Annotated in this window: 43 protein-coding genes, 1 tRNA gene and 1 pseudogene; 19 read left to right on the forward strand and 26 right to left on the reverse strand. The window is 63.4% G+C overall.

What is annotated here, in order from left to right; all coding sequences use genetic code 11:
• The 9 genes and pseudogenes from Q2941_RS31755 to Q2941_RS31795 form a co-directional block, all read right to left on the reverse strand.
• Positions 1-430 (reverse strand): annotated as a pseudogene (locus tag Q2941_RS31755) (IS5/IS1182 family transposase); the annotation flags it as partial.
• A gap of 10 nt (positions 431-440) precedes the next feature.
• A complete protein-coding gene (locus tag Q2941_RS31760; protein WP_458194869.1) occupies positions 441-677 on the reverse strand; it encodes a hypothetical protein in 237 nt (78 codons plus the stop codon).
• On the reverse strand, positions 674-1,486 hold the full coding sequence (locus tag Q2941_RS31765; RefSeq protein WP_458194870.1) for a dsDNA nuclease domain-containing protein: 813 nt from the start codon (positions 1,484-1,486) through the stop codon (positions 674-676). Before Q2941_RS31765 ends, Q2941_RS31760 begins: the two co-directional genes overlap by 4 nt.
• Complete coding sequence (locus Q2941_RS31770; protein WP_458194871.1) at positions 1,446-1,790, reverse strand: dsDNA nuclease domain-containing protein; 345 nt, start codon at positions 1,788-1,790, stop codon at positions 1,446-1,448. The genes Q2941_RS31765 and Q2941_RS31770 overlap by 41 nt, the downstream gene beginning before the upstream one ends.
• Before the next feature lie 821 nt (positions 1,791-2,611).
• Positions 2,612-2,794: a helix-turn-helix domain-containing protein gene (locus tag Q2941_RS31775; protein ID WP_458194889.1), complete on the reverse strand. Its 183-nt coding sequence runs from the start codon at positions 2,792-2,794 to the stop codon at positions 2,612-2,614.
• Positions 2,795-3,438: 644 nt separating this feature from the next.
• Positions 3,439-3,514: transfer RNA gene (locus Q2941_RS31780), tRNA-Lys, on the reverse strand.
• A 163-nt stretch (positions 3,515-3,677) separates the two neighbouring features.
• Positions 3,678-4,259, reverse strand: coding sequence for a Spy/CpxP family protein refolding chaperone (locus Q2941_RS31785; protein ID WP_027524536.1), 582 nt, complete (start codon positions 4,257-4,259; stop codon positions 3,678-3,680).
• A 231-nt stretch (positions 4,260-4,490) separates the two neighbouring features.
• Positions 4,491-5,492, reverse strand: coding sequence for a TRAP transporter substrate-binding protein (locus Q2941_RS31790; protein WP_458194872.1), 1,002 nt, complete (start codon positions 5,490-5,492; stop codon positions 4,491-4,493).
• Positions 5,493-5,695: 203 nt separating this feature from the next.
• Positions 5,696-7,258 carry a 2-isopropylmalate synthase gene (locus Q2941_RS31795; protein ID WP_027524534.1) on the reverse strand — a complete coding sequence of 521 codons (1,563 nt, stop codon included), beginning with the start codon at positions 7,256-7,258 and terminating at the stop codon, positions 5,696-5,698.
• Positions 7,259-7,809: 551 nt separating this feature from the next.
• Here Q2941_RS31795 and Q2941_RS31800 point away from each other — a divergent pair.
• Positions 7,810-8,433, forward strand: a complete 624-nt coding sequence (locus tag Q2941_RS31800) for a histidine phosphatase family protein (RefSeq protein WP_027524533.1) — start codon at positions 7,810-7,812, stop codon at positions 8,431-8,433.
• Between the two features lie 6 nt (positions 8,434-8,439).
• On the opposite strand, the gene Q2941_RS31805 is transcribed toward Q2941_RS31800, so the two are convergent.
• Positions 8,440-9,534: a hypothetical protein gene (locus tag Q2941_RS31805; RefSeq protein WP_458194873.1), complete on the reverse strand. Its 1,095-nt coding sequence runs from the start codon at positions 9,532-9,534 to the stop codon at positions 8,440-8,442.
• On the opposite strand from Q2941_RS31805, the gene Q2941_RS31810 reads away from it, so the two are divergent.
• Positions 9,533-9,712, forward strand: coding sequence for a hypothetical protein (locus Q2941_RS31810; protein ID WP_254111319.1), 180 nt, complete (start codon positions 9,533-9,535; stop codon positions 9,710-9,712). The genes Q2941_RS31805 and Q2941_RS31810 overlap by 2 nt on opposite strands.
• A gap of 21 nt (positions 9,713-9,733) precedes the next feature.
• Positions 9,734-9,973 (forward strand): hypothetical protein, encoded by a 240-nt coding sequence (locus Q2941_RS31815; protein ID WP_156944454.1) that lies wholly within the window; start codon positions 9,734-9,736, stop codon positions 9,971-9,973.
• Positions 9,974-10,002: 29 nt separating this feature from the next.
• Here the strand turns inward: Q2941_RS31815 and Q2941_RS31820 are convergent, their stop codons facing one another.
• From Q2941_RS31820 to Q2941_RS31850, 7 genes are all read right to left on the reverse strand, one after another.
• Positions 10,003-11,316 (reverse strand): solute carrier family 23 protein, encoded by a 1,314-nt coding sequence (locus tag Q2941_RS31820; RefSeq protein ID WP_458194874.1) that lies wholly within the window; start codon positions 11,314-11,316, stop codon positions 10,003-10,005.
• 79 nt (positions 11,317-11,395) lie between these two features.
• Entirely contained in the window at positions 11,396-12,244 is an 849-nt protein-coding gene (locus Q2941_RS31825) for an SDR family oxidoreductase (RefSeq protein ID WP_458194875.1), read from the reverse strand.
• Between the two features lie 163 nt (positions 12,245-12,407).
• Complete coding sequence (locus tag Q2941_RS31830) at positions 12,408-13,355, reverse strand: ABC transporter substrate-binding protein (RefSeq protein ID WP_027524528.1); 948 nt, start codon at positions 13,353-13,355, stop codon at positions 12,408-12,410.
• Positions 13,356-13,453: 98 nt separating this feature from the next.
• On the reverse strand, positions 13,454-14,494 hold the full coding sequence (locus Q2941_RS31835) for an ABC transporter permease subunit (RefSeq protein ID WP_458194876.1): 1,041 nt from the start codon (positions 14,492-14,494) through the stop codon (positions 13,454-13,456).
• The gene (locus tag Q2941_RS31840; RefSeq protein WP_458194877.1) at positions 14,487-16,010 is read right to left on the reverse strand and encodes a sugar ABC transporter ATP-binding protein; all 1,524 of its coding nucleotides are present in this window, start codon (positions 16,008-16,010) and stop codon (positions 14,487-14,489) included. Before Q2941_RS31840 ends, Q2941_RS31835 begins: the two co-directional genes overlap by 8 nt.
• A 140-nt stretch (positions 16,011-16,150) precedes the next feature.
• Complete coding sequence (gene xylB / locus Q2941_RS31845; protein ID WP_254111318.1) at positions 16,151-17,596, reverse strand: xylulokinase; 1,446 nt, start codon at positions 17,594-17,596, stop codon at positions 16,151-16,153.
• A 39-nt stretch (positions 17,597-17,635) separates the two neighbouring features.
• Positions 17,636-18,349 (reverse strand): GntR family transcriptional regulator, encoded by a 714-nt coding sequence (locus Q2941_RS31850; RefSeq protein WP_051389844.1) that lies wholly within the window; start codon positions 18,347-18,349, stop codon positions 17,636-17,638.
• A 172-nt stretch (positions 18,350-18,521) separates the two neighbouring features.
• Between Q2941_RS31850 and Q2941_RS31855 the strand changes: the two genes are divergently transcribed.
• The 7 genes from Q2941_RS31855 (at position 18,522) to Q2941_RS31885 (ending at position 27,187) form a co-directional block, all read left to right on the forward strand.
• A complete protein-coding gene (locus Q2941_RS31855) occupies positions 18,522-20,153 on the forward strand; it encodes a sugar ABC transporter ATP-binding protein (protein ID WP_458194878.1) in 1,632 nt (543 codons plus the stop codon).
• Complete coding sequence (locus tag Q2941_RS31860) at positions 20,153-21,490, forward strand: ABC transporter permease (RefSeq protein ID WP_027524523.1); 1,338 nt, start codon at positions 20,153-20,155, stop codon at positions 21,488-21,490. The genes Q2941_RS31855 and Q2941_RS31860 overlap by 1 nt, the downstream gene beginning before the upstream one ends.
• Complete coding sequence (locus Q2941_RS31865) at positions 21,477-22,451, forward strand: substrate-binding domain-containing protein (protein WP_027524522.1); 975 nt, start codon at positions 21,477-21,479, stop codon at positions 22,449-22,451. Before Q2941_RS31860 ends, Q2941_RS31865 begins: the two co-directional genes overlap by 14 nt.
• A 145-nt stretch (positions 22,452-22,596) precedes the next feature.
• Positions 22,597-23,052 (forward strand): RbsD/FucU family protein, encoded by a 456-nt coding sequence (locus Q2941_RS31870; protein ID WP_458194879.1) that lies wholly within the window; start codon positions 22,597-22,599, stop codon positions 23,050-23,052.
• A 311-nt stretch (positions 23,053-23,363) separates the two neighbouring features.
• Positions 23,364-25,022: a type 2 periplasmic-binding domain-containing protein gene (locus Q2941_RS31875; protein WP_027524520.1), complete on the forward strand. Its 1,659-nt coding sequence runs from the start codon at positions 23,364-23,366 to the stop codon at positions 25,020-25,022.
• A gap of 82 nt (positions 25,023-25,104) precedes the next feature.
• Positions 25,105-26,238 (forward strand): carbohydrate ABC transporter permease, encoded by a 1,134-nt coding sequence (locus tag Q2941_RS31880; protein ID WP_458194881.1) that lies wholly within the window; start codon positions 25,105-25,107, stop codon positions 26,236-26,238.
• A gap of 88 nt (positions 26,239-26,326) precedes the next feature.
• A complete protein-coding gene (locus Q2941_RS31885; protein ID WP_156944456.1) occupies positions 26,327-27,187 on the forward strand; it encodes a carbohydrate ABC transporter permease in 861 nt (286 codons plus the stop codon).
• 15 nt (positions 27,188-27,202) lie between these two features.
• On the opposite strand, the gene Q2941_RS31890 is transcribed toward Q2941_RS31885, so the two are convergent.
• The 3 genes from Q2941_RS31890 to Q2941_RS31900 all read right to left on the reverse strand — a co-directional run bounded on the left by Q2941_RS31890 (position 27,203) and on the right by Q2941_RS31900 (position 31,066).
• Positions 27,203-28,066, reverse strand: a complete 864-nt coding sequence (locus tag Q2941_RS31890) for an aldo/keto reductase (protein WP_458194882.1) — start codon at positions 28,064-28,066, stop codon at positions 27,203-27,205.
• Positions 28,067-28,248: 182 nt separating this feature from the next.
• Positions 28,249-30,054 (reverse strand): adenylate/guanylate cyclase domain-containing protein, encoded by a 1,806-nt coding sequence (locus tag Q2941_RS31895; RefSeq protein WP_027524516.1) that lies wholly within the window; start codon positions 30,052-30,054, stop codon positions 28,249-28,251.
• A gap of 7 nt (positions 30,055-30,061) precedes the next feature.
• Positions 30,062-31,066: an ABC transporter substrate-binding protein gene (locus tag Q2941_RS31900; protein ID WP_458194883.1), complete on the reverse strand. Its 1,005-nt coding sequence runs from the start codon at positions 31,064-31,066 to the stop codon at positions 30,062-30,064.
• Positions 31,067-31,449: 383 nt separating this feature from the next.
• Here Q2941_RS31900 and Q2941_RS31905 point away from each other — a divergent pair, with 383 nt between their 5' ends.
• Both Q2941_RS31905 and Q2941_RS31910 read left to right on the forward strand, forming a co-directional pair.
• Positions 31,450-32,685: an SMP-30/gluconolactonase/LRE family protein gene (locus tag Q2941_RS31905; RefSeq protein ID WP_027524514.1), complete on the forward strand. Its 1,236-nt coding sequence runs from the start codon at positions 31,450-31,452 to the stop codon at positions 32,683-32,685.
• A 107-nt stretch (positions 32,686-32,792) separates the two neighbouring features.
• A complete protein-coding gene (locus tag Q2941_RS31910; protein ID WP_458194884.1) occupies positions 32,793-33,893 on the forward strand; it encodes an NAD(P)/FAD-dependent oxidoreductase in 1,101 nt (366 codons plus the stop codon).
• Positions 33,894-33,917: 24 nt separating this feature from the next.
• On the opposite strand, the gene Q2941_RS31915 is transcribed toward Q2941_RS31910, so the two are convergent.
• On the reverse strand, positions 33,918-34,922 hold the full coding sequence (locus tag Q2941_RS31915) for a ribonuclease Z (protein ID WP_027524512.1): 1,005 nt from the start codon (positions 34,920-34,922) through the stop codon (positions 33,918-33,920).
• A 299-nt stretch (positions 34,923-35,221) separates the two neighbouring features.
• Between Q2941_RS31915 and Q2941_RS31920 the strand changes: the two genes are divergently transcribed.
• From Q2941_RS31920 to Q2941_RS31945, 6 genes are all read left to right on the forward strand, one after another.
• Positions 35,222-36,469: an ABC transporter substrate-binding protein gene (locus tag Q2941_RS31920; RefSeq protein WP_458194885.1), complete on the forward strand. Its 1,248-nt coding sequence runs from the start codon at positions 35,222-35,224 to the stop codon at positions 36,467-36,469.
• A gap of 112 nt (positions 36,470-36,581) precedes the next feature.
• A complete protein-coding gene (locus Q2941_RS31925; RefSeq protein ID WP_027524510.1) occupies positions 36,582-37,457 on the forward strand; it encodes a branched-chain amino acid ABC transporter permease in 876 nt (291 codons plus the stop codon).
• Position 37,458: 1 nt separating this feature from the next.
• The gene (locus Q2941_RS31930; protein ID WP_027524509.1) at positions 37,459-38,385 is read left to right on the forward strand and encodes a branched-chain amino acid ABC transporter permease; all 927 of its coding nucleotides are present in this window, start codon (positions 37,459-37,461) and stop codon (positions 38,383-38,385) included.
• Complete coding sequence (locus tag Q2941_RS31935) at positions 38,385-39,866, forward strand: ATP-binding cassette domain-containing protein (protein ID WP_027524508.1); 1,482 nt, start codon at positions 38,385-38,387, stop codon at positions 39,864-39,866. Before Q2941_RS31930 ends, Q2941_RS31935 begins: the two co-directional genes overlap by 1 nt.
• A 37-nt stretch (positions 39,867-39,903) precedes the next feature.
• On the forward strand, positions 39,904-41,145 hold the full coding sequence (locus Q2941_RS31940) for an ABC transporter substrate-binding protein (RefSeq protein WP_027524507.1): 1,242 nt from the start codon (positions 39,904-39,906) through the stop codon (positions 41,143-41,145).
• Positions 41,146-41,318: 173 nt separating this feature from the next.
• Positions 41,319-42,218: an SMP-30/gluconolactonase/LRE family protein gene (locus tag Q2941_RS31945; protein WP_458194886.1), complete on the forward strand. Its 900-nt coding sequence runs from the start codon at positions 41,319-41,321 to the stop codon at positions 42,216-42,218.
• Positions 42,219-42,256: 38 nt separating this feature from the next.
• Here Q2941_RS31945 and Q2941_RS31950 read toward each other — a convergent pair whose 3' ends face one another.
• From Q2941_RS31950 to Q2941_RS31970, 5 genes are all read right to left on the reverse strand, one after another.
• Positions 42,257-43,216: an ABC transporter permease gene (locus tag Q2941_RS31950; protein WP_027524505.1), complete on the reverse strand. Its 960-nt coding sequence runs from the start codon at positions 43,214-43,216 to the stop codon at positions 42,257-42,259.
• Positions 43,213-44,325, reverse strand: a complete 1,113-nt coding sequence (locus Q2941_RS31955) for an ABC transporter permease (protein WP_458194887.1) — start codon at positions 44,323-44,325, stop codon at positions 43,213-43,215. The genes Q2941_RS31950 and Q2941_RS31955 overlap by 4 nt, the downstream gene beginning before the upstream one ends.
• Positions 44,318-45,865 (reverse strand): sugar ABC transporter ATP-binding protein, encoded by a 1,548-nt coding sequence (locus Q2941_RS31960; RefSeq protein ID WP_458194888.1) that lies wholly within the window; start codon positions 45,863-45,865, stop codon positions 44,318-44,320. Before Q2941_RS31960 ends, Q2941_RS31955 begins: the two co-directional genes overlap by 8 nt.
• A gap of 65 nt (positions 45,866-45,930) precedes the next feature.
• Entirely contained in the window at positions 45,931-47,061 is a 1,131-nt protein-coding gene (locus tag Q2941_RS31965) for a sugar ABC transporter substrate-binding protein (RefSeq protein WP_027524502.1), read from the reverse strand.
• Between the two features lie 340 nt (positions 47,062-47,401).
• On the reverse strand, positions 47,402-47,986 hold the full coding sequence (locus Q2941_RS31970; protein ID WP_027524501.1) for a LysE family translocator: 585 nt from the start codon (positions 47,984-47,986) through the stop codon (positions 47,402-47,404).
• A 169-nt stretch (positions 47,987-48,155) separates the two neighbouring features.
• On the opposite strand from Q2941_RS31970, the gene Q2941_RS31975 reads away from it, so the two are divergent.
• Positions 48,156-49,466 (forward strand): ABC transporter substrate-binding protein, encoded by a 1,311-nt coding sequence (locus Q2941_RS31975; RefSeq protein WP_254111306.1) that lies wholly within the window; start codon positions 48,156-48,158, stop codon positions 49,464-49,466.
• Positions 49,467-49,540: the final 74 nt, after the last annotated feature.

Here is a 49,540-nt window from a genome sequence, read left to right on the forward strand (position 1 = left end):
CGGGACCGAGCGTGTGGCCGTCATAGGGATTGCCGTGCAGGGCCTTGGCATGGAGCACAAACTGCCCGCCTTTGGGCACGGTGGCAGGCGTGGCAATCGAGACTTTGCAACCAAACTCGTAAGGTGCCCGGGCCTTGCCTTTGCCGATGCACTCCACCTCGGGGGCGTGCAACGAGTAGACCTTGGGACCACGCTGACGCTGCTCTTGATGGCGAACCCGGTGGGCGAGATCGAGCAGCGGACCAAAGCGATCCTCAAGCGCAGGGTCGCCCTCGATCTTGCGTCTGATGTCACGGATGATGCGGCCAAGCCGGGTGCGCAGGAATTTGAGCTCTCGTCGGGCACGCTTGAACTGGTGGGCATGCGTGTACCGCCCCACCATGATGGCGGCGCGCTTGGCCACGCGCAGATAGCTCTGGCGCAGTTCGACACTCTCGTGGTTAAGGGACGTCATTCACCGTGAATTCAACGAGGAGGTTTGTTTTTAGCGCGTCCCAATTATCGTTGGTCTTGTAGGCATCGGCACCGAAGGCGGCATAGATCGATTTGATCAGGCAAGACTTCCCTGTGTCATTCTCGCCGAAGATTACGGTCCTTCGTTCGTTGAACTGAACGATCCTCGCCGCCTTCTCTAAATCGGAGGAGATGAGCAACCTTTGTAATTTCAAGCTTTTCATGATTGCGCTTCCGAAGGCTGCGGATCAATCGTTTGAACTTCTCCTGTCGTTTCATGGCTGAAAACCTCGTAAAGTATCATGACCTTCAATCGAGCATTGCTGAACGGTGATATGTTAGCCTGCGCGAGGTCTTTGACCTCAAGATAGATTTCGTCCACTAACTCGTCCAAAGCGTGAGAACCATCAGCACGTTTTTCCAGCTCGGATCGGATCTTGTCTCTGAGGACATTGATCGCCTCGTTGCCAGCATCCAAGGCGACAGCGCGGTACCGCTGCCACTCGCGAGTTAAATTGGCCAGCTCAATCGCGCCAAGGCTCAACTGCTGACTGATAATGGACCATTCAGGCAGCGCCTGTCGCGTGCGAACAAGATCGAGCCACCCCTCCACCTGCGACCGCGTGATCGATTTTTTTTGGATCAGGTCGGAAAAGCTGGAGATTGTCCCCGTGTACTTGGAGCGTGTCCTACATTCTTCGACGATTGTCTTATAAAGAGTGTCGGGATTGAATTCGACCGAGCCGATCTGTTGCAGGATGAACTCGTTGAGCTTTCCTTTTATGTGCGCCGAACTGTCGTGCAGGCTCAAATCTGCTTGAACGTAATGCATGAGGCTCACCGCCGCCTTGCTGACTCCGGGGTGTTCCTGCGCCAGCTTGCCCATGAATTTTTTGAGAGTATTGGCGTCGCAGGTGACGAGCTGGCACGCACCCGATGCAGACGGCAGAAATGCGCACGGCACATTGGAGACGAAATTCAGTTGCACGGTCTCACCAGGAAACATGACATAGTTGGAAAAAAGCTTCCCCATGAAGGAAGCTTTCCGCCAGCGGCGTCGTCCTTCTTTGCTTTGCGCCGGTAGAGATCGGTAAGCGTCCAGTGCCCTTGTCTTTGGTCTTGACCTGATAAAAGCGAGCGCGCGACGGCGACTGCTCGCTGTCTAGCAGTACAATGTCATCATGGAACTCAAAGGCGATGGCATAGTCGTCGGACGATCCATGATGCGCAAAGATCAGCGCTAGGCCCCAGAGGGCCTGATAGTCGAAACGCTCGTAGCCGGTTTCGCCGGACTTTTCTCTTTGTGGCTCAGAAATCAGCCGTTCGGCAAATGACACTAAGTACCCCCCGCGCCCGCCTCATACTCTAGCGAGCTTGGGCGACCTTACAACCAGCAGCGTTTATCGCGGAATTAGACCTTGCGGGGACGCAGACTGCTTAGTGCCTGCGCTGGCCACGTAACGGGCCGAATCGATCCAAGGGCTCAAATAGCTCCAGACCGATTCGCTGGGTACTAAAATTTGGGAGAAAATTCGGTTCTCCGGGCCTGTCGGGCTCCTAATTGATCAGCGGCGCAGTCTCTCTGGCGGGCAAAACGTGGGGAAACGGCCGAGTTTTCGGGCTGTCTCCGCGGTGAAGTACGAAATAACTTCGGCTGGCTGGCGGAGAGAGAAGGATTCGAACCTAGGGTACGGCTTGCAAAGCCACTGCCAAAAGGAGCCTTGGAGAATCTAGGCTCTGTTCGGCCTGGCACCGCCCCTCTCCTGGCTGCTGAAGAATCTTCGAAAGCAAACCATCCGCGAAATATGCGGCATTTTTGGCGAGAATTGCGTCGCTGGAGCCACTGACGACAGGCATCCGGACTACGTGGCGGAGAGGGAGGGATTCGAACCCCCGAAAGGAACGTCTGTGTTGGTACCGCTGTTGCTATCCAGGCAGACACGATCCAACATAATCAAATGATTTCAGATTCTTAGCCTCTTAATTTGACGCCGGCCAGGAAAGTCACGGCTTCAAGAGAATTCCAGCAGCCGGTTGCGTCAAATGATGCAGGGTGGGCGGACGAGTTCGACCGGCTGAGGGAGCCTGTCGTGTCACCAAAATGAGCGCGTGAGAAAAAGCGCGTTCAAGGTGGGTTGCTCCATAAGTCGCACGTCCATTAGTTCGACATGTTGGTGTCGAGGAGGGCCAGAAGTGAGCGCACCACTACTAGTCGCCGACGTCCGATCGTTGTCGTGGCGATACTCCGAGCTGCTATCAACTCGTAAAGCTTTGTGCGTCCCAAGCCGGTCACTTCGCATGCATCGTCAATTGTGCAGGTGAGCCGTTGGGCGAATGGCATCGTGCTCGGCTCTGCGGCTTTCGGATCGGATAGACTGACTTGTGAAGGTTGTCCGCCAGTTTTCTCTCGTCGATCGTATCTCACGTGCTGCCCTCCTATTCGCACAAAGCTCGACAGGACAAGAGTTGATTGTGCGACGAGCAACGTCAATGCGAACGTCGGAGGGCGCTCGCGTACGGCAGCGCACGACAGCGGCGGTTTGAATATTTCCGGACACCACGGGCGACGAGGTAATTTTTTTGCGAATGCGCCAGCCACAGTGAGGCGTCGCGCCGAGGCTGGTCTGCCAATATCGGGAGCAAATTCCGCAAGCGTTCGCCGCTGTTCATCAGCGTCTTATTCAACCATTATTCAACGAACGCGGCTGGTGGCTACCTAAGGGCCTGAGTTTGCTGGCGCTCCCTAGGGAATCGAACCCCTGTTTCAGCCTTGAGAGGGCCGAAATCTGATCTGTTGGACGATCGTCGAAAAGCGAGTTGGACGAGGGAAGAAGCCTCACCTCGACCTCGCGGCCGCCCGTGTGCTTCTAGCCCGATCACATTGTAGAGAGCAGAGCCTTAGGTCGGGTCACAAAAACGCCGTTTGAAAAACCGTTTTAGTTCGGCTCTCTCAAACGGTTTCTCTCGCTAAGATCTTGATTTATATGGTGGGCGCACCAGGGCTCGAACCTGGGACCCGCTGATTAAGAGTCAGCTGCTCTACCAACTGAGCTATGCGCCCGAAAGGCGGCTAACGCCTTGCGAGGCCGGTCGTTTAGCAAAGCGATCCGGGGAAGGCAAGCGATGTGGACGAGGTTTTCCAAGTCTTCATGGCCGGGTCCCAAAAAGAGAAAAGCCGCCGGATTCCAGCGGCTTCGCTCGCTATGCCCGGAGAATTGCGGGCCTTACAGGCGCCCGCCGTCCCGGTCCGGCCCGCCATCCCGGTCGCCGCCGTGGAAGTGGTCCATGCCGCGGTCCATCATGCGGTCCATGCGGTGCTCCATGAAGCGGTGGCGCCAGCCCTCCTCACCGCCGAACGGGCCCTGGTGACGGGTCAGGACGGCCAGGCGCCGCTTCTGGCCCTCATCCAGGGTCTTGTAGAGGGGATCGGCGGCATCGGCGATCTTCTTCAGCGCCGCGGACGTGGCGCCCATGTCGTCAGCGCGCTGGCGCAGGCGGGCGACCGGATCATCCGGCTTGTCGGCATCGCCGGGGCCAGCATTCATCCGCGCATTGGCGCGATCGATCCGCAGCTTGGCAAAATCGCGCACAGCGGCCTCGACCGGCGGCCACAGCTTCTCCTGGTCGGCATTCAGCTTCAACCCGGCATGCACGGCCGCGATCCGCGCGTCGACCAAGGCGGCGCGGTCTTCCGGATTCATGCGCATGTGGCGCATGTGATCGGAGAAGCGGTGATATTGCGCGTAGACGGCGCCGGAGCCGGCGATGCTGAGCGCGGCGATAGCGGCGATGGCGAACTTTCTCATACGAACCTCCTCTTCCAAGGTTCCCCGAAGATGGGCGCCATTTGCACCGTGTTCAACTTACAACTTCGATAGAGACGCCAGTCTTACCAAGATGTAATCCGGAGACACATCCAAACACCTCTTCCGTCGTCTCCGTTGTCGCAGTTTGAAATCATTCGCAACAATGACCGCTAAAACGAATGAAGGGCTTCCGCAGTCCACACGGAAGCCCTTCTGCGATCGCCAGCAATCTCAGTTCGTCGCGCTCTTCGCTTCCTTCTGGAATTCGTCGATCAACGGCTGGCCGACGCGGCTCGCGGCATCCTTGTAGACCGGCTCCATCGCCTTGCGCATTGCCTCGTCCTGCTCGGACGTCAGCGAGATGATCTCGCTCTTGCCACTCTTCTTGATCTCGGCGAGCGCGTCGTCGTTCTCCTTCTGCGACTGCGCGTTGTTGAAGTCGGTCGCTTCCTTCATGGCCTTCGCAAGCTGGTCTCGGATGTCGGCCGGCAGATCGTCCCAGAACTTCTTGTTCACGATCACGACGTAGCCGATGTAGCCGTGATTGGTCTGGGTGATGTACTTCTGCACCTCGTGCATTTTCTGGGTGTAGATGTTGGACCAGGTGTTCTCCTGCCCGTCGACGACGCCGGTCTGGAGCGCCTGATAGACCTCGGAGAACGCCATCACCTGCGGCAGCGACCCCAGCGCCTTGAACTGCGCCTGGAGCACGCGCGAGGACTGGATACGGAATTTCACACCCTGATAGTCGGCCGGAGTGATGAGCTTCTTGTTGGCGCTCATCTGCTTGAAGCCATTGTCCCAATAGGCAAGGCCGGTGATGCCCTTGGAGTCCAGCAGCTTGAGCAGCTTTGCCCCTAGCGGTCCCTCCGTCACCTTCCGCAGCGTCTTCAGGTCGGGAAGGATGTAAGGCAGATCGAACACCTCGAACTCGCGGATGCCGAGCGGACCGAACTTGGAGTTGGACGGCGCCAGCATCTGCACGCTGCCGAGCTGGAGCGCCTCGAGCTCTTCCTTGTCCTTGTAGAGCGTCGAGTTCGGATAGACCTCGACCTTGACTTTGCCGCCGGTGTACTTCTCGGCAAGCTCCTTGAACTTCTCGGCCGCCTTGCCCTTCGGCGTATCGGTCGCAACCACGTGGCTGAACTTGATGACGATTGGGTCGGCTGCTGCCGGACCGCCAAGCCCCAGAACCAAAGCCGCGACGGATGCCGCGATCGCGAAGGTGCGCATGATCTCTCCCTTGTTATTGTTTGGGCCGCCCGGCGCGCGGGCGGCCTTCCTCGAGCCGGCTGCATCAATACAGGCCGGCGCGCCGCGCTGCCATTGGTCGTTAGCAGGGCTGCTATCTCTTATCACGGCCATTCCAGGGCGATGCGACGGGACCGCGCGAGCGCGGCCCGGAGCATCGAACCCGGAATGACAAGCTTCGCTTGTCAGCTCGCCGCCGCCGTCGTCACCGTATCGCGCTGGCGCTTCATGACGATCTTGTTGAGCGCGCCGAGATAGGCCTTGGCGGAGGCCACCAGCGTGTCCGGATCAGCCGCGCGCGCCGTCATCGAACGGCCGTCATGGGACAGACGGACCGACACCTCGGCCTGCGCGTCGGTGCCTTCGGTGACCGCGTGGACCTGGTACAGCTCGAGCTTGGCCTCGTGCGGCACCAGCGCCTTGATGCAGTTGAAGACGGCATCGACCGGACCGTTGCCCTCGGCTTCCTCAATCCTGGTCTGGCCGTCGACATCGAGCTTCATGGTCGCACGCTGCGGACCATGCGTGCCGGCGATCACGGTCAACGAGGTCAGCTTGATGCGGTCGTGCGAGGCCGCCATTTCCTCGTCGACCAGCGCCTCGATGTCCTCGTCGTAGATGTCCTTCTTGCGGTCGGCCAGCGCCTTCATCCGCGCGAATGCATCCTCCAGCTGGTTCGGGCCGAGCTTGTAGCCCATCTCCTCCAGCTTGTGCACGAAGGCGTGGCGGCCGGAATGCTTGCCCAGCACCAGCGAGGACTGCTTCAGGCCGACCATCTCCGGCCGCATGATCTCGTAGGTCGAGGCGTCCTTCAGCACGCCGTCCTGGTGGATGCCGCTCTCATGCGCGAAGGCGTTCCGGCCGACGATCGCCTTGTTGTACTGCACCGGGAACGAGGTCGCCGCAGACACCACCTTTGAAGCGCGGGTGAGCTGCGTGGTGTCGATCTTGTTCCAGTACGGGAATTTGTCGTTGCGCACGTTGATCGCCATCACGATCTCTTCGAGCGCGGCATTGCCCGCCCGCTCTCCGATGCCATTGATCGTGCACTCGACCTGGCGCGCGCCGCCGACGATGCCGGCCAGCGAATTCGCAACGGCCATGCCGAGGTCGTTATGGCAATGCACAGAGAACACCGCCTTGTCCGAGTTCGGCACGCGCTCGATGAGCGTCTTCATGAAGTGAGTGTACTCGTCGGGCGTAGTGTAGCCGACGGTGTCGGGGATGTTCACCGTGGTTGCGCCAGCCTTGATGACGGCCTCGACGATGCGGCAGAGAAAGTCCATCTCGCTGCGGGTGCCGTCCTCAGCCGACCATTCGACGTCGTCGATCAGATTGCGGGCACGCGCGACCATGGCAACCGAGGTCTCGATCACCTGCTCCGGGGTCTTGTTCAACTTCACCCGCATGTGCAGCGGCGAGGTCGCGATCACGGTGTGGACGCGGCCGCGCTTGGCGAACTTGACCGCCTCGGCGCAACGGTCGATGTCAGCCGGATGCGCGCGCGACAGGCCGGCGATCACCGAATTCTTGGAGCGGCGGGCGATCTCGCTGACCGCCTGGAAGTCGCCTTCGGAGGTGATGGGGAAGCCGGCTTCGATCACGTCGACGCCCATATCGTCGAGCAGTTCGGCAACCTCGAGCTTCTCCTCGAACGTCATGGTCGCGCCTGGGCACTGCTCGCCGTCGCGCAGGGTGGTGTCGAAAATGATGACGCGGTCCTTCTCGGACTTGTTCACGGGGGCCATTTTGAAATTTCCTTTAAGCTGGTGCGCCCTTCGGTTGGCTCGAGCGCTTGAGGTGTCCGGTGATCTCGTACAACCCCTGAGTGCCCAGGCGCAGTCGCCCAGCCGGCCCTCAGGGGCAGATAAGAAGGAGCTCGCCAAGAAGGAGGGTGGGCAGGATCGCGGGCCGGGACGCGGCGGTGCAGACGGCCAGAGCCGCCTCCCCCGAAATCCCGTCGTTTTGGCCGCGAATCAGCATTGCCAGACCCTTTGAGCCACAAAATCCTCGGCCAAAACCGTTGACGGTTCGTTGCCGGGAGGCTCGGTGAGGCGTTTCTAGACGAGAAATGGCTGAAACTGCAACGCCAAAAGATGGTCAGGGTAACTGACCTGATTTAAGGCTCGCATCAGCGGGTACAGCCCGGCCTTCCCCGGCGCCTCCTCCATGAGACGCAAAGCGCCCGTCACGAAAACCTCATGAAGACGGCAAAGCCTGCGTCGCGCATTTGCGCTATGTCGGGTGCGGCATGGCCGAGCCGCGCCAGGCGTGCGACCGGCCGATGGGAGGCGACATCATGCTTGGCATCCGTATTGCCCTTGCGTGGCTCATCTTGTGGCTTGGTCTCGCCGCCAATCCGGTGACGGCAGCGCAGCCCGAATGGCTGGAGGGGGTCCGTCAGGGCGGCTACGTCATCGTATTCCGCCACGGTCCGACCTATGCGAACCAGGCCGACACCGATCCGCTCAACATGAAAAACGTCGCGGCCCAGCGGCAGCTCACCGAGGAAGGGCGTGGGCAGGCCACGGCGGTCGGAGCTGCGATGCACAGGCTCGGCATTCCCGTCAGCACGGTCATCACCAGCACGTTCCAGCGCGCGGTCGACACCGGCACGCTGCTTGGCTTCGGCACTGTCACGGCATCCGCAGACGTCACCGAGGGCGGTCTCGTGGTGTCGCCCGATGAGAACAACCGCCGCGCCCAGGCGCTGCGCAAGCTCGCGGCCACGCCGCCGCCCGCGGGCGGCAATCTCGTCATCATCTCGCATAAGCCGAACCTCATGGACGCCTTCGGCAAGGACTGGTTCGACGTGCGCGAGGGCGAGGCTTCGGTGTTCAAGCCCGATGGCGCCGGCGGATCGAAGCTGATCGTTCGCATCGGTGCAGGCGAATGGAGCAAGCTGGCGGATGCGATGAGGTGAATGCCCTCACCGCGTCCGCACGCGTTCAAACTCAGCCTGCGCCCGCGTGAATTTCTGATTGAACAGCCACATTGCGTCGAGGATTTCGCGGAAACTCGCCGACGTTCTTGCCCGGTCGGTGCGTCCGTAAGCAAAGATGCTGTTGTTGCGCAGATATTTCATCACGGTCGGGTCGGAGACCCTGCTCTGAAGTAAATTACCCGACTTCAGCGCGGCTCGCGTCGCGGTCGGGATGATCTGGATCAGTTCGAAGAATTTCATCTGGTCGATCGGGTCCGGCAGCGTCCTGGCGATATCGGGGATCTGCGCGAACAGATCGGCGTGCGCGTTCATGAGGCCGTCACGCACTGCGGTCCAGTGGTTGAGCCGATGGTCGAGGCTGCCGATACGGGCCTCCTCCCTGTCGTCACGCGCGATCAGCTTCGGATCGAGGGCGGCGATGGACGGCTTGATCGCTTGCCATCGCTTGCGGCCATTGCGGTCTTCGGACGGGCCGGTCTGAAAGCTGCCGATATAGGTGTTGGAACGCCCGTTTCCGACATTCTGCTTGCCGTTGGTTTCCGCAAAGAACAGCCCCAGGCTGATGCGGCCAGCCGCATCCGCGCCCTTCGCATCCAACCCCTTTGCGCGTGCGATCGCGGTGCCGAGATCGACGACGTCCTTGAACGGAGTCACTGAGGCCTGCGCGTTCGGAGGCGGCGCCTCCATGACGTCGAAGAGCGCGCGGTACTCGTCGATCAGCGGTTCGATGTCGGCGTCGAAATAGGCCGGCGGAACCTCGTACTTGTTGGGTCGTCCGAGCCGCGACGGAAGCGCATCCGTGAGATCCTTGTAGGTGCTCATGACATCGACGCGCGCAAGGTAGAGGGCTTGCCCCGGCAGGTTCGGAAGCGGCTCGTGCGCGTCGATCTGGCGGCGTCGTTGGCTGAGGATCGCCTTGAAGTCACTCAAGGCCCGATTGTAGGCCTCGAGCGCCGTGGATTGCTTCGCGGTAAGCGCCGCCGGCTGGGCGCGCGCCGATGAGCCGACATTCACTGCCCCACTCAAGGCGGTTGCAACGGCAAGCGTCACGCTTGCGATGATATGGAGTCTCGCTCCCATGTCCGTCTTCGAGCTCATGCGTTCGGCCGGCTGCCTCAATCGTAGTCATTGGGAACAAGGCCTGGCGGCGCCACCTCACGACAAGTGTCAGATGTTTGCAACACTGCAAACCTATTTGATCGGCGCCACAATCGCGCCGCAGGAATTTCCAAATCGAAAACGCAAGGTGCGCCGGTGAATGCAACATCAGGGGACACTGATGCAAAAACTGCGGGCGATCGACGGCGATGCGGAGCGGGTCGGCTTCACCTTCTCATTTCAGATAGCGGATGGCGGCAAACGGCGGGCCTGCTGTGTCAGGGTCGACGCCCCGAACTTCCACGACGCATCGGCGCTGTTCCGCGAGCGGTGGCCCGCCATCGAATCGGTGGCGCGCGATAGCGTCAGGGCCGCAGACGGCGGCGACGGCGTGATCGCGCTCGAGCTGCCGACGGCCTGATGGAATCGGCGCATCTCGGCTTCCGCTGATCAGTTACCCGCTTCCTTCGTGGCCAAAATCTGATAGAGGATGATCGCGCCGAACGTCGCGGTGCCGATGCCGCCGATCGTGAAAGCGCCGAACTTCAGTGTGAGATCGCCGGCGCCGGCTGTGAGCGCAACCGCGACCGTGATCAGGTTGCGCGGGCTGGAGAAGTCGACCTTGTTCTCGACCCAAATTCGCCCGGCCATCGCCGCGATCAGGCCGAACAGCACGATCGACAGGCCGCCGATCACGGGACCCGGGATCGACAGGATCAGCGCACCGAATTTGGGCGAGAAGCCGAGCAGGATCGACACCACGGATGTCACCGCGAACAGCAGCGTCGAATAGACCTTCGTCGCCGCCATGACGCCGATGTTCTCCGCATAGGTGGTGACGCCGGTGCCGCCGCCGCAGGCCGAGACGATCGTTGCAAGGCTGTCGCCGAGGAACGCGCGGCCGAGATAGCCGTCCAGACTTCGCCCAGTCATCACGCCGATGGCTTTGATGTGGCCGAGATTCTCGGCAACAAGAATGATCGCGACCGGCGCGATCAGGAAGATCGCGTCGGCATGGAAGGTCGGCGTGGTGAATTTTGGCAGCCCGATCCATGGCGCGGCCGAAAGCTGGGTGAAATCGATCGGCTTGCCCAGACCGAAGCCATTGGCGAGCAGGAGATAAAGGAGATAGCCGCCGATGGCGCCGACGATGATCGGCAGCCGGCGCCACAATCCCGGAGCCGCCACCGCGGTCAGGCCGATGATCAGAACGGTCAACAGTCCGACCCAGGTGTCGAATGCGCTCGCGCTCACGGCCTTCACGGCCACCGGCGCGAGATTGAGGCCGATCGCGGCAACGACGGCACCGGTGACGACCGGCGGCATCAACCGCTCGACCCAGCCGACGCCGGCCCACATCACGATCAGCGCGATGATGCCGTAGAGCACGCCGGCGCCGACGATGCCGCCGAGCGCGACCTCGATATTGGGATTCGGCCCCTGCCCGGAATAGCCGGTCGCCGCAATGACGACGGCGATGAAGGCGAAGCTGGAGCCGAGATAGCTCGGCACGCGTCCGGCAACGACCGTAAAGAAGATCAGCGTGCCGACGCCGGAAAAGAACAGCGCGAGATTGGGATCGAACCCCATCAGCAGCGGCGCGATGATGGTTGCCCCCGACATCGCGACGCCATGCTGGAGGCTGGCAATGATGGTCTGGCCCCACGGCAGCCGCTCCTCGGGCAGGATGACGCCCGAGGTCTTCAGCTTCCAGCGTGGAAAATAGCCCCTTCCTTGCTCATCGGAGCCCATGGTCGCTGACATGTTCCCCCTCCCGTTTGCCGCTTGTCACGTGCGCGCGCGCGTTTCGCATTGAGGCGGAGTGTAGCAGACGTCGGAAGCTCTAGCTCGCCCAGTTGTCGCGGAATTCGCCGAACAGCGTGATGCCGCCGCAGGCGTAGATGGTCTGGCCGGTGATATAGCTCGACTCGTCGGAGGCGAGAAAGGCGAACACCGCGGCGATCTCTTCGACCGTTCCGACACGCCCGAGCGGAATGTGATCCTCTACCGCGGCGCGCTTTTTTGCGTCGCCGGTCCAGGCCGCGTTGATCGGCGTGTCGATCGCGCCCGGCCCTACCGCGTTGACGCGAATGCCGCGGCCGGCGAATTCGAGCGCCAGCGTGCGCGTCAGGTTCGCCATGCCGCCCTTGCTGATCGAATAAGCGAGATAGCCCGGCTTCGGTACAATCTGGTGCACGCTCGAGCAATTGACGATGGTGCCACCGCCGCCGCGCGCGAGGAAATGCGCCAGCGCCTTCTGCGCGCAGAGCACCGCGCCGTTGAGATTGACGTCGATGATGCGCCGATAGGCCTCGATATCGAGTGCTTCGCTCGGCGATTCCTTCTGGAAGCCGGCATTGTTGACGAGGCAATCGAGCCGCGGCCAGCGCGACAGCAGCGTGTCGAACATCCGCGCGATGTCCGCCTCGACGGCGACATTGGCCTGAACGACGACATGATCCCGCTCGCCATGGCCGCGCTCGCGCGAGGCCGCCTGCGCCTGCGCAAGCGTGTTCTCCGCATCCGCACGGTGCTCCAGATAGTTGATGGCGACGGTTGCCCCTTCCTGCGCGAAACGGACGGCGATCGCGCGCCCGATGCCTTGCGACGCTCCGGTCACGAGCGCGTATCTCCCGACGAGGCGGGATGCGAAGTGAGGCGAACGATCAGTTTGAGTCTCAGTTTGAGTCATGGGCGGCGCATCCAGAAAAGTTCACCGAGCGGCGCAAGGCCGTCGATCACAAACGCCGACCGTCATGCAGCGTTCCAGCGCCGCCTGCAAGAGGCGGCGCTGGAGACATTGGTTGTTGTTGAGCATGATCTTCCGGATCATGCTCAGGTGGCGGCCGCCACCGCTACTGTGTGCGATCCGACGTCCAGCCCTTGTAGTCGGCGACGTTGTCGCGCGTCACGAGCTTCGACGGCAGCAGCTCGACGGTCGAGGCGGGCTTCTGCCCGCCCAGGATGCCGACGCCGACCTGCACGGCGCGGCGCGCCATGAAGAACGGATCCTGCGAGGCCGAGGCCTGAATCTGCGGCGACTGCGGGTCTTTCAGCGCGGCCTCGATGTCGGGGGCGCCGTCGACGGCGGTGATGACGATGCCGGAGCGGCTCTGCTGGCGCGCGGCCAGATCAGTGCCGATCGCCTGCGGATCGTTGATGGCGAAGATGGCATCGATCTTCGGGAAGCGGGTCAGGTAGCCCTGCGCCACCGTGAGGCCACCTTCGCGCGAGCCCTTGCCGTCCTGGTCGCTGGACAGGACCTTGATACCGGGGTTCTTGCCGAACACGCTCTTGCAGCCGTTCACGCGATCGATCACCGCGGAGACCTGCGGGCCGTTCTCGATGATCACCTCGCCTTTGCCGCCGAGCTTGTCGACGATGTACTGGCAGGAGATCTCGCCGGCCTGGACGTTGTTCGTGGTCACCGTGGCATCGGCGCCCTCGGCGGCGGTGTCGACCGCGACGACGATGATGCCCGCGGCCTGCGCCTTCTTGATCGCAGGGCCGATAGCCTTGGGATCGCCGGGATTCAGGAGGATCAGGTCGACGCCGGCGGCGATGAAGTTGTCGATCTGGGTCACCTGCTTGCCGAGATCGTATTCGAAGCCGACGGTCGTGACCTTCACGTTGGGATTGGTTTTCTTGGCCTCGAACTCGGCGCCCTTCGACAGTGCGACGAAGAACGGGTTGCCGAGTGAACCGAGCGAGACGCCGATGGATTTGAGCTCCTTCGCCTGCAGCGGCGCGGAGCTCAGGGCAAGCGCCACGGCGGCGCTGGTAAGCGAGATCGTCTTCAACATTGGCTTCCTCCCTGGTCTGACTTGATGTCCCGCGCGGCTGACCAGTTGCCGCAACGGAGTGCCACAGCGCGAGTGGCTGTACCTTCGCGCACCGATCGTCAGGTGCGCGCCGAGCCTTGCAGGCGGTAACGATCGAGCGCGACCGCGCCGATGATCACCAGCCCCTTGATGACGTATTGCCAGATGTCGGATACGCCGACCAGGATCAGGCCGTTCGACAGCACAGCGATGATCAGCGCGCCGACCAGTGTTCCCCAGATCGAGCCAATACCGCCGACGAAGGACGTGCCGCCGAGGATCACAGCGGTGATCGCATCGAGCTCGTAGCTTTGTCCGAGCTGCAATCCGTTTGCCGCGTAGAGTCGCGCCGCCTGCATCGCGCCGCCGAGGCCTGCAAACAGTCCTGACACGCCATAGACGAAGATCAGCACCGCCCAGACCTTGATGCCGGCGAGCCGCGCTGCGCTTTCATTGCCGCCGACTGCGTAGATGTGCACGCCGAGCACGGTCCGGCGCAGCACCAGCCAGGAAACGAGGATCACGAGCAGCGCGATCACCGACAGCCAGGGAATCGAGATCACGCCGGGAATGAGGGTGAGCGAGCCGTTGCCGATGAAGGCATAGGGAATGGAAGGGTTGAACACGGTGGTGTCGGCGCCGAGCAGGCGCGCCAGGCCGCGCACGGCGGTGAGCGAGCCGAGCGTGACGATGAAGGGCGGCAGCCGCAGCAGCGCGATCAGCGCGCCATTGACGACACCGAAACCGAGGCCGGTGAGGACGGCAGCCGGCAGCCACAGCGCCCCGAGCTCGGGCAGCTTTGACAGCGTCAATCCGGCCATCGCGGACGCCGCCAGGATCGAGCCGACCGACAGGTCGATGCCGCCGGTGAGGATGACGAAGGTCATGCCCGCCGCGAGCACGGTGTTGACAGCAGCCTGCTGCAGAACGATGCCGAGATTCTGGCCGGTGAAGAAACGGCCGTCCGACAGGTAATGAAAGCCGGCGCACAGGAGCAGCAGCACCGGCAGCATGCCGGCCGCCTGGATCAGGAGCCTGACCCGCTGGCGTTTCATCTCCTGGGCAGCGGCAAGCCCGTTTGCCGTGGCCGCCTTTGCTGGTGAAGATCCCTGATCAGGCATCGAGGTGCTCCATCCCCGTGGCAAGTGCCATGATATCCTCCTCGGTCAGCTGCTGTGTCGCGGTTCGCCTGATCTCGCCCTCGACGTGCCCCAGGCGCATCACGATGACGCGGTCGCAGATGCCGATAATCTCGGGCAGATCGGACGAGATGATGAGGATCGCCGTGCCAGCCTTGGCGAGATTGTCGATGATCGAATAGATTTCGGACTTGGCCCCGACGTCGACGCCGCGCGTCGGCTCGTCAAGGATCAGGACTTTCGGTCCGATTGCAAGCAGCCGCGAGAGCAGCACCTTCTGCTGGTTACCGCCGGACAGTCCGCCTGCGGGGACGCCGGCGTTGGCGGCACGGATGCTTAACCCTGCGAAAGCCCTGTCGGCGCGCTCACGCGCCTTGTCGCGATCGAGGAACCAGCCGAGCTTCGCATCGCGCCCAAGCACGGCAAGGTTGATGTTATCCTGGCACGACATGTCCAGGAACAGGCCGAGCGCCTTGCGGTCCTCGGTGAGATAGGCGATGCCGACCTCGAGCGCCTCGCCGGGCGTGCGGATGTCGATTGGGCGGCCTTCGAGCTCGACACGGCCGGAAATCTTCGGCGCGGCGCCGATGATCAGATGTGCAAGTTCGGTGCGGCCTGCGCCGATCAGGCCGGCCAGTCCCACGACCTCGCCCGCATGCACGGTCAGCGAGCAGCCCTTTACGCGCTGCCCGTCGGACATATCGGTTGCGGTGAGCACCGGATGCCCCTTTCCAGCCTCGGGATCGTGGTCCTTCTTGTAGAACGACGAGACGTCGCGCCCGACCATCATGCGGACGATGCTGTCGGCGCGGATGTCGGACTTGTCGAGCGAGCCGACCAGGCGTCCATCACGCAGCACCGTGACGCGATCGCCGAGCGCGTAAACCTCGTCCATACGATGCGAGATATAGATGATGGCAAGCCCTTCGGCGCGCAGTTGCCGGACCAGTGCGAACAGCCGCTCGCTCTCGCCAGCCGACAGCGCGGTGGTCGGCTCATCCATGATCAGGATTTTGGAACGCGCGTGCAGCGCACGGGCGATCTCGACCAGCTGGCGCTGGCCCATGGAAAGATGTGCCACCAGCGTCGACGGAGTGAAGTCGGCGCCCAGCCGCTCCAGGATCGGGCCGACACCGACGCGCATGTCGCCGCGCGCGAGGAATCCCGAACGCGAGACCTCGCGGCCGAGATAAATATTCTCCGCGACGCTCAAGTTGGGGGCTAAAGACAGTTCCTGATAGATGATCGAGATGCCGGCGGCGCGGCCGCCGAGCGGACCTTCGATCCGTACCGGCTTGCCCTCGATGCGGATTTCGCCGCCGGGATCGGGCCGGTAGGCACCCGATAAAATTTTCATCAGGGTCGACTTGCCGGCGCCGTTCTCGCCCATCAGCGCGTGGACCTCGCCGGCATAGACGGTGAGGTCAACGGCGCGCAGCGCCTTGATGCCGAAGAAGGATTTGGAGACCCCGCGCATCTCGAGGATCGGATCGTTCATCGTGCCTCCCGGCGCACAATGCGTTTCCCACCCGCGTCTCTTTCGTTGTCAGCGCGGTTCGACCATTAAACAAAAGGCGGCGGCGCAGGGCAATACCGAACCGACAATATCGAAGAGCTGCACATGCGGAACGCACGACGCTAATGGCGCGGCCGGTACAGTTCGCGCCATGCGGGCAGGCGTTCGGCGTAGGCATGGGCGAGCGCCCGCTCGGGTTCAAAAGTCTCGACGCGCTGCGGCGGCGTACAGACGGCCGCGACCGCCTCGCCGGTGACAGCAAGGCGCCCCAATCTCGCCGCACCGAACGCGGCGCCGGTCTCGCCTGCTGCAAAGCGGTGGATCGGCATGTTCAGCACGTTCGCCAGCACCGCGAGCCAGAAGGTGGACCGCGACCCGCCGCCGATCGCATCGGCCTCCGCGACGGCAAGGCCGGCGGCCGCGAGTGCGTCGCGGCAATCGGCCAGCGCAAACGCGACGCCTTCGAGCACGGCCTGCACGATCGCCTTGCGATCGGTGCCGTGGCTCAGACCATCGAGCATGCCGCGCACATTCGGGTCGTCATGCGGCGTCCGCTCACCGGCAAGATAAGGCAGGAAGCTGACAGGCGAAGGCGCTTGCGGGCGCGCACCGAGCGGCGCCAGCAATTCGGCTTCCGGGGCGCCAAGCAGCCGCGCGAACCAGGCGAGGCAGGACGCGGCCGACAGGATCGCGCCGGCTTGAATCCACATTGCCGGGATCGCATGTGCGAAGGTGTGCACGACGCGATCCGGGTTCGCGGCAATCCTGTCCGTGGGCGTCAACAGCGCGCCTGATGTCCCCAGCGAGATGAACGCGGTTCCCGGGCGGATCGCTCCGATGCCGACGGCACCGGCCGGGTTGTCGCCGGCGCCACCTGCAATCATCGGCCGTTTCACCATGCCCCAGCGCTCGCCGAGTTCGCGCGTCAGCCGCGCCGACGGCGCACAGCCTTCGACCAGCCGCGGCATGTGCGCGCGCGTCAGACCGGTCGCGGCAAGGCCCTCATCCGACCAGTCGCGCCGCGCGACGTCGAGCCATAGCGATCCCGAGGCGTCTGAGACATCCTCGATCGCCTCGCCCGTCAGGATCAGCCGCAAATAGGCCTTCGGTAGCAGCACGAGTTTGGTCGCGGCAAAGATCTCGGGCTCGTGCGCCGCGATCCACAAAAGCTTCGGCGCAGTGAAGCCGGGCATCGCCTTGTTGCCGGTCGTGGTGCGCAAGGCCGGCCAGCGCTCTTCGAGCAGGCGGCACTCGGCCGCAGAGCGGCCATCATTCCAGAGAATGCAGGGGTGGAGCGGCTTGAGCTCAGCGTCCAGCAGCGTCGCGCCGTGCATCTGGCCGGACAGTCCGATGCCCTCGACCCCGGCCAGCTCGCGCGGATGATCCGCTTTCAGCTCGTCCAGGGTTGTAAATGCCGCCTCGATCCATTGCCGCGGATCCTGCTCGGAAAAACCGGGACGTGGCGAGGCAGTCGCAAGCGACCTGCTCGCGCTCGCGATCACGTGCTGGGTGTCGTCGACGAGGACGGTCTTGACCGCGGAGGTGCCGAGATCGATGCCGAGATACATGATGCTTTCGCCTGAAGCGATGACGGCCGATGAAGGCCTCTACTCGTCGAAGAAGCCGGGGTGCTTGGCGACAAAGGACTGCAACTCGCGCGAGACGCGGTCAAGATGATCTGCCATTACGCGCCTGGCCTGGTCCGGCTTACGGGTGGCAATCGCGTGATAGATGGCTTCGTGCTCGCGGAACGTGCCCTCGGGCCGCCCAGGTTCGGGCAACAGGGTCCGCCGCACCCGCTCGAGATGAGTGCGGATCGGATCAAGCACCTCGCCGACGCGCGCAAGGTTGAGGGTTTCCGTCATCTGGCGGTGAAACCTGGTATCGAGCTCATGGAAGCCTTCAAGATCTCCACTGGCGATGGCGGCTTTTTGATAGGCGAGATTCTGACCAAGCACCGCGATCGCCTCGCCCGACATGTCGGCGGCACAGACCCCGACGACTTCCACCTCCAACGCGCGTCGCATCAGCATCCATTGCCGCACATCCTCGAGGTGAATCCGCGCGACATAGGAGCCGCGCTGCGGCTCGACCACGACGAGACCTTCAAAGGCGAGCCGGTTGATTGCGGTGGTGATCGAGAGCCGCGACACCTCGAAGGTGGCGCACCACTCGGTCTTGTCGATCGGCGTTTCCGGCGCGAGCTGTCCCGACACGATGGCTCGTTTCAGTGCGAGATAGGCCTGGTCGACTTTCGACCCGCCTGCCCTGCGCCCTCGCGCTGCAACGGTTCCGCCCCTGAACCCGCCGATTGAATGCATCCTGTGAATCCCCCGGCTGATTTTCACTTTTTCGGTTGGCGAAGTCCAATTGCGCGGACGAAGGCTTGACGAAGCGCATCTGATATAACTAGCATATCAGCAAAATAACAAGCATCACCCTGCGGCTCGATGTCCGTCAGAGACTGAAGAGCCGGGGCTGGGAGGAGCAGCAATGGAAGCACGCGTCGGTGCTCTCGGAGCGCAGGATGAATCACGCGCGTCCTCCCGCGTGATCGAGCTTGGCGCCCGTGCAAGTGCGCCGAGCGGTCACGTCGCTCTCTCCGCCGAACAGGTCTCAAAATCCTTCGCCGGCGTAAAGGCTCTCCACAACGTCGACTTCGATCTATGCCCCGGCGAAGTGCACGCACTGATGGGCGAGAACGGCGCCGGCAAGAGCACCTTGATGAAGATCCTCGCCGGCGTGCACACGAGCTATGACGGTGTCATTCAGGTCGAAGGCCAGGCGGTGTTGTTCGCCGGCGTGCGCGCCGCCGAGGAAGCCGGCGTCGCGATCATCCACCAGGAGCTCAATCTCGTTCCCGAGCTGAGCGTGGCCGACAACATCTTTCTTGGTCGCGAGCCGCTGATCGCGGGCCTGCTGATCGATCGTCGCCGCATGGTCAAGGCGGCCGGGCGCCTGCTGGCGCGGCTGGGCGTGAGGCTCGACGCGGAGAGTCGCGTTGCCGACTTGCGCGTCGGCGAGCAGCAGCTGGTGGAAATTGCCAAGGCGCTGTCGCTCGATGCCCGTATCCTCATCATGGACGAGCCCACCTCGGCGCTGTCGTCGTCGGAATGCGAAACGCTGTTCAAGATCGTGCGACAGCTCGCAGCCGAAGGCGTCGCGATCGTCTACACCTCGCACCGCATCGAGGAGGTGCTCGAACTCGCCGACCGCGTCACCGTGCTGCGCGACGGCAGACGGGTGGTTACGGCGCCGATCGGCGAATTGTCACGCGGCGCGATCATCGCGGCGATGGTCGGCCGCGACATGGCCGCAAGCGACCGCGGTGCGGCAGCGGCGGATGGCACGGTCATCCTGTCCGTTAAAGACCTGACGCTCGACACGCTCAGTCCGCACGGATGGCGCCGGATGCTGCACGGCGTCAGCTTCGAGCTCAGGCGCGGAGAGATTTTGGGTATCGGCGGCCTGCTCGGCTCCGGGCGGACCGAGATCCTGGAATCGATCTTCGGCGTCGCCCGTGGCTGGCGCGGCGGCACCATTGCGATCGACGGTGAGATAGCCGACATCAACGCGCCGGCCGATGCCTATCGCCTTGGCCTCGCGCTCGTCAGCGAAGACCGCAAGGAGCGCGGCCTGCATCTCGCCGCCTCGATCTGCGACAACATCGCGCTGCCGTCCATCGGGGCGCTCTCGCAATTCGGCCTGCGCGCTTTCGCGCGCGAGCGTGCATTGGCCCGCGAGATGGTCGGTCGGCTCTCGGTCCGCTGCACCGGCATCGGACAAGCGGCCGCAGCGCTGTCGGGCGGCAACCAGCAGAAGGTCGTGATCGGCAAGTGGCTTGCCACCAAGCCGCGCATTCTCCTGCTCGACGAGCCGACCCGCGGCATCGACATCGGCGCCAAGCAGGAGATCTATCGCCTGATCTTCGATCTCGCCGCAAAGGGTCTCGGCATCATCGTGGTGACGTCGGAAATGCCGGAGCTCCTGCTGCTGTCCGATCGGATTCTCGTGATGTGCGAGGGACGGCAGACCGGCCTCTTGACGCGCGAGAGCGCAACGCAGGAGGCGGTGATGCGTCTTGCCGCACCCGGCATGGCGACGTGGTCGCAGGAAGAAGCATGATGAAGGCACTTAGACTCCTCTCGCAAACCAAACTCTATTGGGGATTGCTGCTGATCTGCCTGATCGGCGCCCTCACCTCACCGCACACTTCGTCCGGCAACAACATCTTCCTGTCCTACGGCAACCTGACCGACGTGCTTCGTCAGGTCTCGATCACGGGGCTGGTCGCGACCGGCATGACCATGGTCATCCTGCTTGGCGGCATCGACCTGTCGGTCGGCTCCGTCATGGGCTTCTCGACCGTGATCTGCGCGATGCTGCTCACCAAGCCCGGCTGGACGGCTGCCTCGGCGCTGGGCGTGCCGGCGGCGGTGCTGGTCTGTGGTGTGGCCGCGGCGCTGGCCGCACGCTTCATCTTCGCAGGGCTTGCGCGCGGCCGCGATGTCGGCGCCGGGCGGCGCCGTGACATCGCGCTGTCGCGCTGGCGCAGCGTCGGCATTCCCGCGCTGCTCGGCTTCATAGTCGCCATTGCAATTGGGTGGTGGACGGCGAGCCAGGTGCCGGTCAAGTTCGGCGTGCTCGGCGTGCTTCTGGTAGCGCCCTGCCTCGCGCTTCTGCTCGGGGCCATCAACGGGCTCCTGATCGTCACCGGCCGGATGCAGCCCTTCATCGTGACGCTCGCGATGATGGTCAGCGCACTGGGCATCGCGCGGTTGACGGCCGGGTCGGACAACGCCGTTGTGCCGGTCTATACCGGCACCAATGCCACCGAGGCCTTCGAGCTGCTGCGCTCCATGCTCTGGGGCGTGCTGCCGGTGCCGAGCGTCTTCTTCCTGGCGGCGATCGTCCTGTTCGGCGCGATCCTGCGTTTCACGACGTTCGGCCGCTATGCTTATGCGATCGGCGGCAACGTCGAGGCTGCCAAGCTCTCGGGCATCAAGGTCGCCCAGGTCCAGCTCACGGCTTATCTTCTGTCCGGACTTTTGGCGGGGATCGCCGGCGTGCTGTTCGTCGCACAATATCGGCAAGGCAAGCCCGATGCCGGCGCCGGCCTCGAGCTCGATGCGATCGCGGCGGTGGTGATCGGTGGCACCAGCCTGATGGGCGGGCGCGGCGGCCTCGCCGGCACCTTCGTCGGCGTCCTGATCTTCGGGCTGCTGTCGGACATTCTTCAGCTTCAGAACATCGACTCCAACGTCCAGCTCCTGATGAAGGGCCTGATCATCGTCTGCACCGTGCTGGTGCAGGAGCAGAATCTCGGTCAGCTCATCTCGCGATGGCGGTTCAACCGGTCGCGGGAAGCCAACGCCGATCCGAAAACAGCCGAAGCCTACCGGCTGCCAAACGCCGCCAAGGCGCAATCAAAACAAAGGGAGGACCTCGATGAAGCGTCGTGATTTCTTGAAACTGTCGACCACCGTGGCCGGCGCGGCCATGACCGTGTATCTGCCGGCCGGCTGGAGCCCGGCCAAGGCCGCAGGCAAGTGGAAGGTCGGCTTCAGCCAGTGCACCACGCTCGAGCCGTGGCGCGTGCAGTTCAACAAGGACATCCAGGCCGAAGCGAAGAACCAGCCGGACGTCGACCTCGTCATCACCGACGGCCAGGACAAGACCGAGAAGCAGGTCGCCGACTGCGAAAACCTCATCGTGCAGCAGGTCAACGTGCTCCTGATCTCGCCCAAGGAGTCGGCGGGACTGACCGGCGTCGTCGAGAAGGCGATCGACGCCAAGATTCCGGTGATCGTGCTCGACCGCAACGTCGACACCAAGCGCATCACCCAGTTCATCGGCGGCGATAATGTCGCGATCGGCAAGGCGGCCGGCGAGCATGCGGTCAAGCTGCTCGGCGGTCCCGGCAAGGCGGCTGGCAACGTCGTCGAAATCTGGGGCGGCATGGGCACCCAGCCGGCGCATGACCGGCACGACGGCTTCCATGCCCACACCGACAAGGAGCCGGGCATCAAGTACCTGCTCAACAACCAGTCGGGCGACTGGAAGCAGGACAAGGCCTACAACATCATGACGACCGCCCTGCGCAATAACGAAAAGATCGACCTGGTCTATGGCCACAACGATCCGATGGCCTATGGCGCCTATCTCGCCGCGAAGGACGCCGGCCGCGACAAGGACATCAAGTTCATCATAGGCATCGACGGGCTGCCTGACGAAGGCGTCACCTGGGTCTCCAAGGGTCAGCTCACGGCGACGTTCCTCTATGCGACGCCCGGTGCCGAGGGTCTGCGGCAGGCGGTCAAGCTGCTCAAGGGCGAGAAGCTGCAACCGGTCATCACGTTGCCGACCATGCTGATCACCAAGGAGAATGCTCCGGAGATCCTGAAGAAAAACGGGCTGCTCTGACCGGCGGGCCTTAAGCGAACCAACCGAGGCCGGTTCAAGCCGAATTGAACCGGACTGCGGACTTTGACGTCGATATGGACGGCGGCGCCGTGACGTTGGATAGTCGTCAGCCTAAGAAACTGATCCGCGTCCCGGGAGGCGTTGCATGCTGAAATCGATCGACCCGCTTCTGAATGCCGATGTTCTTTACGCGCTGAGGTCCATGGGGCACGGCGACGACCTCGTGCTCTGCGATACCAATTTTCCGGCCGATGCCGTGGCGCGCCAGACCGTGCTGGGCAAGCTCATTCGCATCGACAATGTCACCGCTGCCCGCGCCGCGCGCGCGATCCTGTCGGTGCTGCCACTCGACAGCTTTGTCGACAGACCGGCCTCGCGCATGGAAATCGTCGGCCAGCCCAACGAGATCCCGCCTGTGCAACGCGAGGTGCAGGCGGAAATCGACGCGGCGGAGGGGCGATCCTGCCCAATGGGCTCGGTCGAGCGCTTCGCCTTCTATGAGCTTGCGAAGAAATCCTATTGCGTGATCCAGACCGGGGAGCTGCGCTTCTATGGCTGCTTCATCTTCAAGAAAGGCGTCATCCCGCCCGATGCCGCGTGAGGTGAACAGCTCAAGCCGTCCGACCGCGGCGACGGCTGCGCGGCACGTTCGGCATGAATATGACATAGAGATGATGTCGCGCGCGAACATCCATCTTGCAGCGCGGCATCGCGAAAATTCTCTTCGCCTTATCTGATCGGCGGCAGGCGGCTTCAACTCCGCGTGCTTTCGTTGACATTGATGGGCGCCGTTGCATACTCGAAAGCGGCCTTTGTCACCCATCACGACGACACCGAAGTGCACGAGCGTCTCGTTGTGCTCCGGCTACTCAGACTTCACATCAAGAAAGTCAACAACGGGAGGGTATCGCGATGAAACAGCAAGATTATGATTGGCTTTCCGCACTCCGTCCGAACCGGCGTACGGTGCTGAAGGGTGCGGCAAGCGCCGCGGCGTTGGGCACGAGCGGAGCACTTGGCACGTTCTCGGAGATTGCGCTCGCACAAAACAATCTTCGCGCGCAGATTGGGCAAATTCCAGGCGTGGGCAAGGGCTCGCCGACCGACGCCGACTGGCAGAAGGTCGGCGAGCTCTGCCTCGGCCCGACCAAGGCGAGCATCAAGGAAGGCGAGTTCAAGGGTGTCGAGCTCTCCTTCATGGGACTGAATAATCAGAACCTGCACAACCTCCTGTTCCGCGGCTTCCTCAAGCCGTGGGAGGCCTATACCGGCGCAAAAATCTCCTGGATCGATCTCGCCCAGGCCGACTACAACCCGCGGCTCCAGCAGGCGATCGCGACCGGCACGGTCGATTTCGACATCCTGGAGATGGGCGCGCCGTTCGAAGGCGACGTCTGCGGCAAGGGCCTGGCGTCGGAGATGCCGGACTGGGTCAAGAAGCAGATCGATATCGACGACTATGTCGACTATTTGAAGCCGCCGGTCGGCACCTGGAACGGCAAGACCTATCGCGTCACGATCGACGGCGATTGCCACAACTTCAACTACCGCACCGACGTGTTCTCGGATCCGGCGCTCGCCAAGGCTTGGAAGGATGCCGGCAACACCGGCGAATGGGGCGTGCCAAAGACCTGGCAGCAGGTCCAGGCGGTGACGAAATTCCTCAAGGGAAAGAAGTTCAAGAACCAGAACGTCTACGGCTATCTCGATGCGCCTAAGCCCTGGGGCGGGTTCGGCTTCTATTTCCTTGGCAGCCGCGCCTCGGCCTACGCAAAACATCCCGACGATAAGGCCTGGCTGTTCGACATCGACACGATGAAGCCGCGCATCAACAACCCGGCCTGGGTGCGCGCCATCCAGGACGTGATCGATGCGCTACCGTCCGAGCCGGCCGATCAGCTCAACGCCGATCCCAACACCACGGGCTTCCAGCAGTTCCTGGCTGGCATCGGCTCGATGATCCCGTGGTGGGGCGACATCGGCCAGGTGGCAAAGGCGAGCGACACCTCAGTCATCGGCGACGTCGTCGGCTTCGACATCCTGCCGGGCTCGGACGACGTCTATAATTCCAAAACCGGGCAATGGGACAAGTTGCCGAGCGGTCCGAGCCATGCGCCGAACTGCGCCTATCTCGGCTGGGGCATCTATGTGATGGCCCGCGTCAATGGCGACGAGAAGAAGCACAAGGCCGCCTGGAGCGCGGCCGCGCATCTCGGCGGCAAGGACCTCTCATTCTGGATGGTGCTGTACCCGTCGGGCTTCCAGGCTCACCGCACCAGCCACTTCCAGTATGATGAGTGGGTCGCAGCGGGTTATGACAAGAAGTACATCACCTCCTACCTGAACTCGCAGCTCGCCTCCTATAACCACCCCAACCGGGCTGTCGAGCCGCGCATCCCCGGCATCTTCCAGTACTACAGCATCGCGGAGGACGAGCTGACGAAGATTTTCGCCGGCAAGGTCGACGCGCAAACCGGGGCGAACAACATCGCCGCCGCCTGGGAGAAGCTGACCGACCAGATCGGCCGCGAACGGCAGATCGGGCTCTATAAGGCCTCGCTCGGCGTGTAGCGCGCTTACGCGAGATCATCTACCCTCGGCTGGCGCCCCCGGCGCCAGCCGAAAACTTGCCCGGCGACAGAACCGGCACTGAATGCGACTCATCTCGATGCAGAATTCCGCACCCGTTAGCGACGATGCGCACCACCAGCCGGCGACGAAGCGCGCCCCTGGCAGCAGGAAGGCCGCCGGCCGCGCGGTTGTTCTGCTGGCCTCGCTCGGCTTCCTGCTTGTCGTCCTCATTCAGGTCTTGCACACGACCGGCACAATGACCGCCGGATTTTCCGATTGGCGGCCGATCCTCATCGCCTATCTCGTCTGGGCCGTGGCATTTGGCGCCGGACAGATTTTGACCCGCGGCGAGCGTGGCCATCGTGCGCTGTTTTTGCTGCCGGCGGTGTTCTTCACCGTCGCAGTCGTGATCTTCCCAACGATCTTCGGCCTCTACATCGCCTCGCTCGACTGGAATCTCAGCTCGATCGAGGGCCCGCGCTTTTCCGGCTTCGATAATCTGAAGGGAATGCTGAACGACACCTATTACTGGAACGCGCTCGGCAACATGGTTTTCTACACCGTCGCGGTGCTCGGCGAATACGCGATCGCGTTCGGACTGGCGCTGCTGCTTAGCGCCGAGATCCGGGCGCGAAAATTCTTCCGGGTGGTCTTCCTGCTGCCGATGATGCTCAGCCCCGTCGCCGTGAGCTGGATGATCGGCAAGTCGCTGCTGGAATATCGCTTCGGCCCGGCGGCGACGCTGGCGCGCTATCTCGGCTGGGACAATCCGGCATTCTTCGCCTCGCCGTGGATGGCGCGCTTCAGCATCCAGGCGATGGACGCCTGGGTTTCGATCCCCTTCATCATGATCATCCTGCTCGCAGGCCTGCAAGCGATGCCGAAGGAGGTGCAGGAAGCGGCCAAGGTCGACGGCGCGAATGGCTGGCAATCATTCTGGCACGTGACCTTTCCGATCATGCTGCCGGTCAGCATCACGGTCCTGATCATCCGTATCATCTTCAAGCTGAAGCTCGCCGACATCGTGATCAACGTGACGGCCGGCGGCCCGGGCGGCGCCACCGACACGGTGTCGAGCTTCATCTACCGCGTCTACCGCGACCGCTCGAACGTCGGATACGGCACGGCGCTCGCCATGGTCTACCTGCTGCTGATCATCGTGCTGCTGACGCTGATGTTGCGCGCCTCGAAGCGCTGGACGCAGAAGGTCGTATAGGTCGGAAAAGGAGTTTGAGCGCTTGGCTATTTCGACCGTGGCACCGAATCCCATCCGAAAGCGTCCCGCCGCGCCGCGCGCCAGGCGAATGCTGGGCCGCGCGCTGATTTACGCCGCATTGCTGCTCTGGACCTTCATCTGCCTGTTTCCGATCTACTGGACCGTCACGACGTCGTTCAAATCGGCGGTCGATGTGACTCAGGCGCACCTGATCCCCTGGGTCGATTTCCAGCCGGACTGGAAAGGCTGGCGCTCGCTCGGCCTCTCGCCAGATACGCTGTTCGGGACCTCGACCGCGCGTTCCGAATTCATGAACCGCTTCGTCAACAGCATCATCACCTCGGTCGGCGCGTCGATCCTGGCACTGATCCTCGGCTCGCTCGCGGCCTATGGTCTCAGCCGCTTCCGCTACAAATTCGCCTGGATGCGTAATGACGACATCCTGTTCTTCTTCATGTCGCAACTCATCCTGCCGCCGGTCGTGCTCGCCCTGCCCTTCCTCGTGCTCTACAAGGCCCTGGCGCTGCTCGACACCACGTTTGGCCTGATCCTGCTCTACACGCTGACGGTGCTGCCGATCGTCATCTGGATCATGCGCGACCAGTTCAACGCGATTCCGATCGAGCTCGATGAGGCAGCCTTCGTGGACGGCCTGTCGACCTGGGGCGCGTTCCTGCGCATCATCCTTCCACTCGCGGTGCCCGGCATGGTCGCCGCGTTCATCCTCTCGCTGGTGTTATGCTGGAACGAATATTTCTTTGCCGCCCTCCTCACCAGCACCGACGCGAAGACGCTGCCGGTGATGGTGGCGAGCCAGACCGGCTCACAGGGCATCAACTGGTGGTCGATGGCGGCGCTGTCGACAGCGGCGATCGCGCCGCTCGTCGTGGTCGGCATCTTCCTCGAGCGCTACATCGTCAGCGGCCTGACGACGGGCGCCGGAAAATAGCGCCGATCGACGCGCTTACGCGGGCACGGGCGCATCCGCATCGAGCAGGCGCGCGGCCTTCAGATCGGCCCAGAGCGCGCTCGGCACCTTGGTGGTGAGCGCTGCCACGTTGCGCTCGACCTCCTCTGGACTATGCGCCCCCAGCACCACGCTCGCCACGGCAGGATGGCCGAGCGCGAAGTGCACGGCGGCCGTCGGCAGCGCGACGCGATGGGCCTCGCAGACGCGCTGGATCTCGGCGACCTTCGCCATGATCTCCGGTGGCGCGTCCTGATAGTTGTACTTGGCGCCCTTGACGGCACCGGTAGCGAGAATGCCCGAATTAAAGACACCGCCGAGCAGCACGGCGATGCCCTGCTCAAGCGCCAGCGGCAAGAATTCCTTCAGCGCCGGTTGCTCGAGCAGCGAATAGCGGCCAGCCAGCAGCATCACGTCGAACGTGCCGGCCTTGGCAAAGCGCACGCACATGTCGGCTTCGTTCACGCCGACCCCGATGCCTGCGACCACGCCCTCCGAGCGAAGCTTGTCGAGCGCCACATAGGCGCCGGACATCGCCTCACGAAACCGGTCCTCGATCGCTGCTGCGCCATGCGTCCAGACGTCGACGTCGTGGATCAGCAATAGGTCGATCCGGTCGGTGCCGAGCCGCAGCAGCGACTGCTCCACCGAGCGCATCGTGCCGTCATAGGAATAGTCGACCACGGCGCTGTGGGGCTGGCCGCCGACGAAGCCCGACCGGTTCTCTGGTCGATGAAACGCGTCCATCCAGCGTCCGACCTTGGTGCAGAGGACGACGTCCTCGCGGGCCACGCGCCGCAGTGCGGTGCCGCAGCGGTGCTCCGACAGGCCGTAGCCATAGCTGTCTCTTATACACATCATGTGTATAAGAGACAGGGCCTAGTTTGCGGCGCGGCAGTTGTGATTGTGAAACCATGATGAATGTTGCTCTCTTTTTTCCGCGCGGCTCTCGCACGCGGTCTCATTTTCATCCGCGCGCAGCGTATGTCTTTGTCGCCGCGTGTCAACGCGCACGAGCGCGCGCCATGCCGCAGACTCCCAGCTCACAAAGTTTCGATTTCCAGCCGGCGCAGCCCGGAATCCGGGCGTGTCAGGGGCAAGTTGCCCTGTGCGACAGCAAACATCTCCAAGGGCTGATCGTAACCCTTGATGACGTGCTTCCCGATCGAGACAAGGGGGACAGCGTCCTTCACTTTTTCTGCGACCACCCTGTCGGTCAGGATTTGCGCATCCTTTGCCAGGCCACACAGCCGGGACGCCAGGTTGACGACATTGCCGAGGGCGGTGTAGTCGAGCCGCCCCTCATAGCCAACGGTTCCGACCGTCGCCGTTCCCATTGCGATACCGACGCCGAAGCCGATCGCGTGACCTGCGGCGCACCATTTCCCGGCAATCGACTGCACTGCGACCTGTAGATCGATCGCGAGCTGAACGGCGTGGTTCGCGGGCTTGTCGCAGGCAACCGGCGCGTTGACGAGCAGCATCACGCCGTCTCCGGCAAAGCGGATCAACGTGGCCTCATAGCGGGTCGTAACGGCTCCCACCGCCGCATAGTATTCGCGCAGGACCGCCATGATGGCGTCCGGTTCGGCGCGCGCGGAGAATGCCGTGAAGCCGCGCAAATCACCGAAAACCACGACGACTTCACGCCGCTGCGCTTCGAGCAGTTCGGCGGAATGTTCGACGAGTTCGGCGACCTGGGGTGCAAGGAATTGCTTTAGCCGGTCGATGCGGACGGTTTTCTGCTGCGAGATCGCCAGCTCCGACGCCATCTCGTTGAAGCGGATCGCCAATTGCTCCAACTCGTCGCGGCTGGAAATCCCAATGCGGTGATCGAAATGTCCGGTACCGATCCGCTCGACCCCCTCCTCCAATTGCTTGATCGGACCGGACATCCGGTGCGCTCGCCAGTAAGCCAGCGCGATCGCGATCAGCACGCCGAGCGCAATCAGAAGTGACGAGCGCCACAATGCCGCGCGGATCGGTGCGAACGCCTCCACGATCGGCTGCATCGCGATCACCGTCCAGCCGATATCGGCTGCATGCACCGAGAGCGCGACGACAGGATTGCCTTTGTCCCCCGTGATGACGGCACCGCGACTCGTGGTGCCGACAAGATATTTGATCCGGCCAAAATCGATGGAACCGGTACGGCCGCGCAGGACCAGGCTGATGTCTGGATGGGCGATCAGCTGCCCGGAATCGTCGACGATCATGGCATAGCCGGTCTGACCGATCCTTATTGCTGCTATGACATCCCAAATCAGCTTCAGGTTGACCTCGGCAATGGCAATCCCGGCGGCCGGAAGGTTTCCGGTGACCGCGATCCTCATATATGGCTCGGACTCGTGCTGATATTGAACGGGACCATACCAGACCTTGTTGGCACGCGCGCCGATCACTGCGGGATCCGCGGACAGGTCGATGCCGCGGCCGGTCCTGTTTAGACGTAGCCTGGACACGAAAACGCGTTCGGTCCCCGTCTCGTCGAGCAGCGAAACGGAGACGATTGCGGGCACCTGCTGCAGGAGACGCAACGCATCGACCCTGTGCCGGTCGTCGTCTCCCTGTGCCCACGGAAACTGCACGACCCAGCCCAGCTGATCGCTTATTTCATCGGTGAAGGCCTCTATCCTGCCCGCCGCACCGCGAGCCTCGGACTGGAGAACCTCGCTGATATGGCGGCGCTGGTCGCGATAGCCGAACGATGCTTCGATCACCGCACCAAGAATGAGAGGCACGACGGCTGCCACGAACAGGGTCGCAAAGTACTTGAAAAACAGGGAGCGACGCGGCCGCTTCGCGTCACCACGGGCAGTCAATGACGATTGCGCAACGAATTCTGGCATATCGATCTCAGGAAATCACCTTGTTGGCGCGAAACAGGATTGAAGATGTATCCAGCTCTACGCCCAGGAGCCGAGCCGTCTTCAGATTGATCACCAGTTCGAATTTTTCAGGCCGGATGACGGGAAGAACGGCAGGATCTTCGCCGCGCAGGATCCGGTCGGCGTAGTTCGCAAGCCACCGATAGGTCGCGCGCTGGTTGGCGCCGTAACTCAAAAGTCCGCCGGCCTCGCAGTACTCGGACCAGCCGAACATCGAAGGGAGCCGATGCGCCAGCGCGAACTCCGCGAGTTTCGTCCGATCGACCATCGTCACGACATCGGGAAACACGAGCATCGCGTCGGCGTCCGAGTCACCAGCCACCTCGAGCGCATTGTCTAGTTCACCCGCCCCGGAGAAGGGAACATAGGTCGGCACGATGTCCAGCCCGGCGCATGTCTGCTGGGTCGCGCGCCACTCCGATGGTTCCCCCGGATGGTCCGTGTTCGAGAGAACGGCGAGCCTGCGAATTCTGGGACAAATGTCCTTGAGCAGCTCAACGCGCTTTCCCGCCAACTCAAGCGAGAGGAACGTGCTGCCGGTGAAATTGGTGCCAGGTTGCGCCAGGCTCTTGACCACCCCCAAAGCCACCGGGTCGCCGCTGAGTGCAAACAGGACGGGGATGTCCTTTACCGTAGCCATGGCGCGCGTTGCCGGGCCACTGGAAACGGCAAGGTCTACGTCGCCGCGTCTCAGTTGCGAAATGACCTGGCGCAGCGCCGATGGATTGCCATAGTGCTTCTCGAGAACCACGTTCTTGCCCTCGACATATCCCAGCGAGCGCAGCCCCTCGCGAAAGCCGTCCAGGAACGGATCCGGCTCGGAGCCCGTGGAGATCCAGAAGATGCGATAGATCTTCCGTGCCTCTTGCGCGCGCGCAATCACAGGAAACGCCATTGCGCCGGCGACGAGCCGAATGAAATCCCGTCGTTTCATGACACCACCGTCACGACCAAACTGCACGGAACAGGCCATCCAGTGGTCTTGAAATTTGCTCTTGGACTTTCGGGGCTCGCCGGGCTGTGGCTGGCGGACCAACAGGGATCTTGATCCCAGTTCTTGAGCTGCCGAAGGAGCGATCTCTGTCATTAGTCGACAGAACCATCTCAACAGACTGTACCTTCATGTGTTTTTGGCTTTAGAAGTGCTTGATTTTTTCTTGAGATGGGTATTTCCCGGAACCGACACGTCAATATGGCTTACCCGGTCTCCTATGAACCTGCCGATGTCATTCTGAATCTCACGCTCTTCAACCGTGCGAAGAAGAATGGCCGCACTCGCAACTCGACGCTGGTCGGACTAACCTGACCCTGCTCGGCCGGGATCAACCGGCCGGCGAACCCCACCGGGAGGAAGCGATGACACGCCAACGATGCGATTCCGAGCAGCGCGATCCAGACACCACGCTTTCACGACGATCACTTGTCCAGGGCCTCGCGATCGCGGCAGGCGCCACCATGACGGGCGCGGGCGCCGCGCTGGCGCAGAACGCGCCGGCAGCGCCGCCGACGACGATCACGACGCCGCCGCGCGATTTCGGCCCAAACGGCGCGCCGACCACCTATTTCTGGGACCCCGACATCATCGCTGTCGATCCGTCCTTCAACGACCTCGCGCAACCGAACACCGCGATCAAGCGGCTTCATACCGGACTGTTGTGGGCCGAGGGCCCGGCGTGGAGCGCGCAGGGCCGCTATCTGCTATGGAGTGATATTCCCAACAACAGGCAGATGCGCTGGACCGAGGACGACGGCCGCGTCAGCGTGTTCCGTATGCCGTCCAACAACTCCAACGGCAACTCCTTCGACTTCCAGGGCCGCCAGCTCTCCTGCGAGCATCTCACACGCCGCGTCACGCGCTACGAGCATGACGGCACCGCCACGGTGCTCGCAGACTCCTATCAGGGCAAGAAGCTGAACTCACCGAACGACGTCGTCGCGCATTCCGACGGCAGCTACTGGTTCACCGACCCGCCCTATGGCGGCCAGCTCTATGAGGGCGAGCCGGATGGTCCCGGCGGTCCGAGCAATGCCGGCGGCAAGCTCAATCCGCGGATTGGCCAGCCGGCCGGATTCACGCCGGGCAAGCGCGAGCTCCCGACCAATTGCTATCGCATCGACCCCAGTGGCCGCATCGACCTCGTGGTCAGCGAGGACCAGGTGCCCGATCCCAACGGTCTCTGCTTCTCGCCCGACTTCAAGAAGCTCTACGTCGTCTCGACCGGCAAGGGTCCGGGCGACACCGGCGCCGGCGGCAAGGGCGAGATCTTCGTGTTCGACGTCGGCAGCGACAACAAGCTGTCCAACCAGAAGCGCTTCACCGACTGCGTGATCGACGGAGTGCAGTGCGGGCCGGATGGCGTGCGCTGCGACGTTAACGGCAATGTCTGGTCATCCAGCAATGCCGGCCGCGCCGTCGGCTACAGCGGCGTGACGGTGTGGTCGCCGGAAGGCAAGCTGCTCGGCCGCATCCGCCTGCCGGAGGTGTGCGGCAACGTCTGCTTCGGCGGCCCGAAGCGCAACCGTCTGTTCATGGCCGCGAGCCAGTCGCTCTACGCCGTGTACACCGCGACGCAGGGCGCAGGGCCAGGCTGAGGCGGCGCGAGCGAGCCGGATCTTGATGAGGTGCCGGCGGGCCCCGCCGGCGCCGAATTGTTTTGATAGTCGCCTTGATGCGTCAAGGGATTGCCAGGGAAGACACGATGCGCGTTGTCATCTGCGGCGGCGGCGTGATCGGCGCCTGCACCGCTTATTTTCTCAGCCGGTGTGGCGTCGATGTCGTCGTCGTCGAACGGACCGAAGTTGCCGCCGCGGCATCCGGCAAAGCTGGGGGATTCCTGGCGCTCGACTGGTGCGCCGGGACGCCGCTTGATGCGCTGGCGCGGCGCAGCTTTGTGCTTCACACGCAACTGCCGCACGAGGTCGCAGGCAATTGGGCCCACCGCCGCATGACCGCCTATGGCGGTTTCGTCGCCGGGGACGACGCGCTGCGTGGCACGCCGTCGGCACTCGACTGGCTGTCCAGTGGCGTCGTCATCGCGCACCGGCTCGGCACGACGGATACGACGGCCATCGTCCATCCGCGCAAGTTCACCTCGGCGATGATGAACGCGGCGCTCGCTCAGGGCGCCGAGCTGCGGCGCGGACGCGTTACCGGCATCGCGCGCGATGCGGATGGAACGACCGCGAAGGGCGTCGAGACCGATGGCGGCGTCATCGAGGCGGATGGCGTTGTCATCGCCATGGGACCATGGTCGCTGCTGGCGACCCAATGGATGCGACTGCCTGCCGTGTACGGGCAGCGAAGTCCGAGCATCGTGTACGATACCGGCAGGGACGTTCCGGCCGATGCGCTATTCCTGGAGTATGAGCAAAGCAGCGGCGCAATATCGATCGAGGTTTTTCCGCGCGCGGACGGCAGCACGCTGATCACAGCGTTCTCGGACGTCGCGCCGCTACCGGTGGACCCCGCGACCGTAACGCCGGATCAGGACGCGATCGAGCGTCTGCAAGCGATCGCTGAACGGCTGTCGCCGCTGTTTCGCGCCGACAGGATCATCGCGCGGCAAGCCTGCTTCCGCCCGCTCACGCAAGACGGCTTGCCGCTGATCGGCCGGGTGCCGAACTGCGAGGGCCTTTACGTTGCGACCGGGCATAATGTGTGGGGCATCCTCAATGCGCCAGCGACCGGTGAAGCGTTTGCCGAATTGATCACTGAAGGCGCAGCACGCAGCGTCGATCTGACGCCGTTCGATCCTGCCCGGCTTCCGCCGCTCGATCCCTCGCTGCTACGAGCGCGTTGATCACGCTGGCGGCGCGGGCGCCGCTCATGCCAGCGACGCTGTCCGCCCTGCGAACGCGGCCTCCGCCTCATCTCGCAGCCGGTCCGGCGTCTCCAGATAGCGCGGAGAATAATGAAACGTTGTCATCCGCTTCACGCCCGCTTCGCGCGCCAGATATCCGGCCTGCGCCGCGGTCAGGTGACGGCGCTCGGATGCAAGTTGCGCGTCGTCTGCGGCGAAGGCTGCTTCAATGAACAGGTGATCGGCGCCGCGTGCGAGAGCAACGATCTTTTCGGCGTTGGCAGGGGTGAAGGCGGCGTCGGTCACGTAGGCGACGCGCTGCCCGGGCGCGACCTTGAGCGCGTGCCGGGTCAGCTCGCCGAGCCGGATCGCCCGGCCGCTATCGATCTCAATCAACGTGCCCGGCTGCGCGCCCATACGCACCGCGCTTTTCGCCGCATTGAGCCACGGCCCCACCTGAAGGCCGAGCTCGGCGAGCCCGGCTGTCCAGACATTGACGCGCTGGGTTTCCTGCAACGCAAAGCCAAGACAGGGAATTCCGTGATCGAGGGTCGCGGCCTCGATCCTCAGATCGCCGTCCGCAAACACTAGCCCCGGCGCAACGGATGGCTCTTCGATCGGCGAGCTTTGAAACTGCCGCCTCGCCGAGAAGCAGATCCACTCACCGAGCCGGCCATCACAGAATTCAGCGGCGGCGATCTCGAAGTCCGGCGATTCCTCGTTGAGCAGATTCCAGCTATACGACGTCAGCCTGCCCGCAATGCCCGAGATGAGACCGGGCGGTCCTATCACGCGCAAACGGCCCGGCTGATGATGCCTGACCCGCAGCAACTGATCGAAGCCGGCAAAGTGATCCATGTGACGGTGACTGACAAAGACGTTGCTGATGCGCAGCAACTCCCGATTGGCCAGCGGGAACAGATCGCCGAGGTCGAACAACATGGCGCGCCGCCCGAACCTGAAATCGACCAGCAATCCGGGATCGGCGAACGGCTCGTTGACGAGGCGGCATTGAACGAGTTGAGCCATCAATAGGACCTTCCTGCGCGGCGCGACGTTAACCCGACAATGTCAGCCAGGCGACCGCCTTCGCGTCGATCGCTCATGCTCGCGTCGCGGCGCACCTGCGGCTCGCGACGGACGCGAACGCATGCCCGCCAGCGGATTCTGCATGACTGCAACGATCGTCCTGCACTCTATTTGCGCAGCGCTAGACTTTAGTCCGGCTCTCACAATCCTGAATGTAGTTTCACTTGCCGAGATTGTCGTCGCCGTTATAGTCGCGCCCAATAGCTCAAAAGAGGCTTGTTTAAGAGGAGAGAAACAGAATGAAGAACATACTCCCTGGTGCATTGCGGATATTCCTCGGTGCGGCAGCGCTCGGCGCACTGATAAGCGGATCAGGCGCGGCATTTGCAGCAGATCCTATCAAGATCGGCGTGATTGCAGAGGCGCAAGCGATCGCCGGCGCATCGATCCCGCAGGCCGCGCAGCTCGCCGCCGACGAGATCAACGCGAAGGGCGGCGTCGACGGTCGCAAGATCGAGATCATCTCTTACGACAATCACTCCTCCTCGGCTGATTCAGTGCGTGCATTCCAGCGCGCGGTCAACGAAGATAAGGTCAACGCCGTCATCGCAAGCTATATCAGCGAAGTCGTGCTGGCGCTGGAGCCCTGGGCTTCGCGCCTGAAGACGCCGTTCGTCACACCGGGTGCCGCCTCCAACGAGATCAGCAAGAGCGTTCATGCCGACTACGCGAAGAACAAGTACACCTTCCACGGCTACCTGACCTCGGCCGCGCTGGCGCTCTCGGTCTGCGACGCCGCCAAGGACCTCCTGGTCGACAAGATGCACATGAAGTCGGCGGTCATCATGAGCGAGGACGCCGCCTGGACCAAGCCGCTCGACGTCGGCTACGAGGAATGCCTGCCCAAGATCGGGCTGAAGGTGCTCGACCACATCCGCTTCTCGCCCGATACCACCGACTTCACGCCGATCTTCAACAAGATCGAGGGCGCCAAGCCCGACGTGATCATCACCGGCATCTCGCATGTCGGCGTGCAGCCGACGGTGCAGTGGAAGAACCAGCAGGTACCGATTCCGATGTTCGGCATCTCCTCGCAGGCGACCAACGAGACGTTCGGCAAGGACAGCAACCAGGCGGCCGAAGGCGTGCTCTACCAGGGCGTCTCCGGCCCCGGCGTCGCGGTGACGCCGAAGTCGGTGCCGTTCGCGGAAGGTTTCCGGAACAAGTACGGCAACTATCCGTCCTACGCGGGATACACCGCTTATGACGAGGTCTACTACATCGCCGACGCCGTGACGCGGGCGGGCTCGACCGACGCCGACAAGCTGGTCGACGCGCTGGAGAAGACCGATTGGGAAGGCACCATCGGCCGCGTCCAGTTCTACGGCAAGGACGATCCATTCACCCATTCGATCAAATACGGCAAGGGCCTGATCACCGGCTTGATGCTGCAATGGCAGGGCGGCAAGCAGATCGCGGTCTGGCCCAAGGACGTGGCCAAGACCGACGTCAAGTTCCCGAGCTTCATCAAGCTCACCACGAACTGATCGGAACAGCTCCCGGGCCAACACCCGGGAGCTTTCACATGCGGCGTAGGCAGCACCTTCTCTCCAAGGAGGCAGCGAGACCGCCTCTCACAGCCCAGATTGCCAGTCATAGATGCGAGCATTCCAGATATTGATCGATGGCTTTGCCATCAGCGCCCTCTACGCTCTCGGTGCCACCGGATTCACGCTGATCTTCGGCGTTTCCGGCGTGCTCAACCTGTCCCACGGTGCCATCATGGTGGCCGCAGCGGTAGCGGCCTGGGCCGCGGCCAGCATCCTGCATGTCGATACCTATTCGGGCGCGCTGATCGGTGTCGGGGTCGCGCTCATCACCGCCTTTGCCACCTACTTCGCGGTGGTGAAGCCGATCCAGGATTCCCGCCGCATACCCAATGAGGAGAAGGAAATCTTCGTCCTCACCGGCACGCTGCTGTGGGGGATCATGATCCAGGAGCTGATCGCCTATTTCTTCACCAACAACGCCAAGACCGTGCTGCCGATCGTCGAGGGTGTCGTCGACATTCTCGGCGTACGCACGCCGCGCAACGAGATCTTCACCGCGGTGGTATGCTGCCTCGTCATCGCGCTCCTGTGGCTGCTGGTGAACCGCACCCGCACCGGCAAGGCTGTGCTGGCGGCCTCGATGAACCCGCGCGGCGTCACCCTGCTCGGCCTCGAGCTCACCAACATCTACATCGTGGTCTGGGCGATCTACGGCGTGCTCGCCGGCATCGCGGGCGTGCTGCTCGGGATGTTCTTGGGAGTCAGCTCCTACAGCGTGGGACCGCTGACCGCGAGTGCGTTCTCGATCGTCGTGCTCGGCGGTCTCGGCAGCGTCTCCGGCTCGCTGATCGCAGCCTTCGTGGTCGGCTATCTCGAAACCATCACGGCCTACCTGGTCTCGCCGGCCTATCGCACTATTCCGGCGCTGCTGCTTCTGGTGGTCGTCATGTACATCCGGCCCCAGGGCCTTCTGGGGAGGCGCTGAGATGTCCGGATTCTTCACCTCACGCCTGTTCTTCGTCTCGCTCGCGCTCGTCGCGATCGCCGCGACGCTGCCGCTCTACGTCTCCGGCTATGTCCTGGGCCTGCTCACGGTCGCCTTCTATTTTGGCGTCTTCGCCATGGCCTGGGACCTGCTGTTCGGCTTCGCCGGCGAGGTCAACTTCGGGCCGACCTTCCTGATCGGGGTCGGCGCCTACACCGCCGGCATCCTCAACAACCAGTTCGGCTGGTCGGTCTATCTCTGCATCGTGCTCGGCGCGCTCGCCTCCGTCATCGCCGGCCTCGTGCTGGCGCTGCCGGCGCTCAGGGTCCGGGGACCGTATTTCGGCCTGACGACGCTGGTTGCCGTGCTCATGCTCCAGAACTTCATCGTCGTGTTCGCCGATCTCACCGGCGGCGAGATCGGGCTGACCATCCCCGACGTCATCACCATCGACGCCGGCGCCAACTACTGGATCGCACTCGGCTTCATGACGATCTCGGCGGCCATCCTCTACGGCCTGTCGCAATCGCCGATCGGGCTCGTGCTGCAAGCGAGTGGTCAGGATCCGGTGCAGGCCGGCGCGCTCGGCTTCAACATCGTCAAGCACAAGCTCGCCGCTTTCGTTGTCAGCGCGTTTTTCTCGGGACTGTCAGGCGCGCTGCTGGTGTTTTATTTCGGCACCGCCTCGGTCGGAACCGTGGTCGACGTCGCGGTCGGCGTCAACGTCATCGTCTCGGCCGTGCTCGGCGGCCGGCGCACCGTGCTCGGCGCGGCGCTGGGCGCGATCTTCCTGATCGTGGCCGGCGAGTTCCTGCGGCCGACCGGCGAGCTTGCGACCTTCATCGTTTCGGCGGTTGCGCTGCTTGTGGTGCTTTTCTTCCCCGGCGGTTTCCTCGGAGCGGCCCTGTCACGCGAGGCGCGTTCATGATGGATCAGACTGTCACCACCACCTCCGTTCTCGCCGTTCGGGGCCTGACCAAGCGGTTCGGCGGGCTGACGGCCGTGAAAAATCTCAGCTTCGACCTGCGTGGCGGCGAGATTTTTGGCCTGATCGGGCCGAACGGCTCGGGCAAATCCACTGCGATGAAGAGTGTGATGGGCATCGAGCGCCCGAGCGCCGGCGAAGTGATCTTCGAGGGAGAGAACGTCGCCGGGCTGCCCGCGCACAAGATCGCGCGCAAAGGCTTTGGCATGGTGTTCCAGCATTCGCGGCCGTTGAACCGGCAGACCGTGCTTGAGAACATCATGGTGGCGCTGTTGCCGGACAGCCTGTTCATGCTGTTTCCGGACAAGGCGCTGGTCGAACGCGCAAAATGGATCGCCGATCGCGTCGGACTCGGCGCCGTGATCAGCCGACGTCCGCCGACGCTGCCCTTTGCCGATCTGCGCCGGCTCGAGCTTGCCAAGGCGATCGCGCGCGACCCGAAGGTGGTGCTGGTCGACGAGCCCTTCGCCGGCCTGACGCGCACCGAGGTCGACGTCTTCTCCGACCTGATCCGCAGCTTTCGCGACGAGGGCCGCGCAGTGATGCTGGTCGACCACAACGTCAAGAGCGTCGCCGCGCTCGTCGACCGCGTGCTCGCGATGTATCTGGGCGAGGAGATCGTCACCGGCAAGGCCGACGAGGTGATGCGAAACGAGACCGTGCGGCGGGTCTATCTGGGCGGCGCGATCGAGACCCATGCGCGGCCCGAGACCAGCTTCAAGGACAAGGTCCCGCTGCTCCAGGTCGAGAACGTCAGCGTCCATTACGGCAAGGCGCAGGCGCTGGACAACGTATCGATCCACGTCCATGAGGGCGAGTTCGTCTCGATCGTCGGCCTCAACGGCGCCGGCAAGACCACGCTGTTCAACACGATCTCCGGCTTCCTGCTCTATGGCGGTGAGATCCTACGCGGCGGCGAGAAACTGCGCGGCACGAGCCCGGCGAAGATCGCACGCAGCGGTCTCGTGCAGTGCCCGGAATCACGCGAGCTGTTCGGCGAAATGTCGGTGCGGGAAAACCTCGATCTCGGCGGCCAGCATTTGACCGACGAGGCCCGCGCGGCGCAGCTCACCTGGCTGTTCGAGCTGTTCCCGATCCTGAAGGAACGCCAGGGACAGTTGGCGCAGACCCTGTCCGGCGGCGAGCAGCAGATGCTGGCGATCGGCCGCGCGCTGATGATGCAGCCGCAGATCCTGATCCTGGACGAGCCGACGCTGGGGCTCGCGCCCGTCATCCTCGAGCAATTGTCCAAGGCGCTGGAGAAGCTGCGACAGACCACGTCGATCACCGTGCTGCTCGGCGAGCAGAACGTGACCTTCGCCCTTCCCCACGCCGACCGCGTCTACGTGCTCGAGCATGCGCGGATCGTCTGGGAGGGCGATCCCGGCCGCTTCGCAAGCGAGGCCGGCGCTGGGTATCTCTGACGATTGCAATAACGATAACAAGCAGAGGAAGACGACCATGCGACCAACGACGTGCCCGAGCAGTACCCTCCTTCTCGCCTCCGCGCTGGCGCTATGCCTCGCAGCGCCCGCCTATGCGCAATCGAGCGATCCCATCAAGATCGGCGTCATCGCCGAGGTGCAGTCGATCGCGGGGGCGGCGACGCCGGGCGGCGCGCAGATCGCCGCCGACGAGATCAACGCCAAGGGCGGCGTGCTCGGCCGCAAGGTCGAGATCGTCACCTACGACAACAAGAGTTCTTCGGCCGACTCCGTGCGCGCCTTCCAGCGCGCGGTGAGCGAGGACAAGGTTTCCGCGGTGATCGCGAGCTATATCAGCGAGGTCGTGCTGGCGCTGGAGCCCTGGGCGGCGCGGCTGAAGATGCCGCTGATCACGCCGGGCGCTGCGTCGAACGAGATCACCAAGGCGATCCATAACGACTATGACAAGAACAAATACACGTTCCACGGCTACCTGACCTCGGCCGCGCAGGCGCAGCTTGTCTGCGATGCCGCAAAGGACCTGCTCGTCGACCAGCTCAAGTTCAAGACGGTCGCGATCATGAGCGAGGACGCGGCCTGGACCAAGCCGCTCGACGTCGGCTACGAAGCCTGCCTGCCCAAGGCGGGCCTCAAGGTCGTCGAGCATGTGCGCTTCTCACCTGACACCACCGACTTCACGCCGATCTTCAACAACATGGAGAGCAAGAAGCCGGACGTGATCGTCACCGGCATCTCGCATGTCGGCGTGCAGCCGACAGTGCAGTGGAAGAACCAGCAGGTGCCGATCCCGATGTTCGGCATCAGCGCGCAGGCCCTGAGCCCGACCTTCTGGAACGATACCAACGGCGCGGCCGACGGCGTGCCGTCGCTGGCGGTTGCAACGCCCGATGTCGCCGTGACGCCGAAGACGAAACCGTTCGCGGCGGCCTTCAAGGCCAAGTTCGGTACGCCGCCGGCCTATACCGGCTATACCGCCTATGACGAGGTCTACATCATCACGGATGCAATCAAGCGCGCGGGCTCGACCGATCCGGACAAGATGGTCGCCGAGCTGGAGAAGACCGACTTCGAGGGTACGATCGGCCGCATCCAGTTCTACGGCAAGAGTGACGAGTTCACCCACGGCATCAAGTCGGGCCCCGGTGCGGTGACCGGTCTGGTCTTCCAGTGGCAGGACGGCAAGCAGATCACGGTCTGGCCGAAGGCGATCGCGGAAGGGAAACTCAAGTTTCCCAATTTCGTGAAGCTGTCGCAGTAAGCCTCACAACGAGCTCTACAAATGCGGATGCCCGGGCGTGCCCCGGGCATTCACTTCCTTGCATCAGCGCGCCGCCGATGAAGCACCACTTGCAAATTTGGCAGGGTCGATCAGAGTGACGGAAAGCGGCACGCGGGCAAGTTTCAGAACCTGCGGCTCATCGCGGAGGACCCATGCTCCCCTATGTCACTCACGACCCGCGCTTCGAGCGGCTGGTCATCGGTCATGTCAATCTCGAGAAGCTTTTCACCGGCTGCCGCTGGGCCGAAGGCCCGGCCTATTTCCCGGCCGGCCGCTACCTCGTCTGGTCCGATATTCCCAACAACCGCATGATGCGGTTTGACGAGACCGATGCATCGGTGTCGGTGTTCCGTTCGCCCAGCTTCAATTCCAACGGCAATACGGTCGACCGCCAGGGACGGCTGGTCAGTTGCGAGCATTTCATGCGGCGCGTCACCCGCACCGAGCACGACGGCTCGATCACCGTGCTGGCCGACCAGTTCCACGGCAGCCGGCTGAACTCGCCCAACGACGTCGTGGTCAGATCCGACGACTCGATCTGGTTCTCCGATCCGACCTACGGCATCGACAGCGATTACGAGGGACAGCAGAGCCCGTCGGAGATCGGCGCCTCCAACGTCTACCGGATCGACGGCAGCACCGGCGCCATCACGCGCGTCGTATCCGACCGGGTGCAGCCCAACGGATTGGCCTTCTCGCCCGACGAGACGCGGCTCTACGTCGCCGACACCGGCGCGACACATGTCCCCGGGCTGCCCGCAACGATCTGGTCCTACAAGGTGGAGGGACAGGCGACGGGCGATGCCTCGCTGTTCGCCACCTGCCCCGAGGGTCTCTACGACGGCTTTCGCTGCGACGTCCATGGCAACATCTGGACGTCGGCAGGCCGCAGTGTCTTTTGCTACGCGCCTGATGGCACGCATATCGGCACGGTTCCGGTCGGAGAAATCGTCGCCAACGTCTGTTTCGGCGGCCCCCGCCGCAACCGGCTCTATATCTGCGGCCAAACCTCGCTGTACTCGATCTATCTCAACACGCGCGCGGCGGTGTAGGGCCGGCCTCGCTGCAATGAAACGGTGGCGCGTCCGCTCTAGCTCGTGACGCGTTCGCCGCGACCATAGACCAGCAGCATGAAGATGATGACGAGGCCGTAGATCACCTGGCGGCCGGCCTCGGGCATGTCCATGATCGAGAGCACGCTGTTGAGCAGCACGATCAGCACGACGCCTATCAGCGTGCCGAGATAGCGGCCGCGGCCGCCCAAAATGTTGGTGCCACCGATCACCACCGCCGCGATCGACGGCAATAGATAGGCGTCTCCCATGCCCTGATAGGCCTTTGTGGAATAGCCGGCGAGCAGCACGCCCGCGAGCGCGGCCGCGACACCACAGATGACGAAGCAGATCACGGTGACGCGGCGCGTGTCGACGCCGGCGAGATACGCGGCCGCTTCCTTGTTGCCGATGGCATAGATGTAACGGCCGAGCGCGGTGCGCTGGAGCATGACGGCGACCAGCACGGACACCGCGGCCCAGACGAACAAGGCGTTGGGAATGCCCAGCGTACGGTCGGCGGCGAGCGTCCGCATCAAATCGGTGGCGGCCGTCTGCGGCGCGTAGCCGCCGGTATGGGCAACCATCAGGCCGCGCATCACCGCGTTGACGCCGAGGGTGAAGATCATCGAGGGCACGCGCAAGTACGCGACACCGATGCCGTTGACGAGCCCGACCAGAAGCCCGATGCCGAGCCCGACGGGAATCGCGAGCGGTCCGCCGATCGACGTCGCCATCATCGCGGCGGCGGCGAGCGTCCACGGCACCGAAAGGTCAATCTGGGCGATCAGGATCACGACCATCATGCCGGCCGCGACGATACCGAGGAAGGCGCCGATCTGGAGCTGCTGCAACAGATAGGTCGGCGACAGCAGTGGCGCGCTGCCGAAACGGGCGAATGTATAAACGGTGCCCGCGACCAGGATGACGAGGATGAACAGCGCCGCAATCAGGATCGGGCGATCGTCGCGCGAGAGGCTGAGAGAGGCCGATGTCATCGGAAGAGCTCCTGCGTGTTCCTGACGCGCAAGACGCCGAGCGCGCCGATGCTGACCGCTGCCAGCAGGATCAGGCCCTCGAACAGCGGTTGCAGCAGGGGCGCGATGTCGAAGATGCGGAAGAAGAAGGAGATCACGCGCAGGATCATGGCCCCGAAGATCGAGCCGATCGCGCTGCCGGTGCCGCCGAGCAGCGACGTTCCGCCGATCACGACGGAGGCGATGGAGTTGAGCGTATAGGCGCCGGCCTGCGGAATGTCGGCATTGCCCGAGGAGGTCTGGATGGCGAGAAAAAGTCCGCCGCAACCGGCGAAAAAGCCCGCGAGCGTGAAGGCCGCGATCTTGGCGCGGTCAATGGGCAGTCCCGACATATAGGCCGCGCCTTCGGCCGAGCCGACCGCATAAACGGCGCGGCCGAGAACGGAGCGGCGGAACGGCACCCAGACGAGGAGCGCGATCAGGACCAGCAGCACGAAGGGCACCGGAATCCAGGCTACCGGCGCGAACCAGCCTGCCGCACCATCGTCGAAGATGTGCACGGTCGCAGCGAAATCGCCGAGCGAATTGGTCAGCGCCCAGTTGAGATCCTCGTCGATCTTGCCACCCGGCGTCGGCCGCAGGAACAGCGCGATGCCGATATAGACCGCGCCGGTCGCGAGCGTGGCGATGATCGGCTGGATGCGTCCATAGACGACGACGCAGCCGTTGACGAAGCCGGCCAGTGCGCCGATGGCAAGGCACACGACGATACCGAGCAGGATGCCGCTGACGCCGCCGGGAAAAGTGCCCAGGGAAAGATGCAGCCCGAAGAGATCTAGGTGCAGCGGCGTGCCACCCGCCGTGCCCGTGAGCAGATAGCTCGCAAAGCATCCCACCATGGTCATGACGGCGCCGACCGAGAGATCGAGCCCCGACGCCAGCACTGGGACGGTCTGGGCCATGGCCAACATGGCCAGCGCAAAGATCTCGTCGCTGTTCTGCACCAGAACGGCCGAGGAGAAGCCCTTGGGATGCGCGAGGTTGTAGAGGACGTAGAGGACGCAGAACAACAGGACGGCGGTAACGATGCCAACGTTCTGGCGGACGCGAATGGCTACATCGTCAAGCATGGACGGCCCCAGCATCGGCCGGCGCAGCGGCATCGATGTTCAGCGCGCTCGCGATGATATTGGTCTCGGTGAGCTCGCTGCCCTCGAGCTCGCGCACGATACGGCCGTCATACATGATCGCCACCCTGTCGCAACAGCCGATCAATTCGTCATAGTCGGTCGAGTAGAACAGGATGGCGGCGCCCTGGTCGGCGAGCTCGCGCATCAGCCGGTAAAGCTCCTGCTTGGTGCCGACGTCGATGCCGCGCGTGGGATCGTTGAGCAGGATGATTCGCGGCTCGGTCATCAGCCATTTGGCGAGCACCACCTTCTGCTGGTTGCCGCCCGAAAGCGTCGAGACCGCATCGCCGGGCGCGCCGATCTTGATCTGCAGCCGCGCAATGGCGCGCTGAACGGCTTCGCTCTCCTTGGCACGGTCGACCAGAGGTCCGGTCGAGATCGCGTCGAGCGAGGCGACCACCAGATTGTCGGCGATCGACATCGGCAGCATCAGGCCTTCCGTCTTGCGGTCCTCGGGTACCAGCGCAATGCCGGCCGACTTCGCAGCGGCCGGGGAGCCCGGCCGGACCTCGCGATCTTCGACCGTGACGCGCCCGGAGATGCCGCGCAGCACTCCAAAAAGCGCGAGCAGGAGGGACTTCTGGCCCTGGCCGTCGAGGCCGCCGAGACCAACGATCTCGCCGGCGCCGACGCGAAGCGAGATGCGGTCGAGACGACCTTCCCAAGACAAATTGTCGAGCGCCAGCATCGGCTTCACCGAGGTGCGGGCCGGCTTGGCAGGGTATTGAGCCGCGATGTCGCGACCGATCATGAGCTGAACGATCTCTGCGGTCGAGCGCCTACCCCTGTCGAAGGTTTCGATATGGCGTCCGTTGCGGAACACGGAGGCGCGGTCGGCGAGCGCCTCGACCTCGTGCATGCGGTGCGAGATATAGAGAATGGCGACGCCCTCGGACTTGAGCCGCGCCAGCATGGCGTAGACCTTCTCCACGTCGGCGCTGGTGAGAGCCGAGGTCGCTTCGTCCAGGATCAAGAGCTGCGGCTTCTTGCCGAGCGCCTTGGCGATCTCGACGATCTGGCGGCGCGACAGCGGCAGGTCGCGAACGCGCATCAGCGGATTGACGTCTTCGCACCCGATCTCGGCCAGCAGCTCCTCGGCGCGGCGGCGTTGCGCCCGCGCATCGATCAGGCCGAACCGGCGCGGTGGCGAGGCGATCGAGATGTTGTCCGCGACCGAGAGGTCGGGCATCAGCGACAGCTCCTGGAAGATGCAGACCACACCGGCGGCATTGGCGGCCGAGGGCGTCGCGAAGCTCACGTCACGCCCGGCGAGCCGCATGCGGCCGCTGTCGGGCTGCACCACGCCGGCGATGATCTTGATCAGCGTCGATTTGCCGGCGCCGTTCTCGCCCAGCACGGCGTGGATCTTACCGCGCTCACAGGCGAAGTCGACGCCCTCGAGCGCCCGCACGCCGGCGTAGCGTTTGGAAATGCCGGACAGCTCGAGAAAGGCTTCCTGCGTCAGGACCGCATCCGACATGGCACGTTCTCACGCAACGGCGGCCCGGCCAAGGCCGGGCCGCAAGCAATACATCTCCAGCTCCGTCACTGGGTATTCTTTTCGCTTTGCGACATGATCTCCGGCGCGGTGAAATTCACGCCGCAGGGCGTGAACTGGTTTGGCGCGAAGAAGTTCGCGTTGAGGTCCGGCCAGTAGTTGGTGCCGGGCTTGAGATCCTTGTAGGTCGCAACCGGAATCGGGATCGAGATCAGCTGCGGCATGGGATTGCCCTGGAGCGCCGAGATCGCCGCCTTCATGGCGATGGCGACCAGCGCCGGCGACTGACCGTAGGACATACCCTTGAGGCCGTCCTTGGCGTGATCGGCGATCTGCTTGCGGTACTCGTTCTCGCCCTCGCCCGACATCGGCACGAAGGGATGCTTGGCCGACATCATCGCCTGCACGGTGCCGTCGGAGCCGCCTTGCGTGAACACCCCGTCGAAATGACCGTGCACCGCAAGCGCGTCTGCGGTCACCTTCTGCGAGGTGCCGGTATCCCAATTGCCAACCACTTCGGTGATCTTGAAGCTGTTGCCGGGCGCTTCCATCACCTCGCGGAAGCCGATATGGCGGTCGCGATCGACCGAATTGCCGGGCAGGCCGCGGACCTCCAGGATGTCGCCGGACTTCTTGCCGCTTTCATCCATGATCCATTTCGCCGACATGCGGCCCATCTCCTTCTGGTCCTCGTTGACCATCATCACCTTGTCGGTGTCGAGGATGTTGTCGAAGGGAACGACCACCACGTTGTTCTTGTCGGCGAGACGGATGATGCGATCAAAACCGTCGGGCGCCACCGCGATGGTGACGATACCGTCGAAGCCTTGATTGATGAAGTCCTCCATCGCGCCGAGTTGCGCTGCAACATCGGTACCGGTGGAGACCACCTTGAACTCCTTGATGTTCTCCTTGATGCCGGGCTGCTCGGCGAAGGCCTTCGCCGTCTTCACCATCTGGATGCGCCAGGTGTTGCCGACGAAGCCGTTGACGAGGGCAATCTTGTAAGGCCCCGGCTTCTTATCCCACTGGAAGAACTTGGTCTGGCTGGACCAAGGCTTGAAACATCCGGGATCGGCGCCCGGACCGGACACCACCTTGGGGCCTGCCAAAGCACTGACCGGGGATAGCAGGAGACCGGCGCAAGCCAGCCCTGCAAGACGATGCGTCCATTCCATGTCCCTTCTCCTTGAGCGTTTTGCGTTCCAACCCTTAAAACTGGCTCGATGGCCATGCCGGGAATTGGGCTTCCCATGCAATTTGCCTCGTTAGGATGGCATGCAATCCGCGATGCGCACAAGCCGAAGGCCCATCGTCGCCCTCGGCTGGCGCCGAACAAGCCAGCAGAAATCCATCACAAAAACGGGAGGCAATGCGACTTCCCACAGCGCGTGCGCGCACGCACCGACGATGGAGCAAAAGAATGATACTCAGGGGAAAATGCGCGCGGCGCCGCCGGCATGCTGATCGGCCATGTCCGCCTGCCTCGATCAGGTCAGGCGGGGCTGCGTAACGGCCTTAAGCGATCCCGAGGGAGTGCGTGCCGATCATGCCGGCGAGAATGACCTGTGCAATCGCGCTGAGCTTGTAGACGAGAGCGGGACGCCCGATCCCGTCAAACCCGCAGCCGAGCGAGACGCCGAGCGCAATCCAGGCCGAGCCGATCGTGGCGATCTGGGCCGCGAGCAAGGCGAGTCGTGGCATGAGATCGCAAGCGCCGACCTCGAACGGCAGCAGGGCGGATGCAAAGATGATCGCCTTCGGATTGAGCAGGGTCGTGATCAGCACGCGCTGAAACGTCACCGGCGCATGGCTGCCGAAGTCGCTGGCGCCGTGACGCCACAGCAGCACGGCAAGATGGACAAGGTAGAGCGCGACCACGACGCGCAATGCGGTGCCGACCATCGGCACCGCGATCATCAGCGGGGCCAGCAGCGCGCGCAGGATAAGGATCGCCAGCAGGTAACCCGCGAGTTCGGCTGCCAACAGATGAAGCGAGCGCGACCAGCCGACCGACGCACCGGAGGTGGCTAGCAGCGTATTGGTCGGGCCGGGAATTGCCAGCAGCGAGGCTGCGGCAGCGACGAAGGGGACGACATCCATGATGTCTTGTTAGTCGGGCTGGCGAACAGGCGCCTTGATCTCGATCATGGCCGCGGGCATGTCCGAATTGCCTAGTGCGGCGCATGTTGACTTTCCACCATCCCCTCCAAATACTTGGCAAAAACAGGCATAGAGCCGGTCTCAACCGAAGGTTCGAAGGGAGGATAGGATGCCGACTTCACGCAGGACACTGCTGAAGACCTCGGCGGCTGCCGCCGCCGCACTCAGCCTCGATTGGACACGCGCCCAGGCACAAGCTGAAACTTTGCGCATCGGTGTGATCTACGATCTGACCGGCCCGTTTGCGGCGGGCGGCTCGGTCGCTTCCTCGATCGGCGCACAGATCGCGATCGACCTCGTCAACGAGAAGGGCGGCATCGGCGGCAAGACCAAGATCGTGCCTGTTGCCGCGGACTCCCAGAGCAAGCCCGACGTCGCAATCAACGAAGCCGAGCGGCTGATCAACCAGGAGAAGGTGGACATCATCAACGGCGTCTATGCGAGCTCGCACGCCGTTCCGCTCTCCGCCAAGGTCGAGCAACAGAAGAAGATCCTCTGGATCACGACCGCGGTCTCGACCGCCGTATTCAAGGACAAGAACCTGCAATACGTTTTCCGCGCGCAGATCCACTCCGACCAGTACGGCCAGGCCTTCGCGGGCTTCCTCGCCGAGCATGCGAAAGCCAAGCTCGGCATGGATCCGAAGGACGTCAAGGTCGCGCTGATTCACGAGGACGGCCCCTATGGGGTGGGCGTGGCCGCCGCCGACGAAACCTATGCCAAGGAGGCTGGAGTTCAGGTGGCGCTGAAAGAGGGGTATTCGGCCTCCGCGCCCGATCTCTCGGTACTCGTCACCAAGATCAAGCGCGCCAAGGCCGACGTGATCTCGCATGCCGGATACAACCCCGACATCACGCTGTTCCTGCGCCAGGCGCGCGAGAGCGGGCTGCGCTTCAAGATGCTGTTCGGCGCTGGCGCCGGCTACAGCCAGCTCGACAAGCTGCGCACGACGTTTGGCGCCGACATCGACAATTTCTGCAACATCGATCCGGTGCCGGCGCAGTTGCTCGATCCGTCGAAGCTTGCCCCCGGCATGGGCGATCTCATCAAGACCATGGTTTCGCGCTACCAGGCGAAGACCGGCGCGACCGACGTGCCGCCGCACTGCTCGATGGGCTTCAACCAGACCTGGGTGCTGCTCAATAACGTGCTGCCGGTGGCGAAGGAGAAATACGGCAGCTTCGAACCCGATGCGATCCGCAAGGCCGCGCTTGATGTCGACATACCCGCGGGCGGCACCATCCAGGGCTACGGCGTAAAGTTCTTCCCGCCGGGCACGCCGCTCTCCGGCCAGAACGAGCGCTCGACGCCGGTCGTGATGCAAAATGCCGGCGAGCACATCTCGGTGGTGTGGCCGACGAACATCCGGACCCAGGATCCGGTGTTTCCGCTGCCGAAGGGATCGACGTACGGGGCGTAGGACGCGTTTACGAACGTTAAGCTGGCGCTGACTCTTCCCCTCTCCCCTTGCGGGAGCTGTCTCTTATACACATC

This window comes from Bradyrhizobium sp. UFLA05-153 (assembly GCF_054185185.1).

Coding starts and splice junctions, on each gene's coding strand:
- Q2941_RS31760 (WP_458194869.1), bottom strand. CDS start 677: ATGAAAAGCTTGAAATTACAAAGGTTGCTCATCTCCTCCGATTTAGAG.
- Q2941_RS31765 (WP_458194870.1), bottom strand. CDS start 1,486: ATGGGGAAGCTTTTTTCCAACTATGTCATGTTTCCTGGTGAGACCGTG.
- Q2941_RS31775 (WP_458194889.1), bottom strand. CDS start 2,794: ATGCCATTCGCCCAACGGCTCACCTGCACAATTGACGATGCATGCGAA.
- Q2941_RS31785 (WP_027524536.1), bottom strand. CDS start 4,259: ATGAGAAAGTTCGCCATCGCCGCTATCGCCGCGCTCAGCATCGCCGGC.
- Q2941_RS31790 (WP_458194872.1), bottom strand. CDS start 5,492: ATGCGCACCTTCGCGATCGCGGCATCCGTCGCGGCTTTGGTTCTGGGG.
- Q2941_RS31795 (WP_027524534.1), bottom strand. CDS start 7,258: ATGGCCCCCGTGAACAAGTCCGAGAAGGACCGCGTCATCATTTTCGAC.
- Q2941_RS31800 (WP_027524533.1), top strand. CDS start 7,810: ATGCTTGGCATCCGTATTGCCCTTGCGTGGCTCATCTTGTGGCTTGGT.
- Q2941_RS31810 (WP_254111319.1), top strand. CDS start 9,533: ATGTCCGTCTTCGAGCTCATGCGTTCGGCCGGCTGCCTCAATCGTAGT.
- Q2941_RS31805 (WP_458194873.1), bottom strand. CDS start 9,534: ATGGGAGCGAGACTCCATATCATCGCAAGCGTGACGCTTGCCGTTGCA.
- Q2941_RS31815 (WP_156944454.1), top strand. CDS start 9,734: ATGCAAAAACTGCGGGCGATCGACGGCGATGCGGAGCGGGTCGGCTTC.
- Q2941_RS31820 (WP_458194874.1), bottom strand. CDS start 11,316: ATGTCAGCGACCATGGGCTCCGATGAGCAAGGAAGGGGCTATTTTCCA.
- Q2941_RS31825 (WP_458194875.1), bottom strand. CDS start 12,244: ATGACTCAAACTGAGACTCAAACTGATCGTTCGCCTCACTTCGCATCC.
- Q2941_RS31830 (WP_027524528.1), bottom strand. CDS start 13,355: ATGTTGAAGACGATCTCGCTTACCAGCGCCGCCGTGGCGCTTGCCCTG.
- Q2941_RS31835 (WP_458194876.1), bottom strand. CDS start 14,494: ATGCCTGATCAGGGATCTTCACCAGCAAAGGCGGCCACGGCAAACGGG.
- Q2941_RS31840 (WP_458194877.1), bottom strand. CDS start 16,010: ATGAACGATCCGATCCTCGAGATGCGCGGGGTCTCCAAATCCTTCTTC.
- xylB (WP_254111318.1), bottom strand. CDS start 17,596: ATGTATCTCGGCATCGATCTCGGCACCTCCGCGGTCAAGACCGTCCTC.
- Q2941_RS31850 (WP_051389844.1), bottom strand. CDS start 18,349: ATGCATTCAATCGGCGGGTTCAGGGGCGGAACCGTTGCAGCGCGAGGG.
- Q2941_RS31855 (WP_458194878.1), top strand. CDS start 18,522: ATGGAAGCACGCGTCGGTGCTCTCGGAGCGCAGGATGAATCACGCGCG.
- Q2941_RS31860 (WP_027524523.1), top strand. CDS start 20,153: ATGAAGGCACTTAGACTCCTCTCGCAAACCAAACTCTATTGGGGATTG.
- Q2941_RS31865 (WP_027524522.1), top strand. CDS start 21,477: ATGAAGCGTCGTGATTTCTTGAAACTGTCGACCACCGTGGCCGGCGCG.
- Q2941_RS31870 (WP_458194879.1), top strand. CDS start 22,597: ATGCTGAAATCGATCGACCCGCTTCTGAATGCCGATGTTCTTTACGCG.
- Q2941_RS31875 (WP_027524520.1), top strand. CDS start 23,364: ATGAAACAGCAAGATTATGATTGGCTTTCCGCACTCCGTCCGAACCGG.
- Q2941_RS31880 (WP_458194881.1), top strand. CDS start 25,105: ATGCGACTCATCTCGATGCAGAATTCCGCACCCGTTAGCGACGATGCG.
- Q2941_RS31885 (WP_156944456.1), top strand. CDS start 26,327: ATGCTGGGCCGCGCGCTGATTTACGCCGCATTGCTGCTCTGGACCTTC.
- Q2941_RS31890 (WP_458194882.1), bottom strand. CDS start 28,066: ATGATGTGTATAAGAGACAGCTATGGCTACGGCCTGTCGGAGCACCGC.
- Q2941_RS31895 (WP_027524516.1), bottom strand. CDS start 30,054: ATGCCAGAATTCGTTGCGCAATCGTCATTGACTGCCCGTGGTGACGCG.
- Q2941_RS31900 (WP_458194883.1), bottom strand. CDS start 31,066: ATGGCCTGTTCCGTGCAGTTTGGTCGTGACGGTGGTGTCATGAAACGA.
- Q2941_RS31905 (WP_027524514.1), top strand. CDS start 31,450: ATGACACGCCAACGATGCGATTCCGAGCAGCGCGATCCAGACACCACG.
- Q2941_RS31910 (WP_458194884.1), top strand. CDS start 32,793: ATGCGCGTTGTCATCTGCGGCGGCGGCGTGATCGGCGCCTGCACCGCT.
- Q2941_RS31915 (WP_027524512.1), bottom strand. CDS start 34,922: ATGGCTCAACTCGTTCAATGCCGCCTCGTCAACGAGCCGTTCGCCGAT.
- Q2941_RS31920 (WP_458194885.1), top strand. CDS start 35,222: ATGAAGAACATACTCCCTGGTGCATTGCGGATATTCCTCGGTGCGGCA.
- Q2941_RS31925 (WP_027524510.1), top strand. CDS start 36,582: ATGCGAGCATTCCAGATATTGATCGATGGCTTTGCCATCAGCGCCCTC.
- Q2941_RS31930 (WP_027524509.1), top strand. CDS start 37,459: ATGTCCGGATTCTTCACCTCACGCCTGTTCTTCGTCTCGCTCGCGCTC.
- Q2941_RS31935 (WP_027524508.1), top strand. CDS start 38,385: ATGGATCAGACTGTCACCACCACCTCCGTTCTCGCCGTTCGGGGCCTG.
- Q2941_RS31940 (WP_027524507.1), top strand. CDS start 39,904: ATGCGACCAACGACGTGCCCGAGCAGTACCCTCCTTCTCGCCTCCGCG.
- Q2941_RS31945 (WP_458194886.1), top strand. CDS start 41,319: ATGCTCCCCTATGTCACTCACGACCCGCGCTTCGAGCGGCTGGTCATC.
- Q2941_RS31950 (WP_027524505.1), bottom strand. CDS start 43,216: ATGACATCGGCCTCTCTCAGCCTCTCGCGCGACGATCGCCCGATCCTG.
- Q2941_RS31955 (WP_458194887.1), bottom strand. CDS start 44,325: ATGCTTGACGATGTAGCCATTCGCGTCCGCCAGAACGTTGGCATCGTT.
- Q2941_RS31960 (WP_458194888.1), bottom strand. CDS start 45,865: ATGTCGGATGCGGTCCTGACGCAGGAAGCCTTTCTCGAGCTGTCCGGC.
- Q2941_RS31965 (WP_027524502.1), bottom strand. CDS start 47,061: ATGGAATGGACGCATCGTCTTGCAGGGCTGGCTTGCGCCGGTCTCCTG.
- Q2941_RS31970 (WP_027524501.1), bottom strand. CDS start 47,986: ATGGATGTCGTCCCCTTCGTCGCTGCCGCAGCCTCGCTGCTGGCAATT.
- Q2941_RS31975 (WP_254111306.1), top strand. CDS start 48,156: ATGCCGACTTCACGCAGGACACTGCTGAAGACCTCGGCGGCTGCCGCC.